The 57,215-nt window shown below is 72.9% G+C and carries 52 protein-coding genes (2 of these 52 cut by a window edge); 27 read left to right on the forward strand and 25 right to left on the reverse strand.

The window, feature by feature from the left end; all coding sequences use genetic code 11:
• The 4 genes from phsA to AB0F03_RS23585 all read right to left on the reverse strand — a co-directional run.
• Positions 1-1,059, reverse strand: the 5' portion of a protein-coding gene (phsA, locus tag AB0F03_RS23570) for an O-aminophenol oxidase PhsA (RefSeq protein WP_361995401.1). Its footprint begins 807 nt before the window's first position; only the first 1,059 of its 1,866 coding nucleotides appear in the window; its start codon is at positions 1,057-1,059; the stop codon falls past the left edge of the window.
• A gap of 124 nt (positions 1,060-1,183) precedes the next feature.
• Positions 1,184-3,346 carry a germacradienol/geosmin synthase Cyc2 gene (gene cyc2 / locus AB0F03_RS23575; protein WP_361995233.1) on the reverse strand — a complete coding sequence of 721 codons (2,163 nt, stop codon included), beginning with the start codon at positions 3,344-3,346 and terminating at the stop codon, positions 1,184-1,186.
• A 151-nt stretch (positions 3,347-3,497) separates the two neighbouring features.
• Complete coding sequence (locus tag AB0F03_RS23580; RefSeq protein WP_361995235.1) at positions 3,498-4,697, reverse strand: damage-control phosphatase ARMT1 family protein; 1,200 nt, start codon at positions 4,695-4,697, stop codon at positions 3,498-3,500.
• Between the two features lie 22 nt (positions 4,698-4,719).
• Positions 4,720-5,367 (reverse strand): ScbR family autoregulator-binding transcription factor, encoded by a 648-nt coding sequence (locus tag AB0F03_RS23585; protein WP_361995237.1) that lies wholly within the window; start codon positions 5,365-5,367, stop codon positions 4,720-4,722.
• 343 nt (positions 5,368-5,710) lie between these two features.
• Between AB0F03_RS23585 and AB0F03_RS23590 the strand changes: the two genes are divergently transcribed.
• Positions 5,711-6,637 (forward strand): lytic polysaccharide monooxygenase, encoded by a 927-nt coding sequence (locus tag AB0F03_RS23590; protein WP_361995239.1) that lies wholly within the window; start codon positions 5,711-5,713, stop codon positions 6,635-6,637.
• An 18-nt stretch (positions 6,638-6,655) separates the two neighbouring features.
• On the opposite strand, the gene AB0F03_RS23595 is transcribed toward AB0F03_RS23590, so the two are convergent.
• Positions 6,656-7,306, reverse strand: a complete 651-nt coding sequence (locus AB0F03_RS23595; RefSeq protein WP_361995241.1) for a Tat pathway signal sequence domain protein — start codon at positions 7,304-7,306, stop codon at positions 6,656-6,658.
• Positions 7,307-7,944: 638 nt separating this feature from the next.
• Here AB0F03_RS23595 and AB0F03_RS23600 point away from each other — a divergent pair.
• The 3 genes from AB0F03_RS23600 (at position 7,945) to AB0F03_RS23610 (ending at position 10,259) form a co-directional block, all read left to right on the forward strand.
• Positions 7,945-8,643, forward strand: coding sequence for a DUF6230 family protein (locus tag AB0F03_RS23600; RefSeq protein ID WP_361995243.1), 699 nt, complete (start codon positions 7,945-7,947; stop codon positions 8,641-8,643).
• A 5-nt stretch (positions 8,644-8,648) separates the two neighbouring features.
• On the forward strand, positions 8,649-9,095 hold the full coding sequence (locus AB0F03_RS23605) for a DUF6114 domain-containing protein (protein WP_361995245.1): 447 nt from the start codon (positions 8,649-8,651) through the stop codon (positions 9,093-9,095).
• Between the two features lie 147 nt (positions 9,096-9,242).
• A complete protein-coding gene (locus tag AB0F03_RS23610; RefSeq protein ID WP_361995247.1) occupies positions 9,243-10,259 on the forward strand; it encodes a sporulation protein in 1,017 nt (338 codons plus the stop codon).
• Positions 10,260-10,375: 116 nt separating this feature from the next.
• Here the strand turns inward: AB0F03_RS23610 and AB0F03_RS23615 are convergent, their stop codons facing one another.
• The 8 genes from AB0F03_RS23615 to AB0F03_RS23650 all read right to left on the reverse strand — a co-directional run bounded on the left by AB0F03_RS23615 (position 10,376) and on the right by AB0F03_RS23650 (position 17,639).
• A complete protein-coding gene (locus AB0F03_RS23615; RefSeq protein ID WP_361995249.1) occupies positions 10,376-11,335 on the reverse strand; it encodes an ABC transporter substrate-binding protein in 960 nt (319 codons plus the stop codon).
• A gap of 206 nt (positions 11,336-11,541) precedes the next feature.
• Entirely contained in the window at positions 11,542-12,210 is a 669-nt protein-coding gene (locus AB0F03_RS23620) for an ABC transporter permease (RefSeq protein ID WP_361995250.1), read from the reverse strand.
• Entirely contained in the window at positions 12,207-12,860 is a 654-nt protein-coding gene (locus tag AB0F03_RS23625; protein ID WP_361995252.1) for an ABC transporter permease subunit, read from the reverse strand. The genes AB0F03_RS23620 and AB0F03_RS23625 overlap by 4 nt, the downstream gene beginning before the upstream one ends.
• Entirely contained in the window at positions 12,860-13,987 is a 1,128-nt protein-coding gene (locus AB0F03_RS23630) for an ABC transporter ATP-binding protein (protein ID WP_361995254.1), read from the reverse strand. The genes AB0F03_RS23625 and AB0F03_RS23630 overlap by 1 nt, the downstream gene beginning before the upstream one ends.
• A 183-nt stretch (positions 13,988-14,170) precedes the next feature.
• A complete protein-coding gene (msrB, locus tag AB0F03_RS23635; RefSeq protein WP_361995255.1) occupies positions 14,171-14,578 on the reverse strand; it encodes a peptide-methionine (R)-S-oxide reductase MsrB in 408 nt (135 codons plus the stop codon).
• A gap of 17 nt (positions 14,579-14,595) precedes the next feature.
• Complete coding sequence (gene murC / locus AB0F03_RS23640) at positions 14,596-15,987, reverse strand: UDP-N-acetylmuramate--L-alanine ligase (RefSeq protein WP_361995257.1); 1,392 nt, start codon at positions 15,985-15,987, stop codon at positions 14,596-14,598.
• Positions 15,988-16,088: 101 nt separating this feature from the next.
• Complete coding sequence (locus AB0F03_RS23645) at positions 16,089-16,562, reverse strand: indole-3-glycerol phosphate synthase (protein WP_361995259.1); 474 nt, start codon at positions 16,560-16,562, stop codon at positions 16,089-16,091.
• 183 nt (positions 16,563-16,745) lie between these two features.
• Positions 16,746-17,639, reverse strand: coding sequence for a pyrimidine reductase family protein (locus AB0F03_RS23650; protein WP_361995261.1), 894 nt, complete (start codon positions 17,637-17,639; stop codon positions 16,746-16,748).
• Between the two features lie 37 nt (positions 17,640-17,676).
• Between AB0F03_RS23650 and zapE the strand changes: the two genes are divergently transcribed.
• The 10 genes from zapE (at position 17,677) to AB0F03_RS23700 (ending at position 27,206) form a co-directional block, all read left to right on the forward strand.
• Entirely contained in the window at positions 17,677-18,780 is a 1,104-nt protein-coding gene (gene zapE, locus AB0F03_RS23655) for a cell division protein ZapE (RefSeq protein WP_361995263.1), read from the forward strand.
• Positions 18,781-18,993: 213 nt separating this feature from the next.
• Positions 18,994-19,389: a hypothetical protein gene (locus AB0F03_RS23660; protein ID WP_361995265.1), complete on the forward strand. Its 396-nt coding sequence runs from the start codon at positions 18,994-18,996 to the stop codon at positions 19,387-19,389.
• 88 nt (positions 19,390-19,477) lie between these two features.
• Positions 19,478-20,056 (forward strand): carbonic anhydrase, encoded by a 579-nt coding sequence (locus AB0F03_RS23665; protein WP_361995267.1) that lies wholly within the window; start codon positions 19,478-19,480, stop codon positions 20,054-20,056.
• An 8-nt stretch (positions 20,057-20,064) separates the two neighbouring features.
• Positions 20,065-21,570 (forward strand): SulP family inorganic anion transporter, encoded by a 1,506-nt coding sequence (locus AB0F03_RS23670; protein WP_361995269.1) that lies wholly within the window; start codon positions 20,065-20,067, stop codon positions 21,568-21,570.
• A gap of 106 nt (positions 21,571-21,676) precedes the next feature.
• Positions 21,677-22,630 (forward strand): slipin family protein, encoded by a 954-nt coding sequence (locus tag AB0F03_RS23675; RefSeq protein WP_361995271.1) that lies wholly within the window; start codon positions 21,677-21,679, stop codon positions 22,628-22,630.
• Positions 22,631-22,730: 100 nt separating this feature from the next.
• Positions 22,731-23,600 carry a PPK2 family polyphosphate kinase gene (locus AB0F03_RS23680; protein WP_361995273.1) on the forward strand — a complete coding sequence of 290 codons (870 nt, stop codon included), beginning with the start codon at positions 22,731-22,733 and terminating at the stop codon, positions 23,598-23,600.
• A 28-nt stretch (positions 23,601-23,628) separates the two neighbouring features.
• Positions 23,629-25,191 (forward strand): FAD-dependent oxidoreductase, encoded by a 1,563-nt coding sequence (locus tag AB0F03_RS23685; protein ID WP_361995275.1) that lies wholly within the window; start codon positions 23,629-23,631, stop codon positions 25,189-25,191.
• A gap of 158 nt (positions 25,192-25,349) precedes the next feature.
• On the forward strand, positions 25,350-26,198 hold the full coding sequence (locus tag AB0F03_RS23690) for a polysaccharide deacetylase family protein (RefSeq protein ID WP_361995277.1): 849 nt from the start codon (positions 25,350-25,352) through the stop codon (positions 26,196-26,198).
• An 18-nt stretch (positions 26,199-26,216) separates the two neighbouring features.
• The gene (locus AB0F03_RS23695; protein WP_361995279.1) at positions 26,217-26,399 is read left to right on the forward strand and encodes a hypothetical protein; all 183 of its coding nucleotides are present in this window, start codon (positions 26,217-26,219) and stop codon (positions 26,397-26,399) included.
• A 90-nt stretch (positions 26,400-26,489) separates the two neighbouring features.
• Positions 26,490-27,206, forward strand: coding sequence for a peptidyl-tRNA hydrolase (locus AB0F03_RS23700; protein WP_361995281.1), 717 nt, complete (start codon positions 26,490-26,492; stop codon positions 27,204-27,206).
• Between the two features lie 186 nt (positions 27,207-27,392).
• On the opposite strand, the gene AB0F03_RS23705 is transcribed toward AB0F03_RS23700, so the two are convergent.
• Positions 27,393-27,602 carry a hypothetical protein gene (locus AB0F03_RS23705; RefSeq protein WP_361995283.1) on the reverse strand — a complete coding sequence of 70 codons (210 nt, stop codon included), beginning with the start codon at positions 27,600-27,602 and terminating at the stop codon, positions 27,393-27,395.
• 533 nt (positions 27,603-28,135) lie between these two features.
• Between AB0F03_RS23705 and AB0F03_RS23710 the strand changes: the two genes are divergently transcribed.
• The 4 genes from AB0F03_RS23710 (at position 28,136) to AB0F03_RS23725 (ending at position 33,371) form a co-directional block, all read left to right on the forward strand.
• A complete protein-coding gene (locus AB0F03_RS23710; protein ID WP_361995285.1) occupies positions 28,136-29,467 on the forward strand; it encodes a DUF692 domain-containing protein in 1,332 nt (443 codons plus the stop codon).
• A gap of 305 nt (positions 29,468-29,772) precedes the next feature.
• On the forward strand, positions 29,773-30,549 hold the full coding sequence (locus AB0F03_RS23715; RefSeq protein ID WP_361995287.1) for a DUF4142 domain-containing protein: 777 nt from the start codon (positions 29,773-29,775) through the stop codon (positions 30,547-30,549).
• Positions 30,550-30,655: 106 nt separating this feature from the next.
• A complete protein-coding gene (locus AB0F03_RS23720) occupies positions 30,656-31,438 on the forward strand; it encodes a TIGR04222 domain-containing membrane protein (protein WP_361995289.1) in 783 nt (260 codons plus the stop codon).
• Positions 31,439-31,724: 286 nt separating this feature from the next.
• A complete protein-coding gene (locus AB0F03_RS23725; protein ID WP_361995291.1) occupies positions 31,725-33,371 on the forward strand; it encodes an alpha/beta hydrolase in 1,647 nt (548 codons plus the stop codon).
• A 27-nt stretch (positions 33,372-33,398) separates the two neighbouring features.
• Here AB0F03_RS23725 and hemQ read toward each other — a convergent pair whose 3' ends face one another.
• Together hemQ and hemG are read right to left on the reverse strand one after the other, a co-directional pair.
• Positions 33,399-34,130 (reverse strand): hydrogen peroxide-dependent heme synthase, encoded by a 732-nt coding sequence (gene hemQ / locus AB0F03_RS23730; protein ID WP_361995293.1) that lies wholly within the window; start codon positions 34,128-34,130, stop codon positions 33,399-33,401.
• A 5-nt stretch (positions 34,131-34,135) separates the two neighbouring features.
• A complete protein-coding gene (hemG, locus tag AB0F03_RS23735) occupies positions 34,136-35,686 on the reverse strand; it encodes a protoporphyrinogen oxidase (RefSeq protein ID WP_361995295.1) in 1,551 nt (516 codons plus the stop codon).
• Between the two features lie 157 nt (positions 35,687-35,843).
• On the opposite strand from hemG, the gene AB0F03_RS23740 reads away from it, so the two are divergent.
• Together AB0F03_RS23740 and AB0F03_RS23745 are read left to right on the forward strand one after the other, a co-directional pair.
• Entirely contained in the window at positions 35,844-36,803 is a 960-nt protein-coding gene (locus AB0F03_RS23740; protein ID WP_361995297.1) for a DUF4349 domain-containing protein, read from the forward strand.
• 28 nt (positions 36,804-36,831) lie between these two features.
• Positions 36,832-38,247, forward strand: a complete 1,416-nt coding sequence (locus AB0F03_RS23745) for an FAD-dependent oxidoreductase (protein ID WP_361995299.1) — start codon at positions 36,832-36,834, stop codon at positions 38,245-38,247.
• 60 nt (positions 38,248-38,307) lie between these two features.
• Here the strand turns inward: AB0F03_RS23745 and AB0F03_RS23750 are convergent, their stop codons facing one another.
• A complete protein-coding gene (locus AB0F03_RS23750; protein WP_361995403.1) occupies positions 38,308-38,568 on the reverse strand; it encodes a hypothetical protein in 261 nt (86 codons plus the stop codon).
• Between the two features lie 122 nt (positions 38,569-38,690).
• Here AB0F03_RS23750 and AB0F03_RS23755 point away from each other — a divergent pair, with 122 nt between their 5' ends.
• Entirely contained in the window at positions 38,691-39,515 is an 825-nt protein-coding gene (locus tag AB0F03_RS23755; protein WP_361995301.1) for a rhomboid family intramembrane serine protease, read from the forward strand.
• 1 nt (position 39,516) lies between these two features.
• Here the strand turns inward: AB0F03_RS23755 and hemE are convergent, their stop codons facing one another.
• The gene (hemE, locus tag AB0F03_RS23760; RefSeq protein WP_361995303.1) at positions 39,517-40,584 is read right to left on the reverse strand and encodes a uroporphyrinogen decarboxylase; all 1,068 of its coding nucleotides are present in this window, start codon (positions 40,582-40,584) and stop codon (positions 39,517-39,519) included.
• Positions 40,585-40,670: 86 nt separating this feature from the next.
• Between hemE and AB0F03_RS23765 the strand changes: the two genes are divergently transcribed.
• The 5 genes from AB0F03_RS23765 to AB0F03_RS23785 all read left to right on the forward strand — a co-directional run bounded on the left by AB0F03_RS23765 (position 40,671) and on the right by AB0F03_RS23785 (position 47,523).
• On the forward strand, positions 40,671-41,342 hold the full coding sequence (locus AB0F03_RS23765; protein WP_361995305.1) for a DUF3000 domain-containing protein: 672 nt from the start codon (positions 40,671-40,673) through the stop codon (positions 41,340-41,342).
• A 282-nt stretch (positions 41,343-41,624) separates the two neighbouring features.
• A complete protein-coding gene (locus tag AB0F03_RS23770) occupies positions 41,625-42,284 on the forward strand; it encodes a response regulator transcription factor (protein ID WP_121786344.1) in 660 nt (219 codons plus the stop codon).
• A 146-nt stretch (positions 42,285-42,430) separates the two neighbouring features.
• Positions 42,431-43,720 (forward strand): ribonuclease D, encoded by a 1,290-nt coding sequence (locus AB0F03_RS23775; protein ID WP_361995307.1) that lies wholly within the window; start codon positions 42,431-42,433, stop codon positions 43,718-43,720.
• A 459-nt stretch (positions 43,721-44,179) separates the two neighbouring features.
• Complete coding sequence (locus tag AB0F03_RS23780) at positions 44,180-45,397, forward strand: acetyl-CoA C-acyltransferase (protein WP_361995309.1); 1,218 nt, start codon at positions 44,180-44,182, stop codon at positions 45,395-45,397.
• On the forward strand, positions 45,394-47,523 hold the full coding sequence (locus AB0F03_RS23785) for a 3-hydroxyacyl-CoA dehydrogenase NAD-binding domain-containing protein (RefSeq protein WP_361995311.1): 2,130 nt from the start codon (positions 45,394-45,396) through the stop codon (positions 47,521-47,523). Before AB0F03_RS23780 ends, AB0F03_RS23785 begins: the two co-directional genes overlap by 4 nt.
• Before the next feature lie 99 nt (positions 47,524-47,622).
• Here the strand turns inward: AB0F03_RS23785 and AB0F03_RS23790 are convergent, their stop codons facing one another.
• The gene (locus AB0F03_RS23790) at positions 47,623-48,639 is read right to left on the reverse strand and encodes a hypothetical protein (RefSeq protein WP_361995312.1); all 1,017 of its coding nucleotides are present in this window, start codon (positions 48,637-48,639) and stop codon (positions 47,623-47,625) included.
• Positions 48,640-48,711: 72 nt separating this feature from the next.
• On the opposite strand from AB0F03_RS23790, the gene AB0F03_RS23795 reads away from it, so the two are divergent.
• Complete coding sequence (locus AB0F03_RS23795; RefSeq protein WP_361995314.1) at positions 48,712-49,104, forward strand: NTP pyrophosphohydrolase; 393 nt, start codon at positions 48,712-48,714, stop codon at positions 49,102-49,104.
• On the opposite strand, the gene AB0F03_RS23800 is transcribed toward AB0F03_RS23795, so the two are convergent.
• The 6 genes from AB0F03_RS23800 to AB0F03_RS23825 all read right to left on the reverse strand — a co-directional run.
• On the reverse strand, positions 49,025-50,563 hold the full coding sequence (locus tag AB0F03_RS23800; RefSeq protein WP_361995316.1) for a glycosyltransferase family 39 protein: 1,539 nt from the start codon (positions 50,561-50,563) through the stop codon (positions 49,025-49,027). The two genes, AB0F03_RS23795 and AB0F03_RS23800, sit on opposite strands and share 80 nt — an antisense overlap.
• Positions 50,564-50,635: 72 nt before the next feature.
• Positions 50,636-52,162, reverse strand: coding sequence for an amino acid permease (locus tag AB0F03_RS23805; protein WP_361995318.1), 1,527 nt, complete (start codon positions 52,160-52,162; stop codon positions 50,636-50,638).
• 142 nt (positions 52,163-52,304) lie between these two features.
• Entirely contained in the window at positions 52,305-54,233 is a 1,929-nt protein-coding gene (gene dxs / locus AB0F03_RS23810) for a 1-deoxy-D-xylulose-5-phosphate synthase (RefSeq protein WP_361995320.1), read from the reverse strand.
• A gap of 141 nt (positions 54,234-54,374) precedes the next feature.
• On the reverse strand, positions 54,375-55,667 hold the full coding sequence (locus AB0F03_RS23815) for a sugar ABC transporter permease (protein ID WP_361995322.1): 1,293 nt from the start codon (positions 55,665-55,667) through the stop codon (positions 54,375-54,377).
• Positions 55,664-56,452, reverse strand: coding sequence for an ATP-binding cassette domain-containing protein (locus AB0F03_RS23820; protein ID WP_030338755.1), 789 nt, complete (start codon positions 56,450-56,452; stop codon positions 55,664-55,666). The genes AB0F03_RS23815 and AB0F03_RS23820 overlap by 4 nt, the downstream gene beginning before the upstream one ends.
• Before the next feature lie 181 nt (positions 56,453-56,633).
• A protein-coding gene (locus AB0F03_RS23825) for a substrate-binding domain-containing protein (protein ID WP_361995405.1) crosses the window boundary here: on the reverse strand, positions 56,634-57,215 show its 3' portion. Its footprint extends 522 nt past the window's final position; the window shows 582 of its 1,104 coding nt (coding positions 523-1,104); its start codon lies off the right edge, out of view — the gene reads right to left on this strand; the stop codon is at positions 56,634-56,636.

A 57,215-nucleotide genomic window follows, 5' to 3' on the forward strand; every position in this document is an offset into this window, starting at 1 on the left:
GGCGCGGAAGTCGACCAGCAGGTCGAACCGCTCGGCCGGCGCGGCGGTGAGGGCGGGCAGTTCCTCGTCGAAGTCGACCGGGACCGGGCGCGGCAGCAGGCCGCCGTCGCTGCCGATCTGGTGGACGGTCCCCGGCACCGGCTCGCCGTCCTCGTCGATGAGGACGAGTTCGAAGATGCGCGCGTTGGAGGCGTTGACCAGCCGGAAGCGGTACCAGGCCGGGTCGACGTCGGCGTAGGGCCAGATGCGGCCGTTGACCGTGGTGTACGGGCCGGTGAACGGTACGGAGACCGGCTTTCCGGTCTCCGGGTTGGGGTCCTGGACGATCACCGTCTTGTGCAGCAGCCGCCCGTTGAGCCGGCCGTCCTCGTCGGTGTCGAGATTGCGGTCGGCGATGAGCAGCGGGATCTCCCGCTCGCCGGAGGGCAGGTGGAGGGCGTCCTCCTCGTCGTCACGGACGAGGTAGGTGCCGTACAGGCCCGCCATCACGTTCCACCGGGTGATGTTCATCGCGTGGTCGTGGTACCACCACTGCACCGCCTGGTGGTCGTTCGGGTACTCCGACAGCTGGGCGTCGCCGTGGCCGACGGCGTTGTCCGCCCAGCCGTCGTTGCCGCCGCCCGTCTGCGCGCCGTGCAGATGGGTCACCGACCAGGCGGGCAGGGCGGCGACGTCCTTATCGGGTTCGGCGCCCTCGCGGCCGGGCTCGGTGGTGGCCTGGGGCCGGCCGTCCGTGCGCAGCTTCACCTCCACCGAGGTGACCGGGTACTCGCTGTCCTTCGGTATGCGGTTGGTCCAGGCGATGCGGACGCGCTGTCCGCGCCGGACCTCGATGGTCGGGCCCGGGACATGGCCTCCGTACCCCCACATCAGGGTGGGCGGCAGCTGCGGGTGCAGACGCACCCAGGCCGGGCGCAGGGCGATCTCGGTCTCCCGCAGGACGTCGTCCGCGGCCGGCCGCAGGACGGGTGGGACCGATAACGGCGCGACGTACGGCACGAGTTCGCTCGCCGCCGATGCCTGCGCGTCCGCGGTCCCCGTGGCGGGCCTTTCGATGATCTCGGTCAAGATCGGACACCCCCGTGTGTTCTGTGGTCTGTTGCTCCCCTTGCTCCACAAGACTCCCGAGGGCGCACCGAAGTTCCCTGAATGCCCGGTTCCGCACAAGAAGATTCAGCGGCCGTCAGCCGCGTGGCAGGGCGGGCACGGCGGGGGCGCGGTCGGGCAGGAAGCCGTGGGCCCGGCTGCCGAGCCACCCGGCCTTGTAGCGGTCGACCTCCCGGTGCCAGTTGAGGATCCCGGCCAGCCAGTTCTTCAGGTCGAGGACGTAACCGTCCATGGCGGCCCTCGCCTCCCGGGACAGGCCGAAGTCGTCGTAGAGGACGGGGAGTTCGTGCGCGATCACGTGTTCGAACTGCCGCATGCGCTGGGTCATCAGGTCGTGCACGACGCCGAGCCCGGTCGGATAGTCCACGCCGAAGAAGTTCTGCACGACCAGGATCGCGTTGTGGATCTCGCCCTCGTACTCGATCTCCTTCTGGTACGAGAAGACGTCGTTGAGCAGGCAGGCGTAGTCGATGGCGGCGTTCTCCAGGGAGCGCACCGGGCCGCTGGCGTACACCTCGGCGGGGATCGCGGGGCCGTGGCCCATCCGGCACATGCTCAGGGTGAGGTCCGAGCCGAACGTGGAACGTCGCATCTCCAGGTAGTCGACGGGGTCGGGGATGCGGTGGAACAGCTGGTTGGACACCTCCCAGACCCAGCTCTCGGTCATCGTGTCCACGGAGGCCCTCAGGGTGCGCCGCTGATCGGCGGTCATCCCGGCGGTCGTACGGGCCCACAGGTCGGCCAGGGCCCGCTCCATGGCGTTGGCGGGGGCCGGGGCCGGCTCGCCGTCGACGGGCATGCACAGGGAGAGCCGGGCGGTGGTCAGCCGGGCGGCGGCGAGGTCCCGGCGGTGGCCGTAGACCAGCGGGTAGTAGTCGTCGCCGTAGGTGCCGAAGGCGAGCCACTGCGCGCTGAGGTCGAGGGCCTCGGGCGTGGCGTCCGGGTCCAGGCCGGCGGAGCACAGCGCGAGGTCGTACGCGGCGAGCTTGTCCAGGTCCCAGACGCCCTCCTGGAGGATGCCCGTCCGCCGGCACCAGTCGACGAGGTGGTCGCGCGAGCGGTCCAGGTGGGGGCTGAGCTGCACCTCGAAGGGCATGTAGAGGTCGGGGACGAGGGACGGACCGACCTCCTGGAAGGGCACGTGCGTGTGGGCGCGCAGGCGCTCCCGGGCGGCCGGGGCGAGCAGCGCGCCGATGTCGGCGGCCGAGGTGCCGGGACCGGCCGGCACCTGCCACGGCGGGGCGGGGCGCGCGCCCTCGTTCATGTAGCGGCTGGAGCGCAGGTGCCATTCGTGGCCGCCGGACTGCCAGTCCTGGAGTCCCTTGGTGTAGGCGGCGACCGCGGCGATCTCGGCGGGGGTGAGTCCGTTCTCCAGGGCGACGGCGGGGACCTCGGTGAGGGCGGTGTGCTCGAACTGGTGCAGCCGGGAGGTGAGGACGTCGTTGACGGTGTCGGCGGCCTCCTGGGTGGTGCAGCCGAAGAACTTCTCAAGGACGAGGACGCCGTTGCTGTTCTCGCCCTCGTCCTCGACCTCGCGCTGGTAGGAGAACAGGTCGTTGCGCAGGTGGACGGCGTCGGAGAACGTCTCCATGAGGACGCGCAGCGGCCGGGTGCCGGCGACGGCGGCGGGCACCTCGGCGGTCGCGTACTCCACGAGCCCGGAGGACCAGGGCGCGCCGCCCACCTTGCGGCGCATCTCGATGTACTCGACGGGGTTGGCGATCCGCCCCTCGTCGATGTTGGACAGCTCCCACATCGACTCGTTGAGCAGGTGCTCGGTGGCGACGGAGAAGCGGCGGCGCCAGTCCGCCGACATGGCCGGCACCGTACGCGCCCACAGGTCCTTCAGGCCCGCCTCGACCGGGTTCTCCGGCTCGGGCACGGGGGTGGCGGGGTCGAGCGGCATGAACAGCGGCAGGCGGTCCAGGTGGGCCTTCCCCGCGGCGCGGTCCGGGGTGCGCTTGAACATGTCCAGGAAGTGGTCGTCGAAGAAGAACACCCACACGTACCAGTCGGTGATCAGCGAGAGAGCGGGTCCGTCGCAGTCGGGGTGGGTATAGGCGCACAGGAGCCCGTAGTCGTGTGCCTCCAGGTCGGCCTGCTGCCAGATCCCGGAGCCTTCCAGCATGCCCATCTCGCGTGCCCACCCGGTCGAGTGGGCACGGGCCTCGTCCAGGTGCGGGTTGAGGCGCGCGGGGTACGGCATGTAGAAGTGCGGGAGTCGGAACGGCTGCGTCATGGCCGGGCCCTACCCGCGGTCCCGGAGCCCCATCCATCCGGCCGTACATGATCACACCATCGCGTGAACCATCCGCGAAACGCGGAATTCCGCGCGCCGAACGGTCCCGTGCGCACCCGTGCCGGACCGGCACCGCGTCGACGGCGTCACGTCACCGCCGTCGTACCCCGTCCGCCGGGTCGGCCTGGATGAGCGCGTGCGTCCCGCTGGTCCGCCAGCGCTGCCCCTCGGCGGCCACCAGCGCGGCCTCGGTCGCGGCGGTCAGACCGGTGATCACCTCGGACTTGAGGGTGCGCAGCGCGGCGACCGGGCCGGGGAAGTACGCGGTCCTCTCCCGGAAGGGCGTGGTGGGCGGCCAGAACCGGTCGCCCACCAGACGGCGGTAGTTGAGGTCGCCCTTGACGACGGTCAGTGTGGCCGACGCGAACTCGGCGCGCAGGTCGTCCGGCATGTCGGCGTACGGCAGCGGGGCGCAGGAGAAGGGGTGGGCGCGGACGGTGAGGCGGCCGTCGGCCATGGCGGACCACAGCACGCGCCCGTACCCGCCCGCCGCGCCGGGCGCCGTGCGCAGCCGGTGCAGGGCGTCGACCACGTCGGCGGTGGTGGCGTCGGAGACGTAGTAGGGGTACGGCTTGACGTGCAGGACGGCCCGCGCGGTCCGGCCCTCGGCGAGGAGGTGGGCGATCAGCAGGAGATCGGGGAGGAGTTCGCGGCCGGCGTTGTCCGCGACCAGCACCAGTGTGCCGGTGCCGGCGGGTGGCAGCAGCGACCACAGGACCTCGCTGTCGTCGGCGACCAGGGCGGGGACCGGCTGCCGGGTTCCGGCGTCCGCGGCGGAGAGCCGGAAGCCGAGGTCGGCGCGGTTTCCCCACAGTGAACCGTGCAGCAGGGCGCGCGCCCGCTCCTCCTCGGGCAGGTCCCGCAGGCCGTCCAGGGCGGCCAGTTCCCCGTCGGTCTCGGGGGCGTCGAGTTCGGCGCGCTTGACCGGACGGAAGGGGTCGATGCCCTGCCAGGCGCCCGGGCCGGTGTGGCCGACGGCGTCGAGGAGCCGGCGGTAGAAGTAGCTCTCGGACCACAGCCACGGCACGTCGTACCAGGAACGGCCGATGGCGGCGGGCAGGCCCCAGGCGTCCCAGCGGTCCCGGTCCGGGGCGTCGGCGGGCAGCGGCCCGACCGTGCCCTCGGTGCAGTTCGTCAGCAGCTCGTCCAGCGCCGTGTGCTGCGCGGGACCGTACGGGAAGGCGTCCCGCACCTGCCGGATGATCGCGGGGTGCCGCTCGGCCAGCACGCTGTGCGGGAACGAACCGGGCTCGTCACCGCGGATCACGGGTGCGAAGGGGGTGTCGGGCATGTCCGTCACCGTACCGCCCGGGTCAGGCGGCTCTGGTCTCCCGCTCCAGCTGGGTGGCGAGGGTGACGTAGCGGGGGCGGCGGTGCACGGGGACGAGGCCCCGGATCATCAGGTGCCACATCTCGGCGACCCGGCGCGGCAGCCGTCCGATCGGTTCGAGGGAGCGGCCGGCGACCCGGGTGCCGATGAAGAAGCAGACGAGGGAGTGGGCGACGGCGCCGACGTCGAGTTCGCCGTGCACGTCGGACTCCCGCACGGCTCCGCCGAACTTGCGGGTGGCGTACTCCAGCCATTCGGTGAACGGGTGGCGCAGCGGCGGCCGTACGGCGATGTCCGCGGTGGCGAGGCGGAGTCCGGCGCGTGGCACCGGGTCCTCCACGGCGAGCCGGGCGATGCCGAACGTCGTGCGCATCAGGGACTCCAGGGAGGAGCAGCCGCGGCTCTCCACGTCGGCCACGACCCGTTGGGCGGCCGTGGCCTGGAGTTCCAGGATGGCGTGCGCCAGGTCCTCCTTGGCGGCGAAGTGGAAGTACAGGGCGCCCTTGGTGACCTTCGCGTGTGCGACGATGTCGCTCAGGCTGGTGGTCTCGTAGCCCTGCCGGTCGAACAGGTCGGCGGCGGCCGTGATGATGGTTGCCCGGGTCTGCTCGGCGCGTAACTGCCTTGCCATCGTGGGACCCCTCCTCGCGCTGCGAACGAACGGGACATGCGGTTTGTTTTAACCCCTTGCATACGATAACTCACCGAACGGCAACGGAAGTCCGGCGTCCCGGCCTCTGGACGGGACACGTGTCACCGGCTCCGGGGGTGGCCGGCGCGCCCATGATCACCACCCTACGAGGCGGGTGGCGCGCTCCTCAACGAGATCTCGGAGCAGGCGCGAAACAGCCGGACCGGTCGGTGCTTTCACGCCCCCCTGTCCCGTCCGCGGGCTCCGGTGAACGGGGTGGGCGTCGGCGCCGTACTGGACGCCGCAGCCCCAGATTCCCGTGCCCGCCGAGGAGACCTCCCCGATGACCCGGATGACCGTCCGCCTGAGTGTCAGGGTGGCCGCCACGGCGGCGCCGCTCCTGCTCCTGCCGTGGGCGGCGGGGCCGGCGCGGGCGCACGGCGCGCCCACGGATCCGGTCAGCCGGGTCTACGCGTGCTCCCCGGAGGGCGGCGGTGCCACGCGGTCGGCGGCCTGCCGGGCCGCGGTCGCGGCGAACGGCGCGCCGTTCACCGCGTGGGACAACCTGCGGGTGGCGGGGGTCGCGGGCCGGGACCGGCGGGTGATTCCGGACGGCCGGCTGTGCAGCGGCGACCTGCCGGCGTACCGGGGGCTGGACCTGGCCCGGCCGGACTGGCCGGCGACGCGGCTGACGCCGGGCGCCCGGCTGACACTGACGTACGCGTCGACCATCGCGCACACCGGCACGTTCCGGCTGTATCTGACCCGGCCGGGCTACGACCCCGCGAAGCCGCTGACCTGGTCCGATCTACCGGAGCGGCCCTTCGCCGAGGTCACCGACCCGCCGCTGCGCGACGGCGCGTACCACATCGGCGCGACGCTGCCGGCGGACCGGACGGGCCGGCAGGTCCTCTACACGGTCTGGCAGAACAGCAGCACGCCGGACACGTACTACTCGTGTTCCGACGTGGTGTTCCCGGGGCGCGCGAAGGCCGCCGGCGCGGCCACGGGCACGACACCGGCGGCGACGGCTGGGGCGTCGTCGCGTCCGCGGCCCGCACGGACGGCGGGTTCACCGCCGACGGGCCCGACCGCCGCGCACGGGCGGCGGAACGGACGCCCCGGGGCCGCCGCGGGTGACGGGTCGCCGGTGGTGGACGCCACCCGCGACGGCTCGGGGGTCTCGGCGCCGCTGCTCGCGGGCGGCGCCGCCGCGGTGCTGCTGCTCACCGGGGGCGCCGCCCTCGCTCTGCGGCTGCGACGACGCTGAACGAGGTGCTACGACGCGCTAGTTGACGTAGACCCGCGCGCCCGCGTCGGTGACGGGCGCGTACTTCGCCGTGAAGAAGCCGTTGGCGAAGCAGAGCGACGAGCCGGAGAACTTCGTGAACTGCTGGTTGGTGAAGGTGATGCTGCTGTCGGCGTTGCCGGACTTGCCGGTCAGGCCGGGTGCCCGGTAGACGCAGGTGACGCCGCCCAGCAGGGTGCGCAGCTTGACCGTGGCCTGGATGACGGAGCCGCTCGGGGGCGTGACCGTGAGGGTGCCGTCGGAGGCGACCGTCGCCGCGTAGGGCAGGTTGTCGATGGTGATGCCGTTGACCCCGAGCACACCGGTGACGTTGCTGGTGCAGGTCGAGCTGTCGAAGGTGTGCGCGGTGACGGACTCCGTGGCCGTGCCGGGGGCGGTCGGGTTGCCGGTGACCTTGGCGGTGAACTGGGACCCCGTGCACTTGACGCCGCTGGTGCCGGTCGCACTGGAGTAGAACGTGGCCGACGTGCCGGAGGCCAGGGGCGCCGTGAGGGTGTCGCCGACCGCGACCGCGGTGCCGCCGGCGCTGCCGGTGGTGAGGACCGCGCCGGCCGCGGAGGCCGGGGTGGCCGCCGTGAGGGCGAGTGCGGTGGCGGTGCCGGCGAGTGCGAGGAGGGAGCGCTTGCGCATGCGAGTGCCTCTCTTCAATGAGTGGGGGGACAACTGAGGTGAGGTGGGGGGTGAGCGGTGCTGGGTGCCGCCGGCGCAGGGCCGTTGCGCCTTCTCCGTGCACGACGGACCGGCGACGGCGGCGGACCGGACGCGGCCGGAGGCCTCGGCGGAAGACCTCCGGCCGCGCCGGCGAAAAAGGGGCGGCCGGCACGGAACCACAGGGGGGAACGACCGTGACGGAGCCGCGCTGTGAGTGGATCGGTTGCCGTGACAGGGCCGGGAACGCGGCCGGTCCGCGTGGCGGACGCGGCGGGCACCGCGCCGGGACCCGGCTGGTGCCGCTTGCTGGATCCGGCGCCACGGATCCGTGGAAACAGAGGCAGTTGTAGACCTGATGGTTCGTCAACGTCAAGGCGTAGGGGCGGAGTTGTGCCAGGCGGAAGCGGTCCGCGCACATCCGGCACCCTTTTTTCACATCTCCCTTGACCCTTCAATGTAACCGGCGGTAACTTCCTCGAAAGGCTACTGCCGCGTAACCAGCAAGCCCTTGCCTCCCCCGGGAGACGTGAGGAGGCGTACGCGGTTGCCCCTGTCCGCGCCAGGACACCGCGCCACTGAAGCCCACACCGCATTGATCCATGCCCATGGGAGCAGTTATGGCCTCGTCCCCGGACGTTCCGTCCGCCGGCAACACCCCTGAGAACGCAGCAACCGGTTTCCCCTTCGACATCCCGGGCACCGCCGGGACCGCCACCGGCGGCGAACGGCGGGGCCGCGTCCGGGCCCGCCGGGCGGCGGTGATGGCCGTACCCGCCACGCTGATCGCCGCCGGCCTCGCCGTCCTCACCGCACAGGGTGCGCTCGGTGTGCAGTTCGCGATCTCCGGCATGCCGTTCACGGTCACCGCGACCGAACTGAAAGGCACCGGCTTCGAACAGTTCGGCTCGCTCGACAACATGGCGGACGGCAGCCCCAACGCCGGGGACAGCGGCGGCCAGGTGCTCGTCATCACCTCCGCGATCAAGAACGCCACGCTGACCAAGCTGTGCCAGAGCGTCGACCTCGGCGGCACCAACCTGCTGATCAAGGCGGGCGGCGGAAAGGAGAAGGTCAGCGCGCGCGATCTGACCACCGACTCCACCGAGCTGTCGGGTGACGCCTCGTTCGACAACATCGAGATCGGCAACGACGCCAGCACGCTGACCAAGGCGGGCGTCAAGGGCCCGATCGGGGTCTTCAGCCAGCAGGCCGACACCGTGCGGATCGCCAAACTGCGGCAGACCAACTACGCGACCACCGCGGGAGTGTTCCGGCTGCCGGGTCTGAAGCTGAGCTTCAGCGACTCGGGCTGCTGATCACCGTGCCGGACCGTCCGCGTCTGGGACCGAGGCCCGCCTTCCGCAGGTGGCGGGCCCGCCGGCCGTTCTGGGGCGGGCTGCTGCTCGCCCTGGGCGGCGGCGAGATCCTGCTCACCGAGAAGGCCTCGCTGAAGGTCGTGCTGCACATCGGCATGCAGGGCCTGGCGGGCTACCTGCTGCCCGGACTGATGGTGCTGCTGGGCCTGCTGATCCTCTTCAACCCCTCCCAGCGGCTCTTCTACTCCCTCACCGGCATCCTGCTCTCGCTGGGCACCTGGCTCACCTCCAACCTCGGCGGCTTCTTCCTCGGCCTCCTGCTCGGCGCCACCGGCAGCTGCCTGACCTTCGGCTGGCTCCCCGACCAGCAGCCCCGCGTCAGCCGCCGCGCACGCCGCAGGCAGGCGAGGACGGCGGCACGGGCGCCGGAGGGCGCGGAAGGCACGACCTGAGGGCTGCGGGGCGTCGGGCCACGACCCGGCGGGGTTGTCCCCCGAACAGGTGACCTGGGAACTTCTGCGCCGTGGCCGCGAGTTCACCATGCGCCGGACGGCGGTGGAACGCCGTGCGGACGAGGCGATGAACGAAGGAGCTACGGCATGGTGTTCAAGAGGCTGCTGGGCGCGCTCGGGGTCGGCGGCCCCTCCGTGGACACGGTGCTGGACAGCGACGCGGCCCTGCCCGGCGGCGCGCTGACGGGCCGGGTGCTGGTGCGCGGCGGCGGCGCGTCCGTGGAGGTGGAGCGCGTCGGCCTGGAGCTGCTCGCCCGCGTGGAGGCGGAGCACGCGGAAGGTGAGAGCGAGGGAACGGTCGTCTTCGAACGGTTCCCGGTCGGCGGCGGCTTCCGACTCGGCGAGCAGGAGGTGCGCGAGCTGCCGTTCAGCGTGCCGCTGCCCTGGGAGACGCCGGTGACCGAGCTGCACGGCCGGCCCCTGGGCATCGTCCTCGGCGTGCGCACGGAGGTCGCGGTGGCCGGCGCCCGGGACAGCGGCGACCTGGATCCGCTCGCCGTGCGTCCCCTCCCGGTGCAGGAGGCCGTGCTGGAGGCCCTCGGCCGGCTGGGCTTCGGTTTCCGCTCGGCCGACCTGGAGTACGGCCGCATCGGCGGCACGGGCCAGCGGCTGCCGTTCTACCAGGAGATCGAGCTGACCCCGCCCCCGCGGTACGCGCACGCGGTGAACGAGATCGAGCTGACCTTCCTCGCCTCCCCCACGGGCGTCGAGATCGTGCTGGAGGCCGACAAGCGCAGCGGGCTGCTGTCACCGGGGCACGACGCGCTGACCCGGTTCACGGTGCGTCACGAGGACGCGCCGGCCCTGGACTGGCACGCGGAGGTCAGCGGCTGGATCCACCGGCTCACCGAACACCGCGACGCCTACGACAGCCACGCGGCGTACGGTCACGACGGGACGCCCGGAGCCGGTCACGGCTTCGGCCCTCCCTCGGGCCCGGGCGTGGGGACGGCCGTGGCCATGGGAGCGGCGGGTCTCGCCGCCGGGGTCGTGGGCGGCATGGTGGCCGCGGAGGCCGTGGACGAGATCGGCGACTACTTCGAGGACCAGGGCGACGACCAGGACGACGACCAGGACGACGAGGGCTGGGACGACGAGGGCTAGGAGAGGCGGGCTGGGAGACGCGGGCTGGGAGACGCGGGAGCGCGACGACGCGGGTGCCCCGGCGCTCCGGGGGACCCGCGTCGTCATCGGCCACGGCCGTGGCCGGCGGTGGCCCGTCAGGCGAGACCGGCGGACTTCAGCCAGGCCTTGGCGACGTCCAGCGGGTCCTTCTTCTGCACCTGCGCCTGGGTGTCCAGGTCCAGCAGGGTCGCGGTGTCCAGCTTGGCCGAGACGGCGTTGAGGGCGTCGACACCCTTCTGCGACAGGGAGTTCTTGTGGACGAGCGGCTGGACGTTCTCGAAGCCGAAGAGGTTCTTCGGGTCCCGGAGGACGACGAACTTCTCCTTGGCGATGTTCGGGTCGGTGGTGAAGAGGTCCGCGACCTGCACCGCGTCCTTCGACAGCGCCGCCAGCGTGAGCGGGCCGCCCGCGTCCAGCGCCTTGAAGGACTTGAAGTCCAGGCCGTAGACGGACTTCAGGCCCACCAGGCCCTGCTGCCGGGTCTGGAACTCCGGCGAGCCGCCGATGACCAGGTCCTTGGCGATGTCCTTCAGGTCGGCGACGGAGGACTTCCCGGTGAGGTGGTACTTCTTGGCGGTGGCCGCGTTGACCGTCACCGAGTCCTTGTTCTGGGCCGGCGCCGGGTTCAGCAGCGTCAGCTTCGGGTCCAGCGCGGCCTTGATGGCGGCCGTGGTCTCGTCGGCGGTCCTCGGCGCGGCCTTCTGGTCGAGGTAGGCCAGCAGCGCGCCGTTGTACTCGGGCAGCACGGTCACGGCGCCGTTCTTGAGCAGCCCGTAGGTGGTCTCGCGGCTGCCGATGTTCGGCTTGTACGTGATGCTGAAGCCCTTGGCCCTGAGGGCCTCGCCGTAGATGTCGGCGAGCAGGGTGCTCTCGGGGAAGTTGTTGGAGCCGACGACGACGCTGTCGCCGCTCGCCTTGTCGTCCGTGAGCGGGTTGCCGCCCTTGTCGTCCGTGGAGGAACAGCCCGCCAGCAGAGCCGTCGCCGCCGCGAGGGCGACCACCGCCGCGCTTCGGTTCCTTCGGATGGACCTGCTGAAGTGGGTCGTGTAAGTCACCAGTCGATCCAATCCAGCCGGTTCTCGGTCAGTCAAGTGCCTCCGATCACCGATTGGCCTCGATCTGCGGCCTGTTGTGCCCGCGTCCGTGCCGCGCGGGGTCGCCGACGGGCCCCGGGCCGTCCCGGCTCCCGGGGGACATCGGGTGACTGCGGGTGACAGGGGGGCACCGCCGGGGAGCGCGGGCCGCACCGGACGGTGAGGGCTCAGCCGCTCCTGCGTACGCCCGGGGACACCGTGAGCCGGGCCACCGCCCAGAACAGGCCGAGGGTCGCGAGGGCCAGTCCGGCGACCAGGGTGGCGCCGCCGACGACCTTGTCGTAGTTCCTCTGGTAGAGGCCGTCGATGATGTACCGGCCGAGGCCGCCGAGGCTGACGTACGCGGCGATGGTGGCGGTGGAGACGATCTGGATGGCCGCCGTGCGCAGTCCGCTCAGGACCAGCGGCAGCGCGACCGGCAGCTCGACCTGGAGCAGCACGCGGGTCTCGGACATCCCCATGCCGCGGGCCGCGTCCACCGGGGACGGGTCGACCGAGCGGACCGCCTCGTAGGCGGTGACCAGGATCGGCGGTACGGCGAGCACCACCAGCGGGATCATCACCGGCAGCAGGCCGAAGCCGATCCAGAGGAACATCAGCACGAGCAGGCCGAAGCTGGGAAGGGCGCGCCCGGCGGTGGCGAGGAGGGCGAGCGTGTTGCCGCCGCGCCCGGTGTGGCCGGTGAGCAGGCCGACGGGCAGTCCGATCGCGGCGGCGATCAGGAGCGCTTCCAGCGAGTACCTGAGGTGCTCGGCGAACCGGGTGGGGATGCCGTCGTAGCCGTGCCAGTGGGCGCTGTCGCTGAAGAAGGAGTGCGCGAAGTTCAGGACGTTCACCGGGTGGCACCCTTCCGCGGCATCCAGGGGGTGAGCAGGAGGCGGAGAAGGACCAGCACGCCGTCGGCGAGGATGCCCAGCACCGCGATGGTCACGACCGAGTTCACGGCGAGGGCGGGGCGGTGGTAGGTCTGGGCGTCGTAGAGCATGTTGCCGAGGGCGCCCTGGTTGCCGATGAGCATGCCGACGCTGACCAGGGAGATGCTGGAGACGGTCGCCACCCTGAGGCCGGCGATGATCGCGGGTACGGCGATGGGCAACTGGATCTGGAAGTAGCGCCGTACGGCCCCGAAGCCCATGGCCTGGGCGGCGGCGAGGGTCTCGGGAGGCACCGAGCGGACACCGTCGACGATCGCCGGGACCAGCACGACCAGGCTGTAGAGGGCGAGCGGGACCATCACGGTCGTCTCGCTCTGCCCGAAGTAGTCGATGAGCACGACGAAGAAGGCCAGCGACGGGATGGCGTAGAGGACGGTGGTGATGCCGAGGACGGGCGGGTACATCCAGCGGAACCGTACGCACAGCTGGGCCACGGGCAGCGAGACGAGCAGTCCGGCCAGCACCGGCAGCAGGGCCTCGCGCAGATGCAGCCCGACGAGTCCGAGATAGCTGTGCTGGAGGTCGCTGGGGAGGTCGAAGAAGCCGCTCATCACCCGGCGTTCACCTCGGTCCGCTCCGCCGCGCGGTCGTGGGCGGCGCGGATCGCCTCGCCGATGACCTGCTGGGAGACGACGCCGACGGCGATCCCCTCGCCGTCCACCGCGACCGCCCACCCGGTCGGCGAGAGCACGGCCCCGTCGAGCGCGGTGCGCAGCGAGTCGGTGCCGGGCACGAACGGCCGCCCGTACGGCAGGAGCCGGTCCCGGTCGACGGATCCGGCGGTCAGCCGGTCCGGTTCGCTCCAGCCGAGCGGCCTGCCGTCAGTATCGGTGACGAGGAGCCAGTCGGCCGTGGCCCGGGAGGCGAGCTGCTCGGCGTCGGCGTCGATCGGGACGACGGGCCCGGTCTCCAGCCGCAGTCCCGCGGACGGGAAGAAGGACAGCCGGCGGATGCCGCGGTCGGCGCCGAGGAAGTCCTCCACGAAGGAGTCGGCGGGCGCGCTGAGCAGTTCGGCGGGCGGGGCGAACTGGGCGAGCCGGCCACCGGTGCGCAGCACGGCGACCTTCGTGCCCAGCTTGATCGCCTCGTCGATGTCGTGGGTGACGAAGACGATGGTCTTGCCCAGCTCCTGCTGGATGCGCAGGAGTTCGTCCTGGAGGCCCTTGCGGACGATGGGGTCGACGGCGGAGAACGGTTCGTCCATCAGCAGCACCGGCGGGTCGGCGGCGAGCGCGCGGGCCACGCCGACGCGCTGCTGCTGGCCGCCGGAGAGCTGGTACGGATACCTCTTCGCCAGGGCCGAGTCGAGTCCGACCCGCTCCATCAGCTCGGCGGCCCGGGCTCGTGCCTTCTGCTTGTGCCAGCCGAGCAGGCGGGGCACGGTGGCGATGTTGTCGAGGATGGTGCGGTGCTGGAAGAGCCCGGCGTTCTGGATGACGTAGCCCATGGACCGGCGCAGGGTGTTGACCGGCTGCCGCCTGATGTCCTGGCCGTCGAGGAGGATGCTGCCCTCGCTGGGCTCCACCATCCGGTTGATCATCCGCAGGGTCGTCGTCTTGCCGCAGCCGGAGGGTCCGACGAGGACGGTGATCGCGCGGTCGGGTATCTCCAGTGACAGCCGGTCGACCGCGACCGTGCCGTCCGCGTATCGCTTCGTGACTGAGTCTATCCGTATCAAAACGCCGGACACCCTTCGGATTTGACCTATTTCCGCCCGCTTCCGCCACTTTTCTTCCCCGCGCAGGCCGTTGGGCAGCGAGTCTAGACCGCCTGCGGCGCCGCGGTTCGGCGGCGGCGGGCGGGCGGGCGATACGGCGGCGAGGCGGCCGGGTCGTCCCGGCCGCCGGGCACGTCGGCCGCGTCAGCCCTCGTCGGGGCTCAGCCGCAGGGAGATGGAGTTGATGCAGTAGCGCTGGTCGGTCGGGGTCGGATACCCCTCACCCTCGAAGACGTGCCCGAGGTGCGAACCGCAGCGGGCGCACCGCACCTCGGTGCGGACCATGCCGTGGGAGCGGTCCTGCACCAGCTCCACGGCGTCGGTGTCCTTCGGGTCGTAGAAGGACGGCCAGCCGCAGTGCGACGCGAACTTGGTCCCGGAGGTGAACAGCTCGGCACCGCAGGCCCGGCAGGAGTACACGCCCTCGGTCTTCGTGTCCGTGTACTCACCGGTGAAGGCCGGCTCGGTGCCGGCCTGGCGGAGGACGGCGTACTCGGCCGGGTTCAGCTCCGCGCGCCACTGCTCCTCCGGCTTCTCGACGTCGTACGACATCAGTTCTCAGCCCCTTTTCACTGCGACAGGCGGTCCAGGATCAGCGGGCCCAGGTCGGTCACATCACCCGCGCCCATGGTGAGAACGAGATCACCGGGCTTCGCCATTCCCGCGATCACCGCGGGGATCTCCGTCCTGCCGGACACGGCGGTGACGTCGGCGCCCGCCGCGCGCGCGGCCTCGATGATCAGCTCGCTGGTGACACCGGGGATCGGGTCCTCCCGGGCCGGGTAGATGTCCAGGACCACGGAGGCGTCGGCGAGGGCCAGCGCCTGCCCCATCTCCTTGCCCAGTTCCTGGGTGCGGGAGAACAGGTGCGGCTGGAAGACGACGAGGATGCGGGCGTCACCGGCGGCGGCACGCATGGCCTCCAGGTCGGCGGTCATCTCGGTGGGGTGGTGGGCGTAGGAGTCGATCACCTGCACGCCGGCCGCCTCGCCCTTGAGCTGGAGGCGCCGCTTGACGCCGGTGTAGGCGGCGAGCGCGGGCGCCAGCTCGGCGGCCGGGATGCCGAGGGCGGCGCCGGCGGCGAGCGCGGCGACGGCGTTGAGGGCGTAGTGCCGGCCCGGCACGGAGACGGCGAAGGTCAGCTCCTGCCCGTCCAGCACGGCCGTGACCTCGCTCTTCAGCCCCTGCGGGACGATCCTCAGGACGCGCACGTCGGCGTCCTCGGCCTCGCCGTAGGTGACGGTCCGCACCGCGCGCTCCCGGACGCGCCGGGTCAGCTCGCGGGCGCCCTCGTGGTCGGCGGAGACGACCAGGGTGCCGCCGTCGGTGACACGGTCCACGAACGTCTCGAACGACTCGTAGATCTCGTCCATGGACGCGTAGTTGGCGTGGTGGTCCAGCTCGACGTTGAGGACGATGGCGACCTCGGGGGCGTACTTGTGGAAGCTGCGGTCCGACTCGTCGGCCTCGGCGACGAAGATGTCCCCCTCGCCGTGCAGCGCGTTGGAGCCCGGGGCGTCCAGGTCGCCGCCGATGGCGTACGACGGCCGCAGGCCCAGCTCGGTCAGGCAGACCGCCAGCATCGAGGTGGTGGTCGTCTTGCCGTGGGTACCGGCCACGGCGATCGGGCGCAGCCCCAGCATCAGCGCGGCGAGCGCGTCGGAGCGGTGCACCACCGGGATGCCCAGCTCGGCGGCGCGGGCCAGCTCCGGGTTGTCCGTGCGGATCGCCGACGACACGACGACGCAGCTGGCGTCGTCCGCGAGGTGCCCGGCGGCGTGCCCGATGTGCACGGTGACGCCGAGCGCCCGCAGCGCCTGCGCGGTCGCCGAGTCCTTGGCGTCGCTGCCGGCCACCCGTGCCCCGCGCTGCGCGAGGATCTTGGCGATACCCGACATTCCGGCGCCGCCGATGCCGATGAAGTGCGGTCGGTCCATGGCGGCAGGAAGGCCGGGTGCCATGCGTTTCTCCCCAGAGACGGTACGAGCCAGAGCAGGACCTAGCCTATGCGCTGGCGCACCGGGCGCCGCGCGGGGAGGCGGCCGGGCCTCCCCCGCTCCGCCTACGCCTTGCTGTGCGAGAACAGCTTGAGCACCGGCACGCCCACCTTGTGCCGGGCCCGGGAGGCCCAGTCCCGGTGGAAGAACTCCTCGACGTAGTGCGGGTCGGTCAGCACGATCACCTCGTCGGCGTTCACCTCGGCCACGACCCCCTTCAGCGCCTCCAGCGGATGGTCCTCGACCAGCCGCCCCTGCGCCGTGCCGCCCGCCGAGCGCAGCGCCTGGAGCGACACGTCGAGGGCCTGCTGCCCGACGCTCCTGGCGTCCTGCCCCTCCGGGGTCTCTCTCTCCCGCACCGCCTCGTCGAGTTCGCCGAGCGCGATGTCGTCGATGGCCCGCAGCAGACGGTCCGCCTGGTCGCCGCGCGGCTGGAGCAACACGTGGAAGGAGACGGGCTCGTCTCCGTGCAAGGTGGTGACGAACTCCACGTCGGCGGACGTCAGGGCCTTCTCGATCATCAGAACGCTTGTGAACACCAGGCGCCTCTTTCCTGCGAGGGCCCGCGGGGCCCGCTGTCCTGCGGGGCCCGGCAGGGCCCCTGCGGAAACCATCCTTCCCCGTGATCGCACGGGTACTGCCGACCAAGTCTGCCCGCCGAGCCAATCGGAACAGCAGATTCCGCCGAAGTCGTTGCCGATGTCGATCGTCGGGGGCCGGCGTCAGGGCCGGCGGTAACGGCTGTACAGGAACCCGTCCTCCTCCAGCAGGGACGCGAGGACGAACCGCTGCGGCACGGCGACCGCCGGCCCCCCGGCGATGCGCTGCGCGTCCCCCGCGGTGAGTGTCGGCGACACGGTCAGGCACAGCTCGTCCAGCACCTCGGCGGCGATCAGCTGGCCCAGGAGCCGGGGGCCGCCCTCGGTCAGCAGCCGGGTGTGGCCGAGGCCCGCGAGGGCCCGCACCGCGCGCGCGGGCTCGACGCCCGTGCCGTCCCCGGCGACCAGCACCCGGGCGCCGGCCTTCTCCGCGGCGGCGACCCGGTCGGGGGCCGCCGCGGCCCCGGTCAGAACCAGCGTGGGCACCAGCGGGGAGGTGAACAGCGGGAGCGTGAAGTCCAGTTCCAGGCTCGCGCTGACGATCGCGATCGCCGGGACCGGGTCCTGCCCGGCCGCCGCGCGGGCCCCGGCGAACTCCGCGCGCACGCGAGCCGGGCGGTACCCCTCCTGCCGTACCGTCTCGGCGCCCACGAGGACGACGTCCGCGAGCGCCCGCAGCGTGCCGAAGACCCGCATGTCGGTGGCGCTGGAGATGGGCTGGGAGCGGCCCTCGTGCTGGGCGGCGCCGTCCAGGGAGGAGATCATGTTGGCCCGCAGCCAGGGCCGCGGGGCGCCCGGTCCGGACGCCGGGTAGGCGTACGCGGCGGCCAGCTCGGCGAGGCTCCACTCGCGGTCCACGGCCCCGGCGGCGTCAGGGAGCCCGGCGGCGTCAGGGGCCGTGGCACCGCCCGTACGGGCCGCCCCCCTCTCCCCTTCCGGTCCCCGGCTCGCGGCCTTGGCACCGGTGCCGGGGGCCTGGGCTGCTGTTTCGTCGGTCACAGGGAACAGGCGTCGCATGACGTGCAGTGTGGCACGGCGCTTAGCATGAAGAACTGTGTCGTCCTCCACCACCGCCCCCGGATCCAGCCCTGTGCCGGACGCGGGCCCCGTGTCCCTGTGCGCCCGTGAGCCGCGCGTTCCCGCCGACCGCCTGGTCGCGGAGATGGTGCCGCCCCCGCGTTTCGACTCGGTCCGCTTCGCCACGTACATCCCGGACCCCGGGCAGCCCAGCCAGACGGAGGCCGTCCAGGTGCTGGAGGGCTTCGCGGCCGGGCTCGGCGCCGCGCCCGCCGGCGGCACCGGCCGGCGCGGCTTCTTCGGCCTCGGCCGGGCCAGGGCGCCCAAGGCCCCGGCGGGCCCGCGCGGGGTGTACCTGGACGGCGGCTACGGCGTCGGCAAGACCCATCTGCTCGCCTCCCTGTGGCACGCCGCTCCGGCCGACGCCTCCCGCAAGGCGTTCGGCACCTTCGTGGAGCTGACGAACCTGGTCGGCGCCCTGGGCTTCCAGCAGACCGTGCAGACGCTGTCCGGGCACAGCCTGCTGTGCATCGACGAGTTCGAACTCGACGACCCCGGCGACACGGTTCTCGTCTCCACGCTGCTCGGAAAGCTGGTCGAGGCGGGTGTGGCGCTCGCCGCCACCTCCAACACGCTGCCCGGCAAGCTGGGCGAGGGGCGGTTCGCCGCCGCCGACTTCCTACGCGAGATCCAGGGCCTGTCGGCCCACTTCCGCGCCCTGCGCATCGACGGCGAGGACTACCGTCACCGCGGCCTGCCCGAGGCGCCGGCGCCGTTCTCCGACGAGGAGGTCATGAAGACGGCCTTCGCCACCGAGGGCGCCTCGCTGGACGACTTCACCGGGCTGCTGGAGCACCTGGCGCGGGTGCATCCGAGCCGGTACGGCGCGCTGACCGACGGGCTCCGGGCGGTGTGCCTGACCGGCGTGCGGCCCGTGCCGGACCAGTCGACGGCGCTGCGCCTGGTGGTGCTCGCCGACCGGCTCTACGACCGCGAGGTCCCGGTGCTCGCCTCGGGGCAGCCGTTCGACCGGCTGTTCAGCGAGGAGATGCTGAACGGCGGCTACCGCAAGAAGTACTTCCGCGCGATATCCCGGCTCACCGCGCTGGCCCGGGACGCGAAGGGACTGGTCGGCGGCTAGCCGGCACGCTCACCCCGGCCGGACGGCAGCCGGCCGGACGACCGTGGGGCAGGGGCGGGTTCACGCCACGCCACCTACGGTTTTCACGCTCTCTCGGGCGCGTAACGCGCTGTTAACCCTGCAAAGGGCTTCGCGGGGTTAACGTGTTTCTTGACCATCCGTTGACCAGTACTTGGTCCGGACAAGAGGCGTGACAAAAGCGGAGGGGGGCTCATGTTCCGAGGTACGACCGCCCGGATCCTGCTCGCCCTCCTGGGCGTCACACTGCTCGCCCTCCAGCTCTTCACCCCCGCCGGAACCTTCGCATCCGCGCACACGCACGGTCAGGCACTGGCCAAGAGCAAGACCGGAATCCACCTCTCCGTACCACCGGCGCACGACGGCACGGAGACGGTCCGCACCCCGGACCGCCCGGTCCGTCCCGCGGGTGTCCCGCAGGTGCGCGACCGGCACCGGGGCCCCGCCTCCCCCTGCGCGCAGGAGCACCCCCTCATATCCGGCCGGGCGGCCGGCACGGCCCCGTCCGACCCCTCCGGCGGCCGGCACCGCCACGCACCCGGAGCCTCCGGAGCGCACACCCCGGCCGCCCTCCAGGTCTTCCGCTGCTGAGAGCCGGGCCCCGCCGCTCCCCTCTCCACCCCCACAACCGTCGTTCGAGCCCGACGCGCCAGGCAGGCGCGCCAGGAGGACCACATACATGCAGCCCCTCATCGACAACGCCCGTACCTTCGGACAGCGCCCTGAGGAGTTCGCCGAGCTCGCCGAAGGCCAGTCCCCGCAGGTGCTCTTCATCACCTGCTCCGATTCCCGGGTCGTCCCGGCCCTGATCACGGGCGCCCGCCCCGGCGAGCTGTTCGAGCTGCGCACCGCGGGCAACATCGTCCCGCCGTACGCCTCCGCGCACCCCACCGGCGAGGCCGCCACCATCGAGTACGCCGTGGAGGTGCTCGGCGTCCGCGACATCGTGGTCTGCGGCCACTCGCACTGCGGGGCCGTCGGCGCCCTGGTGCGCGGCGACGACCTGACCGCCGTACCCGCCGTGCGCGACTGGCTGGCGCACGCCACCCCGCGTCCGGCCGGCGCGGCCGAGGACCCGGAGGTCGCCGAGGGTGTGCAGAGCCACGTCCTGACCCAGCTGCTGCGGCTGCGCTCGTACCCCTGTGTCGAGCGGAAGCTGGCGGAGGACCGGCTCGGCCTGCACGCCTGGTACTACGAGGTGCACACCGGCGCCGTACGGACGCACCGCCCGCAGACCGACACCTTCGAGGCCCTGTGAGCACGCCGATGACCGACGACCGCACCCTCATATCCCGTACCTCCCGCCTGGCCCGCGTCTCCCGGCCCCCGCACCTGCGGCAGGACTTCGCCGCCTCGCTCGTCGTCTTCCTGGTCGCGTTACCGCTGTGCGTGGGCGTGGCCGTCGCCTCCGGTGTCCCGGCCGAACTCGGCCTGGTCACCGGCATCGTCGGCGGCCTCGTCACCGGGCTGATGCGCGGCAGCAGCCTTCAGGTGTCGGGCCCGGCGGCCGGCATGACCGTGCTCGTCTTCGAGGCGGTCAAGGAGTTCGGGCTGCCGGTGCTCGGCGTGATCGTGCTCACCGCCGGACTGCTCCAGATGGCCATGGGCCTGCTGCGCCTCGGCCGCTACTTCCGCGCGATCTCGGTCTCCGTCGTGGAGGGCATGCTGGCCGGGATCGGCCTGGTGATCATCGCCGGGCAGCTCTATCCGGCGCTGGCGGCGAAGGCCCCCGACTCCGGCCTGAGCAAGATCACCGGGCTGCCCGGCGCGTTCCTGGACGCCTTCGGCGACAGTGGGGCGCTGGCCTCGCTAGCGGTGTGCGCGGGCACGGTCGCGGTGCTGCTGCTGTGGAAGCACGCCCCCGCGAAGCTGCGCACGGTGCCCGGCGCGCTCGCCGCGGTCGGGCTCGCCACACTGGCCGCGCTCGCGCTGAACCTGCCCGTGGCCACCGTGGAGGTGCGGGGCCTGCTCGGCTCGGTCCAGCCGCCGCCGCTGAGCGCGTTCGGCGAACTGGCCGGGGTGGGACTGCTGGGCACGGTCGTCGCCTTCACCCTCATCGCGTCCGCCGAATCGCTGTTCAGCGCGGCGGCCGTGGACCGGCTGCACTCCGGGCCGCGCACCCAGTACAACCGTGAACTCCTCGCCCAGGGCGCGGGCAACGCGGTGTGCGGCCTCCTCGGCGCCCTGCCGATGACCGCGGTGATCGTGCGCAGCGCGGCCAACGTCCAGGCCGGGGCCCGTACCAAGGCCTCCCGGGTGCTGCACGGCGTCTGGCTGCTGCTGTTCGCGGCCCTGCTGCCGGGCGTGCTCGCCTACATCCCCGTCCCGGCCCTCGCGGGCATCCTCGTCCACGCGGGCGCCAAGCTGATCCCCGTCCGGGCGCTGGCCGGGCTGTGGCGCGAGCACCGCGGAGAGGCGCTGGTCCTCGCCGTCACGGCGGTCGCCATCGTGACGGTCAGCATGTTCGAGGGCGTGCTCATCGGTCTCGCCCTTGCGGTGGTGAAGACCGCCTGGGAGGCCTCGCACATCCGGCTGGAGGTCACCGACGAGGGTGCGGGCCCCGTCGAGGGACATCTGTCGGGCAACGCGACCTTCCTGCGGCTGCCGAAGATCCTGGACACCCTGGAGTCGCTCCCCCAGGACCGCCCGGTCCGGCTCGACCTGTCGGGGCTGCACCACCTGGACCACGCCTGCCGCACGGCCCTGGAGAACTGGGCCGCACGGCACAGCGCGGCCGGCACGGAGCCGGTGAAGCTGGTCACGGCGGCGTGAGGGGCCGCCCGTGGGGCCGGGATGCCGGAATCTCTCGGCATCCCGGCCTTACGGGCCTATCGTGGCAACAGCAGACAAACCCGACCTCTGGGCGAGGAGGCTCACCATGGTCGAGGTGCTTGTGGTGGCCGTGGTGGTGGCATGCGCCGCCGCACTGGTCTACCTGGCGATGGCAGCGCGGGTGGTCAAACAGTACGAGCGGGGTGTGCTCTTCCGGCTCGGCCAGGTCGCGGAGGAGGTACGGGCACCGGGCCTGAACCTGATCATCCCCTTCGTGGACCGGCTTCAGAAGGTCAACATGCAGATCGTGACGATGCCGGTGCCGGCCCAGGAGGGCATCACCCGTGACAACGTCACCGTCCGGGTGGACGCGGTGGTCTACTTCCGGGTGGTCGACGCGGTGAGCGCCCTGGTGAAGGTCGAGGACTACAGGTTCGCGGTGTCCCAGATGGCGCAGACCTCCCTGCGGTCGATCATCGGCAAGAGCGAGCTGGACGACCTGCTCGCCGACCGCGAGAAACTCAACCAGGGCCTGGAGCTGATGATCGACAGCCCGGCCGTGGGCTGGGGCGTCCAGGTCGACCGGGTCGAGATCAAGGACGTCTCCCTGCCGGACACGATGAAGCGGTCCATGGCCCGCCAGGCGGAGGCGGACCGCGAGCGCCGGGCCCGGATCATCAACGCCGACGCCGAACTCCAGGCGTCCCGCAAGCTCGCCGAGGCCGCCCAGCAGATGGCCGACACCCCGACCGCGCTCCAGCTGCGGCTGCTCCAGACGGTGATGGCGGTGGCGGCCGAGAAGAACTCCACGCTGGTCCTGCCCATCCCGGTGGAGCTGCTGCACTTCCTGGAGCGGGCCGGACAGCCGCAGCAGACGCAACAGGTACCGCAGCAGATCCCGCAGACGGCTCCGCAGCACACACCGGAGACGGCCCCGCAGCAGATCCCGCAGCACACACCGGAGACGGCGGCGCAGCAGGTCCCGGAGACCGTACCGCCGGTGTCCGCGTCCGGTCCCGACGGCGGGCCCCACACCGACGGCGAGCCGTACCCCGGCTAGCACCCACGTCCCGTGCCCGGGGCCGGCCGCGCCCCGGGCAGCACGTGCGCCGTACCCTTGACGCCACGTCCGCACCCCCCGACGGAAGGACCGGCCACCTGTGCCGAAGCGCCCGACCAGGAAGAAGGACGAGCCCCTCCGCGACCTGCTGCGCCTCCCGCCGGGTGAGCGCGTCGACCTGGCCGGGTACGACACCCGGGCCACCCCCGGCGCCCCGGGCGGCAAGCAGGCGGGGCTCGCCGACACCGCCCGGACCGGCCGGCGCCTGGCCCGGCTCCAGGAACGGCTGTGGGCGGCGGGCACGGCGGGCGACCGCCGTCGCGTGCTGCTGGTGCTCCAGGGCATGGACACCAGCGGCAAGGGCGGCACGGTCAAGCACGTCATCGGCGAGCTGAACCCGACGGGCTGCCGGATCAAGGCGTTCAGGGCACCCACCGAGGAGGAGCGGCGGCACGACTTCCTGTGGCGGGTGCGGCGCGCGCTGCCCGAGCCCGGCGAGATCGGCATCTTCGACCGCTCGCACTACGAGGACGTGCTCATCGCCCGCGTCCGGCACCTCGCCCGGCCCGCCGAGGTCGGCAGCCGCTACGGTCTGATCAACGACTTCGAACGCTCCCTCGCCGAGGACGGCGTCACCCTCGTCAAATGCTTCCTGCACCTCTCCCCCGAGGAGCAGAAACGCCGGCTGCTGCGCCGTCTGGACCGCCCCGACAAGCACTGGAAGTTCGACCCCGCCGACATCGACGAGCGTGCCCTGTGGCCCGCCTACCAGGAGGCGTACGAGCTGGCCCTGGCGCACTGCTCGGCGCCGTACGCGCCCTGGTACCTGGTCCCGGCGGACCGCAGGTGGTACCGCAACTGGGCGATCAGCCGGCTGCTCCTGGAACATCTGCGGGAGCTGGATCCGCGGTATCCGCAGGGGGAGTTCGACGTGGCGGAGTGCCGGGAGCGGCTGCTGAAGCAGACGTGAGCCGGGCGGGCCGGGGTACCCGCCGGGCATGCACGAGCAGCGAAAGGTCACCGATTCGTACTGGCTGCGGACCGCCCCCGGGCCGGACCACCCCGCCCTGACCCGGGACCTCGACGTCGACGTGGCCGTCGTCGGCGCGGGGATCGCCGGGCTGAGCACCGCCCACGAGCTGGCCCGGGCCGGGCTGCGGGTGGCGGTGCTGGAGGCCGGGCGGGCCGCGGCCGGCGTCACCGGTCACACCACCGCCAAGCTGACCGCCCAGCACACCCTCGTCTACGACCGGCTCCGGCGCACCCGGGGCCCCGAGGGAGCCCGGCTGTACGCCCACTCGCAGACCGAGGCGATCGAGCACGCGGCGGCGCTGGTGGCCGAACTGGGCATCGAGTGCGAGTGGGAGACCAGGGACGCGTACACCTACGTCCGGGACCCGTCGCGGGCGGACGAGGTGCGCGCGGAGGCGGAGGCCGCCCGGGAGGCGGGCCTGCCGGCCGCCTTCACCACGGAGACCGGGCTGCCGTTCCCGGTGGCGGGCGCCGTCCGGGTGAGCGGACAGGCGCAGTTCCACCCGGTCAAGTACCTCCGGGCGATCACCGCCGACCTGCTCGCGCACGGCGGCCAGGTGTACGAGCACACCCGGGTCACCGGCCTGACGGAGGGCGAGCCGTGCCGGCTGACGACCGAGGGAGGCGCCGTCGTGACCGCCCGGGACGTCGTGGTCGCCACCCATTACCCGGTGTTCGACCGGGCCCTGCTGTTCAGCCGGCTGTCCCCGCGCCGGGAACTGGTCGTCGCCGGCCCGCTGGGTTCCGGCCCCGACCCGGACGGCATGTACATCACGCCGGACGAGAACACCCGCTCGGTACGCACGGCGCCCCACGGCCCGGACGGGCAGCGGATGCTCATCGTCACCGGTGAGCACTTCACGCCCGGCACCGGTGACCCGGAGGCCGGGTTCGCACGGCTCGCCGCCTGGGCGGAGGAGCACTTCCCCGGGGTGAGCCTCGACCACGCCTGGGCCACGCAGGACAACGAGTCCACCGACACGGTCCCGCTCGTCGGCCCCTTCCACCCGGGCGCCCGGCACACGTACGTCGCCACCGGGTTCGGCGGCTGGGGCCTGAGCGGCGGCATCATGGCCGGACTGCTGCTGACCGCCCTGATCACCGGCCGGGACTGCGCCTGGCGGGAGCTGTACGACCCGCGCCGGCTGAAGTCGGTGGTCCGCGAGACGCCGTCGCTGCTGAAGACGCAGGCGGAGGTGGCCCGGCACTTCGTCGGCGACCGGCTGAAACCGCCGGCCTCGGTGGACGAGCTGGCCCCCGGCGACGGCGCGCTGGTCCGGTCCGGCGGCGAACGGGTCGCCGTGCACCGCGACGAGGCGGGCACCCTGCACGCCGTGTCGGCCCGCTGCACCCACATGGGCTGCCTGGTCTCCTTCAACCGTGCCGAACGCGCCTGGGAGTGCCCCTGCCACGGGTCCCGCTTCGACGTGGACGGCTCGGTCATCGAGGGCCCGGCGGTCAAGCCACTGGAACGCCGCGACCTGGACGGCTCCCCGACGGGCAGGGACCGGCCGACGGACAAGGACTGACCGACGTCGCCCTGGACGGAGCGCGACCGGCCGGGGCGTCGGACCGACCGAGGCTGACGAACGTGCACAGGGGCTGCCCGCCGCCGCGCGGGTGACCGCACCGTCGCGCCACGAGTCATATCACCGTACAAACGAATATTGCGCCCTACGTTCGTACGGTGATCCCACACGTACGTCGCTTCACCGCCGTCTGTGCCGCCCTGGGCGCGACGCTCACCGCCTGCGGCACCGCGGGCGGTGGGCGCCCCGCCCCGGCCGCCTCCTCCGTCTCCGCGTCCCCCTCCTCCACCCGGCCGCCCGTGCTCGCGCCGGGCCCCGGCGGACTGACCCCGGTCTTCCAGCACGGTCCGCGCACCCGGGGCAAGACGGTGGCGTTCACCTTCGACGCCGACATGACCGCCGACCAGGGCCCCCGCGCAGCCTCCGGTGAGCACTTCGACAACCCGGGCCTGATCAGCGCCCTGCGTGCGCTGAAGGTGCCGGCGACCGTCTTCATGACCGGCCGGTGGGCGGACCAGTACCCGGCCGAGGCCCGCGATCTCGGCACCGACCCGCAGTTCGAGGTCGCCAACCACTCCTGGAGCCACTACGCGTTCACGGCCGACTGCTACGGCCTGCCCACCGTCGACTCCGGCCGGATGCGGGCGGACGTCGAACGGGCGTACACCTCGCTGCACGCGGCCGGCGTGCCGCACCCGATGCCGTACTTCCGCTTCCCCGGCGGCTGTTACGACCAGCAGGCCCTGCGGGCGCTGAACGGGCTCGGGGTGACCGCGGTGCAGTGGGACGTGGTGAGCGGCGACGCGTTCGCCACGGACGCCGACGCGGTGACCCGGCAGGTGCTCGACGGGGTCAAACCGGGCTCGGTGGTCGTCATGCACTGCACCCGCAGCGCCGCCCCGACCACCGAGCAGGTCGTCCGCGCGGCCGTACCGGAACTGCGCCGGCGCGGCTACCGGTTCGTGAAGGTCTCCGAGCTGATCGGCCAGAGCGGCGGACACCGCTGACCGTCCTACGCTGAAGGCATGAACCACGAGAACCTCTGCTCGGGCGCCGACACGACACGGCCCGCGAAGGCCGACGGCCCGCCGTACGCGGAGTGCGTGCTGTGCCGGGAACCGACGGAATACCCGGAGTCGTACAAAGGCATCACCCTGTGCCCCGTCTGCACCTGGCAGGAGGCCCAGCGCACCGCGTGCTCCGGGTGACGGGCGCGGGGCCGGCTCCCGCTCCCGGATCACTGCCGCCGGGGCACGCGCGTTGATCCGCCCGCTCACGGCTTCGTAGGCTGGTCCGTCGTGAGCCATGTATCCGCCCCCAGTGCCGACAGCCCCTCCGACTCCCCGCGCGATCCCCGCGACCAGGCCCCCCAGTTCGTCCTGCCGCTCGTCGTACGGATCGAACGCGACGCGCCGCCCGCCCGCACCGACGCGCTGGAGACGGCCGCCCGGGCCGTGCTCGTCCTGCTCGGCGACGACCGGGCACAGGGCGACGGCGAATGGGCCGAGGCCGTCCGGAACTGGGAGGACGCCCGCATCCGGAAGGTGGTCCGGCGGGCCCGGGGCGCCGAGTGGCGGCGCGCCGGGACCCTGCCCGGGACCACGGTGACCGGCAGGTCCGCCGAGGTCCGGGTCTTCCCGCCGATCCCGCTGGACGGCTGGCCCAAGGATCTGGCGAAGCTCCAGGTGTCGGGCACGGAACTGGACGACCCGGAGCCGCCCGCCGCCGCCGACCCGGCACAGCCCGTGCTGTGGCTGAACCCCCACCTGGAGATGTCGGCCGGCAAGGCGATGGCCCAGGCGGGCCACGGCGCCCAGCTGGCCTGGTGGGCGCTGTCCGAAGCGGACCGCACGGCGTGGCGGGACGCCGGCTTCCCCCTGACCGTCCGCACGGCCGCCCCCGCCGACTGGCCCCGCCTGACCACGAGCGGCCTCCCCCTGGTCCGGGATGCCGGCTTCACGGAGATCGCCCCCGGGCTGACCGTCGCGGTGGAGGGCGCGGACCGCGTCGGCTGACTTCGTCGCGTCGAGCGCCCCTGACCGGCGCACCGGGAGGCACCGTCCGTCTGCCACGGGGCGGACGGACGGTGCCGGTCCGGCGTCCGGCTCCCGCCGGCCTGGGGAAGCTTCGCGGCGGTCGACGGGAAACGGCATGTCGTCGGTGACGGCCTCGACCACGGTGAGCGCCGCATCCCTCCGCCGTCAGCGACGGACGTGAACCGTCACCCGCGTGCCACCGCTGCCGGCGACAGCAGCACCCACCGAGGCCACCGCCACGGCCGCCTCGGCATGGCCGCCCACGGCTAAGACGACCGAGACGACGATCGCCAGCAGGCCCACGCAAGCCGTGAACCAGGCCAGAGCACGGCTGCCGCGCCGGGGGTCGGCTGGGATACCTTCGAAAGGCGTCAAGGGAACCACTCTCCTCGCAACAGGATGAGGACCCGTCGGTGCGCGAGGGAGATCCGGGGAGGCCGGCCGCCAAGCAAGGGCCTCGCCGGGTCTCCCGGCGCCACTCCAAGGGTCATCGGACGCGCTTCGCATCCGCACCAGGGATTCTCGCCCGGTGCGAAAAGCGACCGGGATTCTTCCGGCCGCGTGATTCGAGGTGCAACGCGGCCTGCGCGCTGGGGATTCGGGATCGTGCGACCAGCGCGCGAGCGAGCCTACCGCTCACCACCCCGGAGACGTCATGAGCCGCATGTGTACAAGAAGACGCCCCGGAATTCGACTCCCTGTACAGGGACCACACCCTCTGCTTGGACATGCCGTCACTTGCCGTCCCACGGAGGGTGGGCATCCGGCCGGGCGGCGGAACGCCGGCCGGTGCGGGACCGAAGCTCAAATGTTGCTCTGAACGCGGCAGGCAGGGGGTTCGGGGCCCGCCGGCGGGGCCATATCCCCCTCGCTCGACGCACGAACGCGGGCCGGAGGGGGAACGCAGCATGGGGCGACTGGGGACCGGGATCGGATGGCGGCCGGAGATCGCGGAGGCCGTGGAGGGGATGCCGGGCATCGACTGGGTGGAGGTCGTGGCGGAGAACGTCTGCCCCGGCCATCTCCCGCAGTCGCTGCTGCGGCTGCGCCGGCGCGGTGTGACGGTGATCCCGCACGGTGTCTCCCTCGGCCTCGGTGGCGCGGACCGTCCCGACGAGGCGCGGCTGGCGGCGCTCGCCGAGCGGGCGGAGGCACTGGGGGCGCCGCTGGTCACCGAGCACATCGCCTTCGTCCGGGCGGGCGGGGCGCTCACCGCGTCCCCGCCGCTGGAGGCCGGGCACCTGCTGCCCGTGCCGCGCACCCGGGACGCCCTCGACGTGCTGTGCGAGAACGTCCGCATCGCCCAGGACGCGCTGCCGGTGCCGCTGGCTCTGGAGAACATCGCCGCGCTGTTCTCCTGGCCGGGCGAGGAGCTGACCGAGGGGCAGTTCCTGTCCGAGCTGGTCGAGCGGACCGGCGTACGTCTGCTCATCGACGTGGCCAACCTGCACACCAACCACGTCAACCGGGGCGAGGACCCGGCCGAGGCGCTGGCCGCGCTGCCGTCGGAGGCGATCGCCTACGTCCATGTCGCGGGCGGCTTCGAGCGCGACGGCGTCTGGCACGACAGCCACGCGCACCCCGTGCCACGCCCGGTGCTCGACATCCTGACCGCCCTCGCCTCCCGCGTCGCGCCGCCCGGGGTACTCCTGGAGCGGGACGACAACTTTCCCGAACCAGCCGACCTGGTGCGGGAGTTGGACGCCGTAAGGGAGGCGGTGGCGGCCGGGCGGTCCCGTGCGGCGGACGGTACGGCGGCGACGGGTACGGCGACCGGGGGTGCCGTGGGCACGGGGGCCGGGGGTGTCGGTGTGCTGGCGCCGCCCGTGACCGGGGCCCGCGAGCGGCTCGGGGTGGCCCAGACCGCCGTCCTGTCCTCACTGGTGGCGGGGACGCCGGTGCCGGAGGGGTTCGACCGGGCGCGGATGCGGGTGCAGGCGCGGGCCCTGGCGGCGAAGCGGGCGGACGTGGTGGCGAAGGTGGCACCCGAGCTGCCGGTGATCCTCGGGGCGGAGTACCGGGAGGCGTTCCTGGCGTACGCGCGGCAGCGGCCGATGACCGCGGGGTACCGGCGGGACGCGCTGGATTTCGCGGAGCATCTGCTGAAGCTGGGGCGCCCGGGGAACGCGGGGGCGCGGCGCGGGCTGCGGGAGTGGTGGCTGGACCGAGCAGGACCGGCACCGCGGCGGGTCTCGCCGACGGCACGGGCGATACGGGGACTGCTGCGGCGCGGAGCGTGACGCGGGCGGCGGGGTCACCGGGGTAACCGTGGGCGGGCGGGTGGCGCCGTTGCGGGCGGGGCGGGTGGTCGGGTGCGGGTGGGGGGTGGCTGGTCGCGCAGTTCACCGCGCCCCTGGAGGGTCGGTGGTCAGGTCGGTCGGGAGGTGCTCGGGGGGCCGCCCGCGCCGCCGCTGCGAACGACCGCGCGCCCCCGTCGCCGCCCGGGTCCTCACCGGCGCTGCGGACGGCTTCGCTCCGCCTCGCAGTAATATGCCAAGCCCGCAGCCACCCCAAGCACACCACGGCGTGCGGTGCAGGAGGCAGCATGCGACCGCGACCCCCGATCCAGGGCCGAGGCATATTCAGCGGTACCGGACTCATCGTCGCCGCCCTGGCGGCGACGGCCGTCGCGCTGGTCGTTCCGCTCTGGTCGTACGCCGGCCGGCAGGACCCGGCGGGCGCGAACGTGCTCAGCGCGGCGACGGTGACCACCCCGTACGGTCCGCTGTCCGCGCAGGACCGGGACTTCGTCACCAAGGTGCGGCTGGCCGGGCTGTGGGAGCTGCCCGCCGGGGAGCTGGCGCGGCACAAGGGCACCACGGCGGCCGTCCGCACGGCGGGACAGCACCTCGTCGACGGCCACACCTCGCTGGACGCGCACGTACGGACCGTCGCCACCCAGCTCGGTGTGGCCCTGCCCAACGAACCCAACGCGCAGCAGAAGCAGTGGCTGGCCATCCTGGACGCGGCGCGGGGCCAGGACTTCGACCGGCAGTTCGCCGGTCTGCTGCGGCTCGCGCACGGCCGGGTGTTCTCCCTGGTCGCCGAGGTGCGGGCCGGAACCCAGAACTCCCTGGTCCGTGATCTGGCCGACGACGCGAACACGACCGTGCTGGACCACATCAGGGTCCTGGAGGCGACGGGGTACGTCGACTTCGCCGCGCTGGCCCGGGACCTGACGGCCCCGGCGTCCCCGGTGCCGACGCCGCCGGAGGCCGACCCCGGTGCCGCGGTACCGGTCACGCCGTCGCCGTCGCCGGGCGAGACGTACGCCCTGCCGCCGGCCACCGCCGGCCCGCCACCGGCGACCGGCGGTCCCTGACGGCCACGGCCACGCCCGGGAACGGAACGTCACATACCGGCCACACTCTGTCCGGATCGTGAACAGGGCATGGCGTCCGACCGGGCCCCTGGCATAGAAACACGTCATGTTCTGGGTCCTTCTTCTGCTCCTGGCCTGGGCTTTCGCCGGTACGTCCAGTGCCCTGCTGTGCCTGGCGGCCGTCCGTGCGGCGGCCGCCGAAGCGCGTGACACGCCGGCGGACCGGGAGCGCGGTCTGACGCTGTACGAGGCGGCCTTCCTGTCCGGCGGCCCCGCGCGGGTCGCCGATGTGACCCTGGTGTCCATGGCCCGCCAGCGCCGGCTGCTGCTCGCGCACACCGGCTGGGCGACGGTGGTCGACCCGCGGGGCCGCGACGAGATGGAGCGGTCCGTCATAGGGGCCATAGGGCCCGAGGGCCAGTCGCGGATCGCGCCGGTGCGGGCGCGGGCGGCCGGCGCCGAGGCGGTGGGCCGGCTGGCCGACGGGCTGGTGCGCGCGGGGCTCGCGGTGCCGGAGGGCGCGGGGGTCACCGTGGAGGCCGCCGTCCGCCGGGTGCGGGCCGCCGCGGTGGCCGTGGTGGCGCTGGGCGTGACCGCGCTGCTGCTGCCCGTCCCGACCGGGACGCCCCGCCCGCTGGTGGGCCTGTGGTTCGCCCTGCCCCTCACGCTGTCGCTGAGCTGCCTGGCCATCGCCCGGTTCGAGGTGCACCCGTACTCGCGCTGGGCCTGCCCGGCCGGGCAGCGGCTGCTGGGCGCGCTGGCCGGCAGGCCGGCCGGTGACGAGCAGTCGTTCCTCACGTCCGTCGCCGTACGCGGCGTCCGCGCGATCGGCGAACCGGAGCTGCGCGCGGCCTTCACCCACCGCGACCAGCCGCCCTGGCGGGAATGAGGTCGCCCTTTCCGGTGTGGCTCCTCCAACTTTCCGGTGTGGCTCTTCCAAGAGCGCGCGCGAGGCACTCGGAGCCGCTCGCGGCCCTCACCCACCGCGACCGATCCCGGCGGGAGTGAACCGTCCTTCCCGGAGTGAAGGCTCCAACCGGGGGCGCACGGGGGCATTGCCGCCGACACCGGCCGGGCGGTGCTTGCCTTCGCCGGCAGCCGGCCGAAGCATCCCTTGTGACGTCGCCGGGCCGTGGCAGCCGTGCCATCGCCGCCGCGCACCGAAGGGACACGCGATGAAAGCTGCCGCCCTCTACTCGGCCGCCGGCTCCTTGCTGCTGACCAGCCTGGCCACGGCCCCGGCGGGCGGCGCACCCGGCAGCCCGGGCGCGGCCGAGCTGCGCGGGACCGCGGTGACGGTGGCCCGGGCCCGGGCGGCCGGCATCGACTTCGGCCCGTGCCCGGCAGCCGAGGTACCGCAGGCCCCGGCCGCGATGCGGTGCGGCACGGTGACCGTCCCGCTGGACTACGCCCACCCCGACGGCAAGAAGATCAGACTGACGGTCAGCCGGACCCGGGCCACGCAGCGGGATCCGCACAACAGCAAGCGGAAGGTCCCCCGGCAGGGCGCCCTCGTCTACAACCCGGGCGGTCCGGGCGCCTCCAGCATGTACTTCCCGATGATCGGCATGATCCCGCAGTGGAAGCGGACCGCCGCCGCGTACGACCTGGTCGGCTACGCCCCGCGCGGGGTGGGCCGTTCGGCGCCGCTGTCCTGCGCGGACCCGAAGCACTTCTTCAAGGCGCCCACCGCGTCACCGGCCCACCCGTCGCAGGCGTACAAGCGGCAGCGCATCGCACAGGCGAAGGCGTACGCGCGCGGCTGCGCCCGGCGGTCCGGGAGCAGGCTGCGGTACTACACCTCCCTCGCCAACGCCCGGGACCTGGACGTCCTGCGGGCCGCGCTGGGCGAGGACCGGCTGACGTTCATGGGGGCGTCGTACGGCACCTACTTCGGCGCGCTGTACGCGGCGATGTTCCCCTCGCACGTGCGGCGCATGGTGCTGGACTCGGCGGTGAACCCGGACCCGGAGAAGGTCTGGTACCGCAACAACCTCGACCAGTCGGCCGCCTTCGAGGAGCGCTGGGCGGACTTCCGCGACTGGATCGCCCGGCACCACGACGTGTACGGGCTCGGTGACACGCCCGGGAAGGTGCAGCGCTCCTACGACACCGCGCGTGAGCGGCTGGCCGGGAAGCCGGCGGACGGCAGGGTCGGCCCGGGCCAGCTACAGAACGCGTTCCTGACGGCCGGGTACTACGACGACTTCTGGCCGAGCCGCGCCGAGGCCCTCGCGGCGTATCTGCACGGCGATCCGGAGCCGCTGGTGCGGCTGGCCGCGCCGAGCCCGGACACGGCCGTGGAGGCGGAGAACAGCAGCGCGGTGTACACGGCCGTCGAGTGCAACGACGCGCCGTGGCCGACGCGGTGGCAGGTGTGGGACCGGGACAACACACGGCTCGCCCGGGTGGCGCCCTTCGAGACCTGGGACAACGCGTGGATGAACCTGCCGTGCGCCTACTGGCCGGCGCCCCGGCAGCGTCCGCTGGACGTGCGGACCGCTCCGGGCGAGCTGCCGCCGGTGCTGATCCTGGCGGCCGAACGGGACGCGGCGGCGCCCTACCAGGGGGCCCTGGAGACGAACCGGCGGCTGGCCGGCTCGGTGCTGGTGACCGAGCGGGACGCGGGCACGCACGGCGTCGCCGGCGGCCCCAACCCGTGCGTCAACGCGTACCTGGACGCGTATCTGCTGGAGGGCCGCCTCCCGGCGCGGCACGCGTCCTGCGCAGCGCGCCCGGAACCCGAGCCGGACACCCCGGCCGCCCCGGGCCCCGACTCGTCCTCGCGGGACGCCCTGAAGGGCAGGGCCGCCCGGCGCTAGGCGTTCCGGGTGCGCCCGTCCGGCCCGTCAGGCCAGCCCGGCGACCAGGTCGGCGACGTCCTTGCGGCGGCCCGTGTAGAACGGCACCTCCTCGCGGACGTGCCTGCGGGCCTCGGAGGCGCGCAGGTGGCGCATGAGGTCGACGATGCGGTAGAGCTCGTCGGCCTCGAAGGCCAGGATCCACTCGTAGTCGCCGAGGGAGAAGGAGGCGACGGTGTTGGCGCGCACGTCGGGGTAGCCGCGGGCCATCTTGCCGTGGTCGGCGAGCATGCGCCGGCGGTCCTCGTCGGGCAGCAGGTACCAGTCGTAGGAGCGCACGAACGGGTAGACGCTCACGTAGTCGCGGGGCGTCTCGTCGGCGAGGAACGCCGGGATGTGCGAGCGGTTGAACTCGGCGGGGCGGTGCAGCGCCATGTTGGACCACACCGGCTCCAGCGCGCGGCCCAGCCGGGTGCGGCGGAAGAGGTTGTACGCCTCCTGGAGCTGGTCGCTGGTCTCGGCGTGCCACCAGATCATGACGTCGGCGTCGGCGCGCAGGCCGGAGACGTCGTAGGTGCCGCGGACCGTGACGTCCTTGGCGGCGAGCTGGTCGAACAGCTCCTGGACCTCGTCGGCGTATCCCGTGCGGTTCTCCGGCAGCACGTCCTTCAGCCTGAACACCGACCAGAGGGTGTAGCGGATGACCTCGTTGAGGTCCTTGGCCAGCTTGCCCTTGTTCGGGATCCTGCCGGGCTCGGTGGTGGGGGCGTCGTCACTCATGGTCCCTATTCTCCCGCTCCGCCGTGCAGGCTCTGCACCGGGTTGGCGGTCAGCTCCGCCACGCCGCCCGGGTCGCCGTCCAGCTGGTCGACCGCGGCGTACGCGCTCGCGATGCACGCGGGGATGCCGACCCCGTCGTACTGGGCGCCGCACACCGCGAGGCCCGGGAGCCGGGCGACGTGTTCGCGGATGCGGGCTACGCGCGCGTGGTGCCCGACGGGATACTGCGGCAGGCCGTCGGTCCAGCGGGTGACGCGGGTCTCGAGGGGCTCGGCGTCCAGGCCGGTCGCCTCGCGCAGGTCGTGCCGGGAGATCTCCACGAGGCCGGCGTCGTCCCGGCCGAGCACCCGCGTCTCGCCGTGGCGGCCCACGGAGGTGCGCAGCACGACCACGTCCGGGTCCTGCTCGGCGATCCATCCCCACTTCTGGGAGGCGAACGTGGATGCCTTGATGGTGCGGCCGTCCACGGGCGGCACGAGGAAGCCGCTGCCCTCGGACAGGCGCAGTCCGGCGCGCCGGTAGGCGAGGGTCACGAGGGCCATCGAGGCGTACTCCACGGCGGCCAGTTCGGCGGCGGCCCCCGGCGACTCGGCGCGCAGCAGGTCGGCGGCCGGGCGGGCGGGGACGGCGAGGACGACGGCGTCCGCGTGCAGCACCCGGTCTCCGGCCACGACGCGCCAGACGCCGTGTCCCACGGCTCCGTCTCCCGTGGCCGCGCGGGCCTGCGCCGCGCCGGCCCGCGCCTCGTCGGCGGCGCCCGGCCGGGCCGGGCCGCCGCGGCGCAGCTCCCGCACCGGGGTCCCGGTCAGGATCTCGCCTCCGCGGGCCCGCACCGAGTCGGCGACCGCGAGCGGCAGCGAGCCCACGCCGCCCTCGATGCCGAGGAACACCGGTCCGGTCTGCCGGGCCGCGGCCGCCCTCGCCTGGATCGCGCGGACGGCCTCCGTCAGGGAGTCGTGGGTCTGGGCGGCCTGGAAGAGCTGCGGGACGGCCGAGCGCAGGGAGATGCGGTACGCGTCGCCCGCGTAGACCCCGCCGAGGAGGGGCTCCACCAGGCGGTCCACGACCTCGCGGCCGAGCCGGGCCGCCACGTACTCCCCCACGGCGATGTCGTCGCCGGTCTCCGTGCGGGGCAGGTCGGTGTCCCGCCCGATGCGGGCCAGGCCCTCGTCGGACAGGACCCCCGCGAGCGCGGCGGCGGTGCCGGGGACGCCCATGACATGGCCCTTGGGCATGGGCCGCAGGGCGCCGCGGGTCCAGATCGCGGCGGTCGCCGTGGCCGGCGGCCGGAGCCGGTCGCCGAGGCCGGCCTCGCGCGCGAGCGTCACCGCCTCGGGGCGGCGGGCGAGCATGGATTCGGCACCCAGGTCGACGCGTACGCCGGCGATCTCGCCGGGCAGCAGCTTGCCGCCGACCCGGTCGCCGGCCTCCAGTACGGTGACGCGCGCGCCGCGGTCCAGCAGCCGGTGCGCGGCGGCCAGCCCGGCGACACCGGCCCCGATGACGACGACGTGCCCCAGGCCCCTGCCCGTCGCACCGTTACCCGTTGTGCTCATGCCTCCCACTCTCTCAGACCCCGCCGGTGCTCCCGCCGGGCCCCGGTGTCCGGCCCGAGTCCGGACCGTGACCGCACCGGGACCGGCGGCGCCGAACGTTCGCGCGGAACCCGCCGTCGAAGGAACGCCATAGTCCACAGCCACGGGAGCACCGCCGATGCGCACACCACACGTCACCCGTTCCGTCCGGCCCGCGCGGGCCCTGGCCGGGACGCTGCTCGCCGCCTCCCTCGCGCTCGCCGGGTGCGGCGCCGACGACACGGGCGGCGGCTCGGCGAAGTCCGCCGGGGACGCCGCGGTGCGGCCGACGGGCGCCGCCGGCGGCCGGGCGGACGGCGCGAAGGCCGTCCCGGGCACGCCCCGGCTCGCCCCGGACGCGATCATCCGCACCGCGTCCCTCACCGTGGAGGTCAAGGACGTGTCCAAGGCCCTGGCGGCGGCCCGTACGGCCGCCGGCGACGCGGGCGGCTACGTCGGCACGGAGAGCACCAGCCGGGACCGCGACGGCCACGAGCACACCCGGGTCGTGCTGCGCGTGCCCACCGAGAAGTACGACGAGGTCCTCGCCGGCCTCCAGGGCACGGGCCGGGTGGTCCACCGCACGGCCAGGGCCGTCGACGTCACCGACCAGGTCGTGGACGTCAACAGCCGGATCACCTCGCAGCGGGCCAGCGTGGCACGGATCCGCGCGCTGATGGACAGGGCGGGCAAGCTGAGCGATGTCGTCACCCTGGAGGGTGAGCTGAGCAGCCGTCAGGCCGATCTGGAGGCGCTGCTCGCCCGGCAGGCGTCCCTCAAGGACCGCACGAGCCTGGCCACCATCACCCTGTCGTTGTCGCGGACGCCGGTGCGGGAGGCGTCCGGTGACGGCTCGCCGGGCTTCGCCGACGCGCTGGCGGGCGGCTGGCACGCGTTCGTGACCGTGCTGCGCTGGATCGCCCTCGCGCTCGGCGCCGTCCTGCCGTTCGCGGCGCTCGCCGCGCTGCTCACGCTGTTGTGGCTGCGCGTCGCACGCCCCCGGCTGCCGCGCCGTGCGGGGCCCGCGCCGGCGACGGCCACGCCCGGCCCACTGCCGTCGGCCCGCCCGGTGGAGCCCGGGGAGGCCGGGCGGAAGTGAAGTCCCCGTGCCCCGTAGCGTGTTTCTCATGAGCATGAGCGAGGGGCGCGGTGGCAGTGGTGGCGACGGCGGCAGGGAACGGCTGGTCGTGATCGGCGGCGACGCGGCGGGCATGTCCGCGGCGTCGCAGGCGCGGCGGCTGCGGGGTCCGGACGAGCTGGACATCGTGGCCTTCGAACGCGGCCACTTCACCTCGTACTCGGCGTGCGGCATCCCGTACTGGGTGGGCGGCGACGTCCCCGAGCGCGATCGGCTCGTCGCCCGTACGCCCGGGGAGCACCGGGAGCGGGGGATCGACCTGCGGCTGCGTACGGAGGTCACGGAGATCGACGTGGCCGGACAGCGGGTACGCGCGCGTGACGTCGATTCCGGGGCCGAGTCCTGGACGCCGTACGACAAGCTGGTCATCGCCACCGGGGCCCGCCCGGTCCGCCCGGACCTGCCCGGCGCCGACGCCCGCGGTGTGCACGGCGTGCAGACCCTGGACGACGGCCAGGCCCTGCTGGACACGCTGGCACGCGTGCGTGGCCGCCGCGCGGTCGTCGTGGGCGCCGGCTACATCGGCGTGGAGATGGCCGAGGCGCTGATCAACCGGGGCTTCGAGGTGACGGTCGTCAACCGCGGCAAGGAGCCCATGTCGACACTCGACCCGGACATGGGCCGGCTGGTGCACCGCGCCATGGAGGGACTCGGTATCGCCATGGTGAACGACACCGAGGTCACCGGGCTGCTCACCGGCCCGGACGGCCGGGTGCGGGCGGTGACGACGCGGGACGCCGAGTACCCCGCGGACCTGGTGGTCCTCGGTATCGGCGTCCGCCCGGAGACCGGCCTCGCCCGGGCGGCCGGCCTCCCGCTCGGCGCGCACGGCGGTCTGCTCACCGACCTCGCGATGCGGGTGCGCGGCCACGCGAACATCTGGGCGGGCGGCGACTGCGTGGAGGTGCTGAACCTGGTGTCGGGACAGGAGCAGTACGTCCCGCTCGGCACGCACGCCAACAAGCACGGCCAGATCATCGGCACCAACGCCGGCGGCGGCTACGCCACCTTCCCCGGTGTCGTGGGCACGGCGGTCAGCAAGGTGTGCGACCTGGAGATCGCCCGTACCGGGCTGCGCGAGAAGGACGCGCGCCGGGTGGGCCTGCGGTTCGAGACCGTCACCATCGAGTCGACCAGCCGCGCCGGCTACTACCCCGGCGCCGCCCTCATGACGGTGAAGATGATCGCGGAACACCGTACGGGCCGGCTGCTCGGCGTGCAGATCGTCGGCCGGGAGGGCGCCGCCAAGCGGGTCGACATCGCGGCGGTGGCGCTGACCGCGCGGATGACGGTGGAGCAGATGACGGCCCTGGACCTCGGCTACGCCCCGCCGTTCTCGCCGGTGTGGGACCCCGTGCTGGTGGCGGCGAGAAAGGCGACGGCGAAGGTGAGGGCAGCGGCTTAGGCCTCCCGGGCAGCGGCTTAGGCCTCCCGGGCAGCGCCTCAGGCCCTCCCGGGCAGCGGCTCAGGCCGTTCCGCTGATGCGGGGCAGGGAGGTGACGGCCGAACTGGGTGTCATGGCCGTGGGCTGCTCGCCGGCGGGCTTGGCGTGGGTCGCCGGCGGTCGGGTGGACCGCAGCCGGTAGCTCACCGCCTCGTCCAGGGTGACCGGCCGCTGCATCTGCGAGGCGAGCCGCCCGGCCTCCTGGCCGAGCCGCGCCACGTCCTCCCACGGAAGCCGTAGCACCAAGGACAGCTCGGCCTCGCCGTCGGGCAGCGCATGCATCACCGGTACCTGCGGAGCGTTCGCACTCATCGCCTGATCCTCACGTCGGTTGTGAGGGGATACGCACGCGCGCCCGGCGGTGTTCACCGGTTCACCGGCCGCATCGCGGGCACTGTTCCTGTGTGGTCATACCCGTCCATGACGTGAATCCCGTGCGCGGTACCCCCTGGGTGACGTATGCGCTCATCGCCGCCAACGTGCTGGTGTTCCTCACCACGCCCGGCATCGCCGGTGCCGTGGCGGGCGGCAGCGATCTGGTGCAGCTGTGTCATCTCCATGCCTTCATGGATCACTACGCGGCCGTTCCCCGGGAACTCATCCACCAGCAGATGCCCCGGGTCGTGCCGACCGGGAGCGTCGGTGTGGGCCCGCACGGCCCCGGCTGCGTCGTGGCACCGCCCGGTTACGACAAGTCCCCGGCCCTGTCGGTCTTCACGGCGATGTTCGTGCACGGCGGCTGGCTGCACCTGCTCGGCAACATGCTCTTCCTGCTGATCTTCGGCAACAACGTCGAGGACCGGATGGGCCACATCCGTTACTTCCTCTTCTACGTCGTCTGCGGCTACGCGGCCGGCTACGGCTTCGCCCTGCTCAACGCCGGCTCCACCGACCCGCTGATCGGGGCGTCGGGCGCGATCGCCGGCGTCCTCGGCGCCTATCTGGTGCTGTACCCGAAGGCCAGGGTGTGGGTGCTGGTGCCGTTCCTGGTCTTCCTGCCGCTGCGGCTGCCCGCCTGGCTGGTGCTGGGCTTCTGGTTCGCGCTCCAGGCGGCGTACTCCTCCGGGCACGGCATGTCCGGCGCCGGCACGGTGGCGTACGCGGCGCACGTGGTCGGCTTCGTGGCGGGCATGCTGCTCGCCTGGCCGCTCAAGCCCGGCACGCCGCCCCCGCCGGAGCCGCCCGGCCTGCTGTTCGGCAGGCGGGCCCGGCCCCATTACTCCTGGTGAGTCAGTGCGCGGTCGCGGTGTGCACGTACTCCACGAGCCGGGTGAGCGCGTCCGGGTCGGCGTTCGGCGGGACGCCGTGGCCGAGGTTGAAGACGTGCCCCTCCAGGCCGGCGGCGGCGTCGAGCACCTCGCGGGCCTTGGTGGCGACGGTGTCCTTGTCGGTGAACAGGACCGTCGGGTCGAGGTTGCCCTGGAGGGCCTTGCCGGGGCCGACCCGGCGCGCTGCCTCGTCCAGCGGGACGCGCCAGTCGACGCCGACGACGTCCGCGCCGGCCTCGCCCATGAGTCGCAGCAGCTCGCCGGTGCCGACGCCGAAGTGGATGCGCGGGACGCCGTACCCGGCGACGGCGTCGAAAACCTTCGCGGAGGCCGGCATGACCGACGTCCGGTAGTCCGCGGGGGCCAGGGCGCCGGCCCAGGAGTCGAAGAGCTGGACGGCACTGGCGCCGGCCTCGATCTGGACCTTCAGGAAGGCGGCCGTGATGTCGGCGAGGCGGTCGAGCAGGTCGGCCCAGAGTTCGGGGTCGCCGTACATCATCGCCTTGGCGTTCTCGTACGTGCGGGACGGGCCGCCCTCGACCAGGTAGCTCGCGAGGGTGAAGGGCGCGCCCGCGAAGCCGATCAGCGGGGTGCCGCCCAGTTCGCCGGTGAGCTGCCCGATGGCCTCGGTGACGTACGGGACGTCCTCGGGGGTGAGGTCGCGCAGCCGGGCCAGGTCGGCGCGGGTGCGGACGGGCTGCTCGACGACCGGGCCGACGCCGGGCTTGATGTCGAGGTCGATGCCGATGGCCTTCAGCGGGACGACGATGTCGCTGAAGTAGATCGCCGCGTCGACGTCGTGCCGGCGCACCGGCTGGAGGGTGATCTCGGTGACCAGTTCGGGCCGCATGCAGGACTCCAGCATGGGCACACCCTCGCGCACCTTGCGGTACTCGGGCAGGGAGCGGCCGGCCTGGCGCATGAACCACACGGGGGTGTGCGGCACGGGCTCGCGCCTGCACGCCCGGAGGAAGGCGCTGTCGTACGTCGCTGCGGGCTGCCGGCCCGTGAGGATGTCGTTGGCGGTCACGGGGCAAGTCTCGCATGACATCGGTGACCGGCGGCGCGGGGTGTCTTGCCCCGCACCGGGCCCCGCTTCCCCTTACTCTTCCCCGCATGGCTGCGGCTCAGGGACGACTGTCGGACGGCGCTGACGGAATGGACGACGCGGAGGACACCGCGCAGGAGCGGGCGGGCAGCGGGCTGCCCCCGGCGTTCCGGTCCGCTGTCGACGCGCTGCGCACGGCGCGGGTACGGCCGCAGGTCGAGGTGGAGCCGACGCCCGCCCCGCAGCGGCTCGCCCCGCACGCGTACGCGCTGGAGGCCGTGGTGGCCGACGGCGAGCAGGAGCTGGCCGACGGGCGGCTGGTGCTGCTCCACGATCCGGCCGGGCACGAGGCCTGGCAGGGCACCTTCCGGCTGGTGACGCTGGTGCGCGCGGAGCTGGAGCCGGAGATGGCGGCCGATCCGCTGCTGCCCGAGGTGTGCTGGTCGTGGCTGACGGGGGCGCTCCAGGCCCGCGGGCTCGGGTACGGCGAGCCGAGCGGCACGATCACGCGGGCCGGCTCGCACTACTTCGGCGGGCTGGCCGAACGGCCGGCCGCCTCGCAGATCGAGATCCGGGCGTCGTGGACGCCCCGCGAGGGTCTCGGCGGGGTGCCGGACACCGCCGCTCACCTGGCGGCCTGGTGCGATCTGCTGGCGCAGGTCGCGGGCCTGCCGCCGGCCGGCCCGGGCGACGCGTCGGTGGTGACGCTGCCGCAGCGCCGGGGGCCGCAGTCCCGGTGACGTGACGCCGCTGTACGGACCGCATCACCCGTGTGGGCGTCCGATTGACCATCTCTTTGTCGATACGGCCACTTTCTGTACTCGAATCGCACTCGCTCGAACCGACTCGATCTTCGGATGATCGATCGCGTGTCCGAATTGCACGGATTGTTACTCACTAGATCGTGATCATTCTCTAAAGGCGGACAGGTTTGCTGCCGAAGACGACTGTGACCTTGAAAGCACGGTTCGTCCCCGGCTTCCTCCCCACAAGCCGGCCCCGTCCCCCACCCAGGAGGCCTGGTGTCCGTTCTCCTCGAGCAACCCGCAAGCCTGGTCGCCTACCGCCCGAACAAGCCGACCGCCATGGTGGTCGTGGCCGACCCCCGCGTCCGCTCCACCGTCACCCGCCACCTGTGGGCCCTCGGTGTGCGCGACGTCATCGAAGCCTCGTCCATCGCGGAGGCTCGTCCCCGCATCGGCAACCCCCGCGACATCTGCGTCGCCGACGTCCACCTCCCCGACGGCTCCGGCCTCACCCTGCTGTCCGAGACCCGCGCCGCGGGCTGGCCCAACGGACTCGCGCTCTCCGCCGCCGACGACATCGGTGCCGTCCGCAACGCGCTGGCGGGCGGCGTCAAGGGCTACGTCGTCACCGGCACCCGCACCAACATCGGACTCCCCTCCCGGCCCGGCGCCACCCCCCTCGGTGCCGCCGCCCGGATGCACCGCCGCCCCCCGGGTGCCCCGAGCCACCCGGGCGGCTACCGCGAGCTGTCCGGACGCGAGGTCGAGGTGCTGAGACTGGTCGCGGAGGGCCAGTCGAACAAGGCGATCGGCGTCTCCATGGGCCTGTCCGCCCTCACCGTCAAGAGCCACCTCGCCCGCATCGCCCGCAAGCTGGGCACCGGTGACCGGGCCGGCATGGTGGCCGTGGCCCTGCGCACCGGGATCATTCACTGACCCCTCCGATACTCCCTCCGGAGCAGTCACCGTTCACCCTGGCGAACCCCCGTGCCGCCCCAGGGTGACTGGTTTACGCCCCTTCAGCGTCCGTCGGCGGAACGTTCCGTCGACGGGCGCCGTCCACACACGGATACCCTTGACAGGTGACCGACGCCCAAGACACCGCAGCAGACGGCTCCCTGCGCATCACCGGAGTCACGCCTCCGGACGACGCCGGATCTTCTGTGACGGAGGCGCCGACCCCGCTGCTCGAACCCCGCGAGGGCATTCCGCCCGTGATCACCGACGAGACCGCCCTCGCCGAGGTGACCGCCGCCTTCGCCGCCGGCTCCGGGCCGGTCGCCGTGGACGCCGAGCGCGCCTCCGGCTACCGCTACGGACAGCGCGCCTACCTGGTGCAGCTGCGCCGCGAGGGCGCCGGCAGCGCACTGATCGACCCCGTCGCCTGCCCGGACCTGTCCGGCCTCGGCGAGGCCCTGTCCGGCGTCGAGTGGGTGCTGCACGCGGCCACCCAGGACCTGCCCTGCCTGCGCGAGATAGGCATGGTGCCGACCCGCCTGTTCGACACCGAGCTGGCCGGCCGGCTCGCCGGGTTCCCCCGGGTCGGCCTCGGCGCGATGGTGGAGGGCGTCCTCGGGTACGTCCTGGAGAAGGGCCACTCCGCCGTCGACTGGTCGACCCGGCCGCTGCCCGAGCCCTGGCTCCGGTACGCCGCGCTGGACGTGGAACTGCTCGTCGACCTGCGGGACGCCCTGGAGAAGGAGCTGGACCGGCAGGGCAAGCTGGACTGGGCGCACCAGGAGTTCGGCGCCATCGCCGCCGCGCCCCCGGCCGAGCCCCGCAAGGACCCCTGGCGCCGCACGTCCGGGATGCACAAGGTGCGCCGGCGCCGGCAGCTGGCCGTCGTACGGGAGCTGTGGGAGACCCGGGACCGGATCGCGCAGCGGCGCGACGTGTCACCGGGCAAGGTGCTGAGCGACGCGGCCATCGTGGAGGCGGCGCTCGCCGTGCCGGCCAACGTCCACGCGCTCGCCGCGCTGAACGGGTTCGGGCACCGGACGGGCCGCCGGCAGCTGGAGCAGTGGCAGGCGGCCGTGGACCGGGCCAAGGCCCTGCCGGAGAGCGCGCTGCCGCAGCCGGGCCAGCCGGTGACCGGCCCGCCGCCGCCCCGGGCGTGGGCCGACAAGGACCCGGTCGCCGCGGCCCGGCTGTCCGCGGCGCGGGCGGCGGTGTCCGCGCTGGCCGAGCGGGTCACGATGCCGCAGGAGAACGTGATCTCCCCGGACACCGTGCGGCGGATCTGCTGGGAGCCGCCGCAGACCGTGGACCCCGAGTCGGTGGCGACCGCGCTGGCCGGATACGGCGCGCGTCCGTGGCAGGTCGAGCTGGTGACACCGGTACTGGTGGACGCCCTGTCGACCCAGGGCGCGTAGGGCACCCGCCCGCCGGATCCCGCCGAGGCCGGGCGTACCGCCCGCACGTCCGCGACTCGGCGGCCGGCCACCGAAACTCGCGGGAGTCGGGAGCCTCGCACGCACGCCCCCGGCCCAGGAGCCGTCATCCGGAACGCGCGGAGGACGGTCCCGTCCGCACGTCCGCAACGTCGTCGTCGGTCGCCGCCGCGGCGTCTGCCGTGCCGCGGCGGGGCCGTCCGCGGCCCGGTCGCGCGGCTGCCCGCGAGAAGCCGCCGTACGCGAGAAGCCGCGGCGAACGACGAGATCGCGCCAAGATCCTGGGGCCGTGCGGCGCTGCCGGGCCGGCCGGCGGGTGTGACGTTCACCGCTTGGACCGGCAGGACTGTGCAGCTACGTTACTCATAAGTAGCATGGGTTCTGAGCGCGCGCTCAGCGCATCGCAGCAGTGCCATCCCGCACCCTGGAGGAGAGCCAATCGTGCCTCGTACCGTCAGGGATGTCGTCTTCGTCGACGGCGTCCGCACCCCGTTCGGCAAGGCGGGCCCGAAGGGCATCTACCACGAGACCCGGGCCGACGACCTCGTCGTGAAGGCGATCCGGGAGCTGCTGCGCCGCAACCCCGGTCTGGACCCGAAGAAGATCGACGAGGTCGCCATCGCCGCGACCACGCAGATCGGTGACCAGGGCCTGACCCTCGGCCGCACCGCCGGCATCCTCGCGGGCCTGCCGCAGTCCGTCCCCGGTTACTCGATCGACCGCATGTGCGCCGGCGCCCTGACGGCCGTGACCACCACCGCCGGTTCGATCGCCTTCGGCGCCTACGACGCCGTCATCGCCGGTGGCGTCGAGCACATGGGCCGCCACCCGATGGGCGAGGGCGTGGACCCGAACCCGCGGTTCGTCTCCGAGAAGCTGGTCGACGAGTCGGCCCTGTTCATGGGCATGACCGCGGAGAACCTGCACGACCGCTACCCGCACATCACCAAGCTGCGCACCGACGAGTACGCGGTGCGCTCGCAGGAGAAGGCCGCCAAGGCGTACGCCAACGGCAAGATCCAGCAGGACCTGGTGCCGATCTCGGTGCGCCGGACCAGCCCCGAGGGCGGCGAGACGGGCTGGGGCCTGGTCACCGCCGACGAGCCGATGCGCCCGGGCACCACGCTGGAGAACCTGGCGGGCCTGAAGACGCCGTTCCGTGTGCACGGCCGGGTCACCGCCGGTAACGCGGCCGGTCTGAACGACGGCGCCACCGCGTCGATCATCGCGAGCGAGGACTTCGCCCGCGAGAACAACCTGCCGGTGAAGATGCGCCTCGTCTCGTACGCCTTCGCGGGCGTCGAGCCGGAGGTCATGGGCTACGGCCCGATCCCGGCCACGGAGAAGGCCCTCGCCAAGGCGAGCCTGTCCATCTCCGACATCGGCCTGTTCGAGATCAACGAGGCCTTCGCCATCCAGGTCCTGGCCTTCCTCGACCACTACGGCATCGCTGACGACGACGAGCGCGTCAACCAGTACGGCGGCGCCATCGCCTACGGCCACCCGCTGGCCTCCTCCGGCGTCCGTCTGATGACGCAGCTGGCCCGCCAGTTCGAGGAGCAGCCGCACGTCCGCTACGGCCTGACCACCATGTGCGTCGGCTTCGGCATGGGCGCGACGGTCGTCTGGGAGAACCCGCACTTCGAGGGGGACAAGTGAGCACCACCACCGAGCTTCTGAAGCAGGCTTCGGAGCTGTTTCCCGACGAGGTCGTCACCAGTGCGCACGTGCGCCACTTCGACCTGCCGTTCGGCGCCGGCCGCTTCGCGCTGATCACGCTGGACAACGGCCTGGACCACACCAAGCCGACCACCTTCGGGCCCGCCTCCCTCGCGAACCTCGACACCGCGATCGACCAGGTGGAGAAGGAGGCCGCCGACGGCGAGATCGTCGGTGCCGGCATCACCGGCAAGCCGTTCATCTTCGCGGTCGGCGCCGACCTCAAGGGCGTCGAGCTGCTGAAGGAGCACGAGCACGCGCTCGCCATCGGCAAGGGCGGCCACGAGGTGTTCAAGCGCCTGTCGAAGCTGGCCGTCCCGACGTTCGCCTACTACAACGGCGCGGCGATGGGCGGTGGTGTCGAGGTCGGCCTGCACTGCACCTACCGCACCGTCTCCAAGGCGATCCCGGCGTTCTCCCTGCCCGAGGTCTTCCTCGGCCTGGTCCCCGGCTGGGGCGGCTGCACGCTGCTGCCCAACCTGATCGGCGCCGACAAGGCCGTCTCGGTCGTCATCGAGAACTCGCTCAACCAGAACAAGCAGCTCAAGGGCGCGCAGGTCTTCGAACTGGGCATCGCCGACGCCCTGTTCGAGGGCGCCGACTTCCTGGAGCAGTCGCTGCTGTGGACCGCCCAGGTCCTCAAGGGCGACGTCACGGTCGAGCGCCCGGCGATCGACCGCGGCGAGGCCTGGGACCAGGCGGTCGCGCGCGGCCGGTTCATCGCCGACTCCAAGGTGCACGGCGCGGCCCCGGCCGCCTACCGCGCCCTGGACATCATCGCCGCCGCGAAGAACGGCGATCTCCAGCAGGGGTACGACGCCGAGGACCAGGCCCTCGCCGACCTGATCATGGGCGGTGAACTCCGCTCCGGCATCTACGCGTTCAACCTCGTGCAGAAGCGCGGCAAGCGTCCCGCCGGCGCCCCGGACAAGAGCCTCGCGCGGCCGGTCACCAAGGTCGGTGTCGTCGGCGCCGGTCTGATGGCCTCCCAGCTCGCCCTGCTGTTCCTGCGCCGCCTGGAGGTGCCGGTCGTCCTGACCGACATCGACCAGGAGCGCGTCGACAAGGGTGTGGGCTACGTCCACGCCGAGATCGACAAGCTGCTCGGCAAGGGCCGCGTCAACCAGGACAAGGCCAACCGCCTCAAGGGCCTGGTCACCGGTGTGCTGGACAAGGCCGAGGGCTTCGCGGACGCGGACTTCGTCATCGAGGCCGTGTTCGAGGAGATCGGGGTCAAGCAGCAGGTGTTCGCGGAGGTCGAGGCGGTCGCCCCGGCGCACGCGATCCTCGCCACCAACACCTCGTCCCTGTCGGTGACGGAGATGGCGTCGAAGCTCAAGAACCCCGAGCGGGTCGTGGGCTTCCACTTCTTCAACCCGGTCGCGGTCCTGCCGCTGCTGGAGATCGTCCGCGGCGAGCAGACGGACGACGCCTCGCTGGCGACCGCCTTCGCGGTGGCCAAGAAGCTGAAGAAGACCGCGGTGCTGGTCAAGGACGCCCCGGCGTTCGTCGTGAACCGCATCCTGACCCGCTTCATGGGCGAGATCCAGAACGTCATCGACGAGGGCACCCCGGTCGAGGTCGCCGAGAAGGCCGTCGAGCCGCTCGGTCTGCCGATGTCCCCGCTGGTGCTGCTGGAGCTGGTCGGCCCCGCGATCGGCCTGCACGTCTCGGAGACCCTCAACCGGGCCTTCCCGGACCGCTTCACCGTCTCCCCGAACCTGAAGGCGGTCGTCGAGGCCGGCAAGCGCGGGTTCTACGTCTACGACAGCGGCAAGCCGGAGCTGGACCCCGAGGTCGCCGCGCTGCTGAAGCAGGGCGACACCGTCCTCACCGAGGAGCAGGTGCGGGCCCGGGTGCTGGACGCGGTGGCGCAGGAGATCGGGCTCATGCTCGACGAGGGCGTCGTCGCCGAGGCCCAGGACATCGACCTGTGCCTGATCACCGGCGCCGGCTGGCCCTTCCACCTGGGCGGCGTCACGCCGTACCTGGACCGTGAGGGTGTCTCGGAGCGCGTGAACGGCAAGAAGTTCCTGGCGCCGGGCGTGGCGAGCGTGCCCGCGTAACGCCTGTCCGGTCGGACACCGGGTGCCCGCGCTCCTCCGGGAGTGCGGGCACCCGGCGTTTTCCCGGCCGTTGCCCGCCGGTCGGCGCGCCGGGCGGGATCACGTCTCCTGCCATGCGTCCAGCGCGAGCCCCGGCTCGTCCTTGCGCCGGGTCAGCAGGAGCCGTCCGGTCGACGGGGACCACGTCGCCGCCACCACCCGGTCCTCCTCGTCCGTCGCGAGGCACACCAGCGCGTCCAGCGGGAGCTGCGGGCCCGATTCGGTCCACCAGGCGCCCGCCGGCTCCACCTCGGTCGGGTACGCGGCGAAGGCGACGCGTCCGCTCGCCGACCGCTGGGCCAGCAGGGTGCAGTCGTAGCCGTCCAGCGCGCAGCGGACCGCCGTGACCGGGCCGGGGCCCGCCGCCGGCAGCAGGGTGGCCGGCTCGTCGCCGGGGCGCCAGGCGCACAGGTCGCCGGAGGTGTCGGTGTAGAAGACGGTCGTCCGGTCGGGTGAGGTGGCGAGGGCGCGCAGGGTGCCCGGTCGGACCGGGGTCCCCAGGGTCTCCTGGAGCACGGGCTGGGCGCCCGGCTCCTCCTGGCGCCAGTGCAACAGGCCCTGCGGCGCCGCCGCGTACAGCTCGACCCTGCCCGACTCCCCCGTGACCGCGGCCAGTCCGTCGGTCACCTCGTCGCCCTTCAGGTCCCGCCAGGGTTCCCAGCCGCCCTTCTCCTTCTGCGCGAGCAGGCTGACCCCGCCGGCGCCGTCGGGCACGAAGAGATGGGCGCGGCCCTGGGCGTCGACGGCGACCGCGGGGGTGCCGGTCCGGCCGCCCTTCTTGTGCGGGTGGCCGACCGGGTTCCAGTCCAGGGCGGCCAGGTGCGGGCGGAAGTGCGTGGAGTGCACGAGCCCGGACTCGCCCTTGACGGTGGGCCGCCAGGAGACCAGGTGGGCGTAGCCGTCGGCGCCCTGGCCGACCGCGAGGACGGGGTGCAGCCGCTGGTCGCCGCCCACCCGGCGCGGGGCGGACCAGGGGCCGCCGGGGCCGCGCTCCGCCCGGCACAGGACGGCGTCGCCCGACTGCTGGTAGACACTGAGCCGGCCGTCTCGGCCGCGGAGGAGCCAGTCGCCGTTCACCGGTTCACTTTAAGCCGCTCGGCAGCGGCCCCGGGGCCCGGCCCCCGCCCGCCGCCGTGACACCCTGGCCGTATGACCGAGCCCCTGGACGCCCCGCCTCCCCCGGCCCCGCTGCTGGTGATCGTGGACGGCGCGAACGTCGTCGGTTCGCGCCCCGACGGCTGGTGGCGGGACCGTGAGGGGGCGGCCGAGCGGCTGCGGGACCGGCTGGCGGACCAGGGCCTGCCCGGGCGTACGGAACCGGTGGAGATCGTGCTCGTGGTCGAGGGCGCGGCCCGCGGGGTGACGTCGGTGCCGGGCGTGCGGGTGGAGGCGGCGCCGGGCAGCGGCGACGACCGGATCGTGGAGCTGGTCGCGGCGAGCGCCGGCCGGGCCCGCCTGGTGATCACCGCCGACCGTGAGCTGCGGCGCCGGGTGGCGGAGCTGGGCGCGGAGGTGGCCGGTCCGCGTACGGTCCCGGGCTGAGCCGCGCCCGCGGTGCCCCCGGCACCGGGGCGTACAGCAGCGCGCCGTCCACCCGGCCCGCCCGCGTGTACCCCGCGGCCAGCAGCCGGCGCAGGGTGGGGACGCGGTCGGGGGCGTACGGCCCGCCCCGGGAGTCGTCCACGACCAGCGCCGGGGCGTGCGCGGCCAGTTCCCGGCGGAAGACCGGCCAGGTGCCGGCGACGGCGTACTCCTCGCCGACCCGGAGGCCGTCGCGGCCACCGCTGTAGTTCGTGAGCAGACCCGCGGTGAGGTAACGGGTGGCGGGGGTGCGGCCGGCCAGCCAGTACGTCTCCGGATGTATGCCCCACACGAGGACCCGGTCGGCGGGCCCGGTGCGGTGGGCGAGGGCCGCCGCGAGCCGTTCGGCGTGCCGGAGTTCGGGGCGCGGGGCGAGCAGACCCCAGGCGACGAAGAGGGCGCAGCAGCAGGCGGAGATCCGGACGGCGGCCCGGTGCCGGTCCCGGGGCGGGGCCTGGAGCGCGGCGGTCGCCAGGAGGGCCAGCGGCGGGGTGAGTTGGAGGTAGTAGTGGCCGAAGAAGTGGAAGCCGAGGGTGACGGCGGCGGCCGAGGAGGCCAGCCACAGCCACAGCTCGGGCGCCGGGGAGCGGGCGGTGCGCACGGCCCGTACGACGGGCGGGAGCAGGCCCGCCGACGCCCCGGCCAGGAGCGCGGTGTTGGCCGACGCGCGGGCCAGGACATGGAGTCCGGAGCCGGTGAGGGAGGCGTAGGCGGCGGAACCGGTCACCGTCCAGAACAGGAAGCCGGCCGGGCCGGTGAGCAGGGCCGCGGCGGTCACCGGCACGGCGCAGCCGGCCGCGAGCCGTGCCACGTCCGCGCGCGGGGCGCCCCGGCTGTGCAGCAGCCAGGCCACCGGCAGCAGGACCGCTCCCCCGGTCTGCTTGGTCAGGAACGCGGCGGCGACGGCGGCGCCGGCCGCGCCCCAGCGCCCCCGGTCGGCGCACCACAGGGCCGCGGCGGTGGCGGGCAGCATGAACACCTCGAAGGTGGCGGCCTGCGCGTCCTCGGGGTTGAGGCCGACGGATACCAGCAGGTACAGCACTCCGGCGGTGCGGCCCGCGCGGTCGCCCCAGCGGCGGCGGGCGAGGGAGGCCAGAGCCACGGCGGTGAGCAGCTGGGCGAGGACGGCGAGCACCCGCAGCGGGGTCAGGGAGCCGGATCCGCAGACCGCGAACGCGGCCTGGTACAGCCAGGGCAGCAGCGGCGGTTTGCGGTCCACCACCGTGTCGTACAGCCGGCCGCCCTGGAGCAGCAGCCCGGCCTGTACGGCGAGATAACCCTCGTCGGGGTTCCACAGCGGCCGGACGAAGGACGGGATCCGGGTGGCGCAGGCCAGGGCCGCCAGGAGGGGCAGCAGCCGCGGCCAGTACGCCGTCCGGGTGGCCGCGGTCCGTACGGGGGCGAGCGGGGCGGCGAGCATGGTCAGCACGCTATCCGGCCCCGCGGTCCGCACCGCGGCGGACATACGGGGCCGGTGCCGGAACGCGTCCGGTTACGCGGTGTCCCCGCTCGGCGGCGGTGCGGCCCGGCCGGCCGTGGCGCTCTCCCGCCGGCCGAGGCGGCTGTGCGAGCGGCCGTAGAGGAAGTAGACGACGAAGCCGAGGACCATCCAGATCGCGAAGCGCAGCCATGTCTCGGCGGGCAGGTTCAGCATCAGCCACAGCGAGGCGCACACCGACAGGATCGGGACGAACGGGACCCACGGGGTGCGGAACGCGCGGGGCAGGTCGGGGCGGGTCCGGCGCAGGAGGACGACGCTGATCGCGACGACGATGAACGCGAACAGCGTGCCGATGTTGACCAGTTCGCCGAGGGTTTGCAGGCTGGTGAAGCCCGCGACCACCGCGATGATGACGCCGAGCAGGATCGTCGGCCGGTACGGGGTGCGGAAGCGCGGGTGGGTGCGCGAGAAGAACCGCGGCAGCAGCCCGTCGCGGCTCATCGCGAAGAACACCCGGGTCTGGCCGAGCAGCAGGATCATGCAGACGGTGATGAGGCCGATGGTGGCGCCGAAGCTGATCACGCCCGCGTACCAGGGGTGTCCCGTGGCTTTGAAGGCCTCCGCGAGCGGGGCCTCCACGGACAGCTTCGTGTACTTCTCCATGCCGGTGACGACGATCGACACCGCGACGTAGAGCAGCGTGCAGATGACGAGGGAGCCGATGATGCCGCGGGGCATGTCGCGCTGCGGGTTGCGGGTCTCCTCGGCGGCCGTGGCCACCACGTCGAAGCCGATGAAGGCGAAGAACACAATCGAGGCCCCGGTGAAGATGCCCATCACACCGAAGTTGGACGGTGCCCAGCCGAACATCAGCTGGATCAGCGGGGCCTTGAGGTTGCTGCCGGCCGCCGCGGGCTGCGCCGGGGGGATGTACGGGTGGTAGTTGGCCGTGTTGACGATGAACGAGCCCGCGATGATGACGATGAGCACGACGGTCACCTTGACCGCCACGACCACCTGGGTGACGCGCGCGGACAGTTTCATGCCGACGACGAGCACGGCCGTGAGGACCAGCACCAGCAGGGCGGCGAAGATGTCGAACCCGAAGCCGTGGGCGCCGTCGCGTCCGCCGAATGCGGCGGGGACGTGCCAGCCGATGTTGGTGCCGAGGAACGACCGGAAGTAGCCCGACCAGCCGACGGCGACCACCGCCGTGCCCAGCGCGAACTCCAGGACCAGGTCCCAGCCGATGATCCAGGCGGGCAGCTCGCCGATCGAGGCGTACGAGAAGGTGTACGCGGACCCGGCCACCGGGACGCTTGAGGCGAACTCGGCGTAGCACAGGGCGGCGAGGGCGCAGGCGACGCCCGCGGCGACGAAGGACAGGGAGATCGCGGGGCCCGCGGTCGTCTTGGCGACCGACCCGGTGTAGACGAAGATGCCGGTGCCGATGATCACGCCGACACCGAACACGGTCAGGTCCAGCGCGGACAGGGACTTCTTGAGCGCGTGCTCCGGCTCCTCGGTGTCGAGGATGGACTGCTCGACCTTCTTCGTCCGGAAGAGGGTACTGCTCACGGGCGTACCTCCCACGCGCTTGTCGTCCTCGACATGATTCGAGAGGGCTGGGGACGCGTATGCCCCGGCACAGGCAGGTTCACGCAAAAACGCCGGCTCCGCCACCCGGAGTGGCGGAGCCGGCGCCCGTGAGCGTGCGGTTTCAGTCGCGCGCGGGCTCCACGGAGTCCACCGCGTCGGACGCGCGGTCGAACCGGCCGTCGAGCTTGGAGACCAGCCCGGTGACCTGGCGGGCGATGTCGGGCGCGGTCAGCCCGATCTCGGTGAGCACCTCGGCGCGGGAGGCGTGGTCGAGGAAGCGCGGCGGGATGCCGAAGTCGCGCAGCGGCACGTCCACGCCCGCGTCGCGCAGCGCCTGGGCGATCGTGGAGCCGACACCGCCGACGCGGCTGTTGTCCTCGACGGTGACGACGACCCGGTGCCGCTCGGCGAGCGGGGCCATGGCCTCGTCGACGGGCTTGACCCAGCGCGGGTCGACCACGGTGGTGGAGATCCCCTGCCGGTCCAGCAGGGCGGCGATCTCCAGGCACATCGGGGCGAGGGCGCCCACGGAGACCAGCAGCACGTCCGGGCTGTCGGTGCCGGGCTCGCGGAGCACGTCCATGCCGCCGACCCGGCCCACGGCCGGTACGGCGGGGCCGACGGCGCCCTTGGAGAAGCGCACCACGGTCGGCGCGTCCTCGACGGCGACGGCCTCGCGCAGCTGGGCGCGGACCTGGTCGGCGTCGCGCGGCGCGGCGAGCCGCAGCCCCGGCACGACCTGGAGGAGGGACATGTCCCACATGCCGTTGTGCGAGGCGCCGTCGGTGCCCGTGACACCGGCCCGGTCGAGCACGAAGGTCACCCCGCACCGGTGCAGGGCGACGTCCATGAGGACCTGGTCGAAGGCGCGGTTGAGGAAGGTGGCGTACACCGCGAAGACGGGGTGCAGGCCGCCGTGCGCGAGGCCCGCCGCGGAGACGGCGCCGTGCTGCTCGGCGATCCCGACGTCGTACACCCGCTCGGGGAAGCGCTTGGCGAACTTGTCCAGGCCGACGGGCTGGAGCATGGCCGCGGTGATCGCGACGATGTCCTCGCGCTCCTCGCCGAGCCGCACCATCTCCTCGCCGAACACGGAGGTCCAGTCGGCGCCGGAGGAGGCGATCGGCAGCCCGGTGTCGGGGTGGATCTTGCCGACGGCGTGGAAGCGGTCGGCCTCGTCCTGGAGGGCGGGCTGGTAGCCGCGGCCCTTCTCGGTCAGGCAGTGCACGATCACCGGGCCGCCGAACCGCTTGGCCCGGGCCAGCGCCGACTCCAGGGCCTCGATGTCGTGCCCGTCGATCGGGCCGACGTACTTCAGTCCCAGGTCCTCGAACATGCCCTGCGGGGCGATGAAGTCCTTGAGCCCCTTCTTGGCGCCGTGCAGCGTCTCGTACAGCGGCCGTCCGACGACCGGGGTGCGGTCGAGGATGTCCTTCGTCCGGGCCAGGAAGCGCTCGTAGCCCTCGGTGGTGCGCAGCGTCGCCAGATGGTTGGCGAGCCCGCCGATGGTCGGGGCGTAGGAGCGCTCGTTGTCGTTGACGACGATGACGAGCGGGCGGTCCTTGGCCTCGGCGATGTTGTTCAGCGCCTCCCAGGCCATGCCGCCGGTCAGCGCGCCGTCACCGATGACGGCGACGACGTGGCTGTCCCGCTCGCGCAGCTGGTTGGCCTTGGCGATGCCGTCGGCCCAGCCGAGGACCGTGGAGGCGTGGCTGTTCTCGATGACGTCGTGCTCGGACTCCGCCTGCGAGGGGTAGCCGGACAGGCCGCCCTTCATCTTCAGCCGGGAGAAGTCCTGCCGGCCGGTGAGCAGCTTGTGCACGTAGGACTGGTGGCCGGTGTCCCACAGCACCTTGTCCTTCGGCGATTCGAAGACCCGGTGCAGGGCGATGGTCAGCTCCACCACACCGAGGTTCGGGCCGAGGTGGCCGCCGGTCTTGGAAACCGCGTCGACGAGGAAGGTCCGGATCTCCCCTGCCAGCTGATCCAGCTCCTCCAGGCTGAGCCGGTCCAGATCGCGCGGTCCCGTGATACGGGTCAGCAGCGGCACCCGTGCCTCCTTGCAGTAGAGCTGATCGAGCTTTGCCGGGCTTGACGAGTCTAATGTTCCGGCTTCGCGGGTGGTGCCCGGGTGCAAGACACGGGAGTGCCCGGCGCCGCGAGGGCGCCGGGCACGGGGACCGTCCGGGTGTTACGCCCGCCCGGCCGACTTCTGGGTCTTGCGGGTCACCGCGTCGATGACGACGGTGGCCAGCAGGACGCCGCCGGTGATCATGTACTGGACCGGGGAGGCGATGCCCTGGAGGGCGAGGCCGTACTGGATCGAGACGATCACCAGCACGCCGAGGAGCGCGTTCCAGGTCCGGCCCCGGCCGCCGAACAGGGACGTGCCGCCGATCACGGCCGCCGCGATCGCGTTCATCAGCAGGTCACCGCCACCGGCACCCTGGTTGGCCGAGGTGATCTTGGAGGCGATGAACAGACCGCCGATGGCGGCGAAGGTGCCGGAGATCGCGTAGACCGAGATCCGGACCGCCGCCACGTTGATGCCGGCCCGGCGGGACGCCTCGATGCTGCCGCCGAGCGCGAAGATCTTGCGGCCGTACGCCGTGCGGCGCAGCACGAAGTCGGTGATCACCAGGACCGCCAGGAACAGCACCACGGCCAGCGGCAGGCCCTTGTACTGGTTGAAGACGGCGGCGGCGGCGAAGGCCACGACGGCGAGGAGCACCGTGCGGACGATGATCTCGCTCAGCGGACGGGACGGCACACCCGCGGCCTCACGGCGGCGGTTGTCGAAGAACGCGGTGAGGAAGAACACGACGACGGCGACGACGGCGAGGCCGTAGGCGGCCGCCACGTCGCTGAAGTAGTAGCCGCTCAGCTTGGCGACCAGACCGCTGTCGTCCAGGTTGATCGTGCCGTTGCTGCCGAGGATCTGGAGCATGAAGCCGTTCCAGAACAGCAGGCCGGCCAGGGTGACGGCGAAGGCCGGGACACCGACCCGGGCGAAGAAGAAGCCGTGGATCGCGCCGGCGACCGCGCCGGTGAGGATGGCGAGGATCAGCGCCAGCCACTCGGCCATGCCGTGCGTGATGTTGAGGACGGCGAAGGTGGCGCCCGCGACACCGCTGACCGAACCGACCGACAGGTCGATCTCGCCGAGCAGCAGGACGAAGACGATGCCGACGGCGATCATGCCCGTGCCGACCATGGCCACGGAGATGTCGGACAGGTTGCCCGCGGTGAGGAAGTTGGAGTTCAGGCTGGCGAAGATCGCCCAGATCACGATCAGGCCGACGACGACCGGGATCGAGCCGAGGTCACCGGCGCGGATCTTGCGCTTGAACTCGCCGACGTAGCCCGCGAAGCCCTGCTCGCGCACGAGCAGCCGGGGGTCGACGGCCACGTCGGAACCGGCGGCGGCCTCCGGATTCTCCACGGTGGGAGAGCCGGCAGGGGCGGAGGTCTTGTCGATGCTCACTTCTGAGCCTCCCCGTTGCGCGCCGCACGGCGGGTCACGGCGTTGTCCGTGGCACCGGTGATGGCGGAGATGATCTCTTCCTGCGAGGTGGACTTGACCTCGAACACGCCGTTGTTGCGCCCCAGGCGCAGCACGGCGACCTTGTCCGCCACGGCCTTCACATCGGCCATGTTGTGGCTGATGAGGATCACGGCGTGGCCACGCTCGCGCAGCCGCTCCACGAGGTCGAGGACCTGCGCGGTCTGCTCGACACCGAGGGCCGCGGTGGGCTCGTCGAGGATGACCAGCTTGGGCTCGCCGAGCATGGAGCGGGCGATCGCCACGGTCTGGCGCTGACCGCCGGAGAGCGAGGCGATCGGGATGCGCACGCTGGGGATGCGGATCGACAGCGTGGTGAGCAGCTCACGGGAGCGGCGCTCCATCTCCACCTCGTCCAGGACGCCGCGCTTGCGCAGCTCCCGGCCCAGGTAGAGGTTGCCGACGACGTCGATGTTGTCGCACAGCGCGAGGTCCTGGTAGACGGTCGCGATGCCCAGGTTCTGGGCGTCGTGCGGCTTGCTGATCTGTACGGCCTTGCCGTCCCACTCGATGACGCCCTCATCGATGGGATGCACGCCGGCGATCGTCTTGACCAGCGTGGACTTTCCGGCGCCGTTGTCGCCCACCAGGGCGACCACTTCACCGGCGTGGACCTCAAGCTCGACGTCGGTGAGCGCCTGGACGGCACCGAACCGCTTGGAGACCCCGCGCAACGCCAGCACGGGCGTAGCGGACACGTGAACCATCTCCTTCGCCGCCTGACCCGGCGGGAGGTTGTGCAGAAGTGTGGAAAGGGGGGTCCGTCCGGCGCCCCGCCCTAGCTTTGCGGGGCTGGTGGATGCGGGGCGCCGGAGGGGTTTGTCACCGCGCGCGTCCGCCGGGGGATTCCTCCGGGGACCTCGCGCGGGGTAAGCGTCGTGCGGCTGCTTACTTCAGACCGATCTTGTCGCAGGCCGACTTGTACTTGTCGGTGCAGATGTCGCTGATCGTGTAGAAGCCGTCCTTGATGACGGTCTCCTTGATGTTGTCCTTGGTCAGCGAGATGACCGGGACGATGACCGAGGGGACCTGCTTCGTGGTCGGGCTGTCGACCTTGCTCGTGGCGATGGAGTCGAGCTTCTCGCCCTTGCCGAGCGCGACGGCCATCTTAGCGGCCACGGCGGCCTCCTGCGGGTAGGACTTGTACACGCTCATGTACTGGTCGCCCGTCACGATGCGCTGCACACCGGCGAGCTCGGCGTCCTGGCCGGTCACCGGGACGTTGATGCCCGCGGCCTTGAGCGCGGTGATGATACCGCCGGCCATGCCGTCGTTGGCGGAGTAGACGCCCACGATGTTCTTCTTGCCGAGGGCGGAGATGGCGCCCTCCATGTTGGCGTTGGCGTTCTCCGGCTTCCACTCCTTGGTGTCGTACGACTTGGCGATGTCGACCTTGCCCTTGAGCTCCGCCAGCGCGCCCTTCTTGAAGAAGGCGGCGTTCGGGTCGGTGATCGCGCCGTTCATCATGAC

It is taken from the genome of Streptomyces sp. NPDC028722 (assembly GCF_040637655.1).
In the GTDB taxonomy this organism is placed as follows: Bacteria; Actinomycetota; Actinomycetes; order Streptomycetales; family Streptomycetaceae; genus Streptomyces.

Bases quoted from the DNA above. Each gene is read 5' to 3' on its own strand.
- cyc2 (WP_361995233.1), bottom strand. From the start codon at position 3,346: ATGACGCAGCCGTTCCGACTCCCGCACTTCTACATGCCGTACCCCGCG.
- AB0F03_RS23580 (WP_361995235.1), bottom strand. From the start codon at position 4,697: ATGCCCGACACCCCCTTCGCACCCGTGATCCGCGGTGACGAGCCCGGT.
- AB0F03_RS23585 (WP_361995237.1), bottom strand. From the start codon at position 5,367: ATGGCAAGGCAGTTACGCGCCGAGCAGACCCGGGCAACCATCATCACG.
- AB0F03_RS23590 (WP_361995239.1), top strand. From the start codon at position 5,711: ATGACCCGGATGACCGTCCGCCTGAGTGTCAGGGTGGCCGCCACGGCG.
- AB0F03_RS23595 (WP_361995241.1), bottom strand. From the start codon at position 7,306: ATGCGCAAGCGCTCCCTCCTCGCACTCGCCGGCACCGCCACCGCACTC.
- AB0F03_RS23600 (WP_361995243.1), top strand. From the start codon at position 7,945: ATGGCCTCGTCCCCGGACGTTCCGTCCGCCGGCAACACCCCTGAGAAC.
- AB0F03_RS23610 (WP_361995247.1), top strand. From the start codon at position 9,243: ATGGTGTTCAAGAGGCTGCTGGGCGCGCTCGGGGTCGGCGGCCCCTCC.
- AB0F03_RS23625 (WP_361995252.1), bottom strand. From the start codon at position 12,860: ATGAGCGGCTTCTTCGACCTCCCCAGCGACCTCCAGCACAGCTATCTC.
- msrB (WP_361995255.1), bottom strand. From the start codon at position 14,578: ATGTCGTACGACGTCGAGAAGCCGGAGGAGCAGTGGCGCGCGGAGCTG.
- murC (WP_361995257.1), bottom strand. From the start codon at position 15,987: ATGGCACCCGGCCTTCCTGCCGCCATGGACCGACCGCACTTCATCGGC.
- AB0F03_RS23650 (WP_361995261.1), bottom strand. From the start codon at position 17,639: ATGCGACGCCTGTTCCCTGTGACCGACGAAACAGCAGCCCAGGCCCCC.
- AB0F03_RS23660 (WP_361995265.1), top strand. From the start codon at position 18,994: ATGTTCCGAGGTACGACCGCCCGGATCCTGCTCGCCCTCCTGGGCGTC.
- AB0F03_RS23665 (WP_361995267.1), top strand. From the start codon at position 19,478: ATGCAGCCCCTCATCGACAACGCCCGTACCTTCGGACAGCGCCCTGAG.
- AB0F03_RS23670 (WP_361995269.1), top strand. From the start codon at position 20,065: ATGACCGACGACCGCACCCTCATATCCCGTACCTCCCGCCTGGCCCGC.
- AB0F03_RS23675 (WP_361995271.1), top strand. From the start codon at position 21,677: ATGGTCGAGGTGCTTGTGGTGGCCGTGGTGGTGGCATGCGCCGCCGCA.
- AB0F03_RS23685 (WP_361995275.1), top strand. From the start codon at position 23,629: ATGCACGAGCAGCGAAAGGTCACCGATTCGTACTGGCTGCGGACCGCC.
- AB0F03_RS23695 (WP_361995279.1), top strand. From the start codon at position 26,217: ATGAACCACGAGAACCTCTGCTCGGGCGCCGACACGACACGGCCCGCG.
- AB0F03_RS23710 (WP_361995285.1), top strand. From the start codon at position 28,136: ATGGGGCGACTGGGGACCGGGATCGGATGGCGGCCGGAGATCGCGGAG.
- AB0F03_RS23715 (WP_361995287.1), top strand. From the start codon at position 29,773: ATGCGACCGCGACCCCCGATCCAGGGCCGAGGCATATTCAGCGGTACC.
- AB0F03_RS23720 (WP_361995289.1), top strand. From the start codon at position 30,656: ATGTTCTGGGTCCTTCTTCTGCTCCTGGCCTGGGCTTTCGCCGGTACG.
- AB0F03_RS23725 (WP_361995291.1), top strand. From the start codon at position 31,725: ATGAAAGCTGCCGCCCTCTACTCGGCCGCCGGCTCCTTGCTGCTGACC.
- hemQ (WP_361995293.1), bottom strand. From the start codon at position 34,130: ATGAGTGACGACGCCCCCACCACCGAGCCCGGCAGGATCCCGAACAAG.
- hemG (WP_361995295.1), bottom strand. From the start codon at position 35,686: ATGAGCACAACGGGTAACGGTGCGACGGGCAGGGGCCTGGGGCACGTC.
- AB0F03_RS23740 (WP_361995297.1), top strand. From the start codon at position 35,844: ATGCGCACACCACACGTCACCCGTTCCGTCCGGCCCGCGCGGGCCCTG.
- AB0F03_RS23745 (WP_361995299.1), top strand. From the start codon at position 36,832: ATGAGCATGAGCGAGGGGCGCGGTGGCAGTGGTGGCGACGGCGGCAGG.
- AB0F03_RS23750 (WP_361995403.1), bottom strand. From the start codon at position 38,568: ATGCATGCGCTGCCCGACGGCGAGGCCGAGCTGTCCTTGGTGCTACGG.
- AB0F03_RS23765 (WP_361995305.1), top strand. From the start codon at position 40,671: ATGGCTGCGGCTCAGGGACGACTGTCGGACGGCGCTGACGGAATGGAC.
- AB0F03_RS23795 (WP_361995314.1), top strand. From the start codon at position 48,712: ATGACCGAGCCCCTGGACGCCCCGCCTCCCCCGGCCCCGCTGCTGGTG.
- AB0F03_RS23800 (WP_361995316.1), bottom strand. From the start codon at position 50,563: ATGCTCGCCGCCCCGCTCGCCCCCGTACGGACCGCGGCCACCCGGACG.
- AB0F03_RS23820 (WP_030338755.1), bottom strand. From the start codon at position 56,452: ATGGTTCACGTGTCCGCTACGCCCGTGCTGGCGTTGCGCGGGGTCTCC.